Origin of the sequence: Flavobacterium sp. FlaQc-48 (assembly GCF_044007335.1) — a bacterium.
In the GTDB taxonomy this organism is placed as follows: Bacteria; Bacteroidota; Bacteroidia; order Flavobacteriales; family Flavobacteriaceae; genus Flavobacterium.
Map to the genome: position 1 here is coordinate 346,028 of NZ_JBIPCR010000005.1, position 57,671 is coordinate 403,698.

Annotated in this window: 52 protein-coding genes (2 of these 52 running past the window's edge); 29 read left to right on the forward strand and 23 right to left on the reverse strand. The window is 35.1% G+C overall.

The genetic code is table 11. The features are described 5' to 3' along the window. A protein-coding gene (gene metG, locus ACHRWY_RS10970) for a methionine--tRNA ligase (RefSeq protein ID WP_395354526.1) crosses the window boundary here: on the reverse strand, positions 1 to 1,258 show its 5' portion. It extends 800 nt beyond the left edge of the window; only the first 1,258 of its 2,058 coding nucleotides appear in the window; its start codon is at positions 1,256 to 1,258; its stop codon lies off the left edge, out of view. A 540-nt stretch (positions 1,259 to 1,798) separates the two neighbouring features. Between metG and ACHRWY_RS10975 the strand changes: the two genes are divergently transcribed. Together ACHRWY_RS10975 and ACHRWY_RS10980 are read left to right on the forward strand one after the other, a co-directional pair. Next, a complete protein-coding gene (locus ACHRWY_RS10975) occupies positions 1,799 to 2,026 on the forward strand; it encodes a CDGSH iron-sulfur domain-containing protein (RefSeq protein ID WP_310282570.1) in 228 nt (75 codons plus the stop codon). Positions 2,027 to 2,189: 163 nt separating this feature from the next. Further along, positions 2,190 to 3,323 carry a DinB family protein gene (locus tag ACHRWY_RS10980; protein ID WP_395354527.1) on the forward strand — a complete coding sequence of 378 codons (1,134 nt, stop codon included), beginning with the start codon at positions 2,190 to 2,192 and terminating at the stop codon, positions 3,321 to 3,323. A 64-nt stretch (positions 3,324 to 3,387) separates the two neighbouring features. Here the strand turns inward: ACHRWY_RS10980 and ACHRWY_RS10985 are convergent, their stop codons facing one another. The 3 genes from ACHRWY_RS10985 to ACHRWY_RS10995 form a co-directional block, all read right to left on the reverse strand. Next, complete coding sequence (locus ACHRWY_RS10985; RefSeq protein WP_395354529.1) at positions 3,388 to 4,206, reverse strand: hypothetical protein; 819 nt, start codon at positions 4,204 to 4,206, stop codon at positions 3,388 to 3,390. A gap of 42 nt (positions 4,207 to 4,248) precedes the next feature. After that, on the reverse strand, positions 4,249 to 5,151 hold the full coding sequence (locus tag ACHRWY_RS10990) for a PhzF family phenazine biosynthesis protein (RefSeq protein ID WP_395354530.1): 903 nt from the start codon (positions 5,149 to 5,151) through the stop codon (positions 4,249 to 4,251). Positions 5,152 to 5,226: 75 nt separating this feature from the next. Next, positions 5,227 to 5,784 (reverse strand): YdeI family protein, encoded by a 558-nt coding sequence (locus ACHRWY_RS10995; protein ID WP_395354532.1) that lies wholly within the window; start codon positions 5,782 to 5,784, stop codon positions 5,227 to 5,229. Between the two features lie 200 nt (positions 5,785 to 5,984). Between ACHRWY_RS10995 and ACHRWY_RS11000 the strand changes: the two genes are divergently transcribed. After that, positions 5,985 to 6,155 (forward strand): hypothetical protein, encoded by a 171-nt coding sequence (locus ACHRWY_RS11000; RefSeq protein ID WP_395354534.1) that lies wholly within the window; start codon positions 5,985 to 5,987, stop codon positions 6,153 to 6,155. Positions 6,156 to 6,178: 23 nt separating this feature from the next. Here the strand turns inward: ACHRWY_RS11000 and ACHRWY_RS11005 are convergent, their stop codons facing one another. From ACHRWY_RS11005 to ACHRWY_RS11025, 5 genes are all read right to left on the reverse strand, one after another. After that, complete coding sequence (locus ACHRWY_RS11005) at positions 6,179 to 6,628, reverse strand: protease complex subunit PrcB family protein (protein ID WP_395354536.1); 450 nt, start codon at positions 6,626 to 6,628, stop codon at positions 6,179 to 6,181. A 170-nt stretch (positions 6,629 to 6,798) separates the two neighbouring features. Next, positions 6,799 to 7,560, reverse strand: a complete 762-nt coding sequence (locus tag ACHRWY_RS11010) for an MBL fold metallo-hydrolase (RefSeq protein WP_395354537.1) — start codon at positions 7,558 to 7,560, stop codon at positions 6,799 to 6,801. 90 nt (positions 7,561 to 7,650) lie between these two features. Beyond that, on the reverse strand, positions 7,651 to 8,175 hold the full coding sequence (locus ACHRWY_RS11015) for a hypothetical protein (RefSeq protein ID WP_395354538.1): 525 nt from the start codon (positions 8,173 to 8,175) through the stop codon (positions 7,651 to 7,653). Between the two features lie 64 nt (positions 8,176 to 8,239). Continuing rightward, a complete protein-coding gene (locus ACHRWY_RS11020) occupies positions 8,240 to 9,751 on the reverse strand; it encodes a T9SS type A sorting domain-containing protein (RefSeq protein ID WP_395354539.1) in 1,512 nt (503 codons plus the stop codon). Positions 9,752 to 9,755: 4 nt separating this feature from the next. After that, positions 9,756 to 10,088, reverse strand: a complete 333-nt coding sequence (locus ACHRWY_RS11025) for a hypothetical protein (protein ID WP_395354540.1) — start codon at positions 10,086 to 10,088, stop codon at positions 9,756 to 9,758. 266 nt (positions 10,089 to 10,354) lie between these two features. On the opposite strand from ACHRWY_RS11025, the gene ACHRWY_RS11030 reads away from it, so the two are divergent. From ACHRWY_RS11030 to ACHRWY_RS11045, 4 genes are all read left to right on the forward strand, one after another. Beyond that, complete coding sequence (locus ACHRWY_RS11030; protein ID WP_395354541.1) at positions 10,355 to 10,897, forward strand: hypothetical protein; 543 nt, start codon at positions 10,355 to 10,357, stop codon at positions 10,895 to 10,897. Positions 10,898 to 11,157: 260 nt separating this feature from the next. Beyond that, a complete protein-coding gene (locus ACHRWY_RS11035) occupies positions 11,158 to 12,702 on the forward strand; it encodes a patatin-like phospholipase family protein (protein ID WP_395354542.1) in 1,545 nt (514 codons plus the stop codon). 120 nt (positions 12,703 to 12,822) lie between these two features. Next, complete coding sequence (locus ACHRWY_RS11040; protein WP_395354544.1) at positions 12,823 to 13,710, forward strand: hypothetical protein; 888 nt, start codon at positions 12,823 to 12,825, stop codon at positions 13,708 to 13,710. A 57-nt stretch (positions 13,711 to 13,767) separates the two neighbouring features. Next, a complete protein-coding gene (locus ACHRWY_RS11045) occupies positions 13,768 to 15,177 on the forward strand; it encodes a tetratricopeptide repeat protein (protein ID WP_395354546.1) in 1,410 nt (469 codons plus the stop codon). A gap of 179 nt (positions 15,178 to 15,356) precedes the next feature. On the opposite strand, the gene ACHRWY_RS11050 is transcribed toward ACHRWY_RS11045, so the two are convergent. Next, positions 15,357 to 15,965 (reverse strand): DapH/DapD/GlmU-related protein, encoded by a 609-nt coding sequence (locus ACHRWY_RS11050; RefSeq protein WP_395354547.1) that lies wholly within the window; start codon positions 15,963 to 15,965, stop codon positions 15,357 to 15,359. Between the two features lie 183 nt (positions 15,966 to 16,148). Here ACHRWY_RS11050 and serS point away from each other — a divergent pair, with 183 nt between their 5' ends. From serS to proC, 8 genes are all read left to right on the forward strand, one after another. After that, entirely contained in the window at positions 16,149 to 17,420 is a 1,272-nt protein-coding gene (serS, locus tag ACHRWY_RS11055) for a serine--tRNA ligase (protein WP_395354549.1), read from the forward strand. A 93-nt stretch (positions 17,421 to 17,513) separates the two neighbouring features. Continuing rightward, positions 17,514 to 18,338, forward strand: a complete 825-nt coding sequence (lgt, locus tag ACHRWY_RS11060; RefSeq protein WP_395354551.1) for a prolipoprotein diacylglyceryl transferase — start codon at positions 17,514 to 17,516, stop codon at positions 18,336 to 18,338. 107 nt (positions 18,339 to 18,445) lie between these two features. Then, the gene (locus ACHRWY_RS11065; protein ID WP_395354553.1) at positions 18,446 to 20,227 is read left to right on the forward strand and encodes a tetratricopeptide repeat protein; all 1,782 of its coding nucleotides are present in this window, start codon (positions 18,446 to 18,448) and stop codon (positions 20,225 to 20,227) included. Between the two features lie 95 nt (positions 20,228 to 20,322). Further along, entirely contained in the window at positions 20,323 to 20,634 is a 312-nt protein-coding gene (locus tag ACHRWY_RS11070; protein ID WP_395354554.1) for a DUF4286 family protein, read from the forward strand. A 191-nt stretch (positions 20,635 to 20,825) separates the two neighbouring features. Beyond that, positions 20,826 to 21,446 carry a hypothetical protein gene (locus ACHRWY_RS11075; RefSeq protein ID WP_395354556.1) on the forward strand — a complete coding sequence of 207 codons (621 nt, stop codon included), beginning with the start codon at positions 20,826 to 20,828 and terminating at the stop codon, positions 21,444 to 21,446. A 46-nt stretch (positions 21,447 to 21,492) separates the two neighbouring features. Beyond that, positions 21,493 to 22,278, forward strand: coding sequence for a 16S rRNA (adenine(1518)-N(6)/adenine(1519)-N(6))-dimethyltransferase RsmA (gene rsmA / locus ACHRWY_RS11080; RefSeq protein WP_395354558.1), 786 nt, complete (start codon positions 21,493 to 21,495; stop codon positions 22,276 to 22,278). Then, the gene (mgtE, locus tag ACHRWY_RS11085) at positions 22,262 to 23,611 is read left to right on the forward strand and encodes a magnesium transporter (RefSeq protein ID WP_395354560.1); all 1,350 of its coding nucleotides are present in this window, start codon (positions 22,262 to 22,264) and stop codon (positions 23,609 to 23,611) included. Before rsmA ends, mgtE begins: the two co-directional genes overlap by 17 nt. A gap of 100 nt (positions 23,612 to 23,711) precedes the next feature. Then, on the forward strand, positions 23,712 to 24,488 hold the full coding sequence (proC, locus tag ACHRWY_RS11090) for a pyrroline-5-carboxylate reductase (protein WP_395354561.1): 777 nt from the start codon (positions 23,712 to 23,714) through the stop codon (positions 24,486 to 24,488). Between the two features lie 217 nt (positions 24,489 to 24,705). On the opposite strand, the gene ACHRWY_RS11095 is transcribed toward proC, so the two are convergent. After that, positions 24,706 to 25,242, reverse strand: a complete 537-nt coding sequence (locus tag ACHRWY_RS11095; protein WP_395354563.1) for a hypothetical protein — start codon at positions 25,240 to 25,242, stop codon at positions 24,706 to 24,708. Between the two features lie 51 nt (positions 25,243 to 25,293). Further along, positions 25,294 to 26,439: a Na+/H+ antiporter NhaA gene (gene nhaA, locus ACHRWY_RS11100; RefSeq protein WP_395354565.1), complete on the reverse strand. Its 1,146-nt coding sequence runs from the start codon at positions 26,437 to 26,439 to the stop codon at positions 25,294 to 25,296. 229 nt (positions 26,440 to 26,668) lie between these two features. On the opposite strand from nhaA, the gene ACHRWY_RS11105 reads away from it, so the two are divergent. From ACHRWY_RS11105 to ACHRWY_RS11125, 5 genes are all read left to right on the forward strand, one after another. Continuing rightward, positions 26,669 to 28,231 (forward strand): hypothetical protein, encoded by a 1,563-nt coding sequence (locus tag ACHRWY_RS11105; protein WP_395354567.1) that lies wholly within the window; start codon positions 26,669 to 26,671, stop codon positions 28,229 to 28,231. A gap of 148 nt (positions 28,232 to 28,379) precedes the next feature. Beyond that, positions 28,380 to 29,327, forward strand: a complete 948-nt coding sequence (locus ACHRWY_RS11110) for a 2-hydroxyacid dehydrogenase (protein ID WP_395354569.1) — start codon at positions 28,380 to 28,382, stop codon at positions 29,325 to 29,327. A gap of 343 nt (positions 29,328 to 29,670) precedes the next feature. Next, complete coding sequence (locus ACHRWY_RS11115; protein ID WP_395354570.1) at positions 29,671 to 30,057, forward strand: DUF4234 domain-containing protein; 387 nt, start codon at positions 29,671 to 29,673, stop codon at positions 30,055 to 30,057. Next, a complete protein-coding gene (locus ACHRWY_RS11120; RefSeq protein WP_395354572.1) occupies positions 30,029 to 30,493 on the forward strand; it encodes a DUF2752 domain-containing protein in 465 nt (154 codons plus the stop codon). Before ACHRWY_RS11115 ends, ACHRWY_RS11120 begins: the two co-directional genes overlap by 29 nt. A 212-nt stretch (positions 30,494 to 30,705) precedes the next feature. Further along, complete coding sequence (locus tag ACHRWY_RS11125; protein ID WP_395354574.1) at positions 30,706 to 31,152, forward strand: hypothetical protein; 447 nt, start codon at positions 30,706 to 30,708, stop codon at positions 31,150 to 31,152. Positions 31,153 to 31,681: 529 nt separating this feature from the next. Here ACHRWY_RS11125 and ACHRWY_RS11130 read toward each other — a convergent pair. Continuing rightward, positions 31,682 to 33,484 carry a GNAT family N-acyltransferase gene (locus tag ACHRWY_RS11130; protein ID WP_395354576.1) on the reverse strand — a complete coding sequence of 601 codons (1,803 nt, stop codon included), beginning with the start codon at positions 33,482 to 33,484 and terminating at the stop codon, positions 31,682 to 31,684. Positions 33,485 to 33,602: 118 nt separating this feature from the next. Here ACHRWY_RS11130 and ACHRWY_RS11135 point away from each other — a divergent pair, with 118 nt between their 5' ends. From ACHRWY_RS11135 to ACHRWY_RS11145, 3 genes are all read left to right on the forward strand, one after another. Next, positions 33,603 to 34,364 (forward strand): exodeoxyribonuclease III, encoded by a 762-nt coding sequence (locus tag ACHRWY_RS11135; protein WP_395354577.1) that lies wholly within the window; start codon positions 33,603 to 33,605, stop codon positions 34,362 to 34,364. A gap of 205 nt (positions 34,365 to 34,569) precedes the next feature. Then, on the forward strand, positions 34,570 to 35,514 hold the full coding sequence (locus ACHRWY_RS11140; protein ID WP_395354579.1) for an OmpA family protein: 945 nt from the start codon (positions 34,570 to 34,572) through the stop codon (positions 35,512 to 35,514). A gap of 243 nt (positions 35,515 to 35,757) precedes the next feature. After that, on the forward strand, positions 35,758 to 36,795 hold the full coding sequence (locus ACHRWY_RS11145; protein WP_395354580.1) for an aldo/keto reductase: 1,038 nt from the start codon (positions 35,758 to 35,760) through the stop codon (positions 36,793 to 36,795). Between the two features lie 96 nt (positions 36,796 to 36,891). On the opposite strand, the gene ACHRWY_RS11150 is transcribed toward ACHRWY_RS11145, so the two are convergent. From ACHRWY_RS11150 to ACHRWY_RS11170, 5 genes are all read right to left on the reverse strand, one after another. After that, positions 36,892 to 38,541: a DUF4139 domain-containing protein gene (locus tag ACHRWY_RS11150; RefSeq protein WP_395354630.1), complete on the reverse strand. Its 1,650-nt coding sequence runs from the start codon at positions 38,539 to 38,541 to the stop codon at positions 36,892 to 36,894. Between the two features lie 43 nt (positions 38,542 to 38,584). Then, the gene (locus ACHRWY_RS11155; protein ID WP_395354582.1) at positions 38,585 to 38,782 is read right to left on the reverse strand and encodes a hypothetical protein; all 198 of its coding nucleotides are present in this window, start codon (positions 38,780 to 38,782) and stop codon (positions 38,585 to 38,587) included. 52 nt (positions 38,783 to 38,834) lie between these two features. After that, positions 38,835 to 39,458: a murein L,D-transpeptidase catalytic domain-containing protein gene (locus ACHRWY_RS11160; RefSeq protein WP_395354584.1), complete on the reverse strand. Its 624-nt coding sequence runs from the start codon at positions 39,456 to 39,458 to the stop codon at positions 38,835 to 38,837. A 3-nt stretch (positions 39,459 to 39,461) separates the two neighbouring features. Next, complete coding sequence (locus ACHRWY_RS11165; protein ID WP_395354585.1) at positions 39,462 to 40,619, reverse strand: hypothetical protein; 1,158 nt, start codon at positions 40,617 to 40,619, stop codon at positions 39,462 to 39,464. A gap of 108 nt (positions 40,620 to 40,727) precedes the next feature. Next, a complete protein-coding gene (locus ACHRWY_RS11170) occupies positions 40,728 to 41,693 on the reverse strand; it encodes an SIMPL domain-containing protein (RefSeq protein ID WP_395354586.1) in 966 nt (321 codons plus the stop codon). A 148-nt stretch (positions 41,694 to 41,841) separates the two neighbouring features. Between ACHRWY_RS11170 and ACHRWY_RS11175 the strand changes: the two genes are divergently transcribed. Both ACHRWY_RS11175 and ACHRWY_RS11180 read left to right on the forward strand, forming a co-directional pair. Next, positions 41,842 to 43,665, forward strand: coding sequence for a histidine kinase (locus ACHRWY_RS11175; RefSeq protein ID WP_395354587.1), 1,824 nt, complete (start codon positions 41,842 to 41,844; stop codon positions 43,663 to 43,665). After that, complete coding sequence (locus ACHRWY_RS11180) at positions 43,662 to 44,411, forward strand: LytR/AlgR family response regulator transcription factor (RefSeq protein ID WP_395354589.1); 750 nt, start codon at positions 43,662 to 43,664, stop codon at positions 44,409 to 44,411. The genes ACHRWY_RS11175 and ACHRWY_RS11180 overlap by 4 nt, the downstream gene beginning before the upstream one ends. A 300-nt stretch (positions 44,412 to 44,711) precedes the next feature. Here ACHRWY_RS11180 and ACHRWY_RS11185 read toward each other — a convergent pair whose 3' ends face one another. The 5 genes from ACHRWY_RS11185 to panC all read right to left on the reverse strand — a co-directional run bounded on the left by ACHRWY_RS11185 (position 44,712) and on the right by panC (position 50,661). Next, positions 44,712 to 46,676, reverse strand: coding sequence for a transglycosylase domain-containing protein (locus ACHRWY_RS11185; RefSeq protein ID WP_395354590.1), 1,965 nt, complete (start codon positions 46,674 to 46,676; stop codon positions 44,712 to 44,714). 20 nt (positions 46,677 to 46,696) lie between these two features. Beyond that, positions 46,697 to 48,061 carry a DNA repair protein RadA gene (gene radA / locus ACHRWY_RS11190; protein WP_395354591.1) on the reverse strand — a complete coding sequence of 455 codons (1,365 nt, stop codon included), beginning with the start codon at positions 48,059 to 48,061 and terminating at the stop codon, positions 46,697 to 46,699. Continuing rightward, a complete protein-coding gene (locus tag ACHRWY_RS11195) occupies positions 48,061 to 49,215 on the reverse strand; it encodes an alpha/beta hydrolase (protein WP_395354593.1) in 1,155 nt (384 codons plus the stop codon). The genes radA and ACHRWY_RS11195 overlap by 1 nt, the downstream gene beginning before the upstream one ends. 202 nt (positions 49,216 to 49,417) lie before the next feature. Continuing rightward, a complete protein-coding gene (panD, locus tag ACHRWY_RS11200; protein ID WP_026727479.1) occupies positions 49,418 to 49,768 on the reverse strand; it encodes an aspartate 1-decarboxylase in 351 nt (116 codons plus the stop codon). Between the two features lie 14 nt (positions 49,769 to 49,782). Then, a complete protein-coding gene (gene panC / locus ACHRWY_RS11205) occupies positions 49,783 to 50,661 on the reverse strand; it encodes a pantoate--beta-alanine ligase (protein WP_395354594.1) in 879 nt (292 codons plus the stop codon). Between the two features lie 78 nt (positions 50,662 to 50,739). Here panC and ACHRWY_RS11210 point away from each other — a divergent pair, with 78 nt between their 5' ends. From ACHRWY_RS11210 to ACHRWY_RS11225, 4 genes are all read left to right on the forward strand, one after another. Beyond that, positions 50,740 to 51,546 (forward strand): glycogen/starch synthase, encoded by an 807-nt coding sequence (locus ACHRWY_RS11210; RefSeq protein ID WP_056248169.1) that lies wholly within the window; start codon positions 50,740 to 50,742, stop codon positions 51,544 to 51,546. A 21-nt stretch (positions 51,547 to 51,567) separates the two neighbouring features. Next, positions 51,568 to 53,283 carry a DUF4270 domain-containing protein gene (locus tag ACHRWY_RS11215; RefSeq protein ID WP_395354596.1) on the forward strand — a complete coding sequence of 572 codons (1,716 nt, stop codon included), beginning with the start codon at positions 51,568 to 51,570 and terminating at the stop codon, positions 53,281 to 53,283. A gap of 10 nt (positions 53,284 to 53,293) precedes the next feature. Continuing rightward, complete coding sequence (gene glmS / locus ACHRWY_RS11220) at positions 53,294 to 55,144, forward strand: glutamine--fructose-6-phosphate transaminase (isomerizing) (protein WP_395354598.1); 1,851 nt, start codon at positions 53,294 to 53,296, stop codon at positions 55,142 to 55,144. Between the two features lie 303 nt (positions 55,145 to 55,447). Then, a protein-coding gene (locus ACHRWY_RS11225; protein WP_395354599.1) for a TonB-dependent receptor domain-containing protein crosses the window boundary here: on the forward strand, positions 55,448 to 57,671 show its 5' portion. Its footprint extends 566 nt past the window's final position; the window shows 2,224 of its 2,790 coding nt (coding positions 1–2,224); the start codon lies at positions 55,448 to 55,450; the stop codon falls past the right edge of the window.

Sequence of the window (57,671 nt, forward strand, 5' to 3'; positions counted from 1 at the left end):
ATAATTCGTTTGGAGTTGGGATAAATCCGTCGTAATATTTGTTCGTTAAAACCACAACACGATTAATGAAATTCCCAAAAATCGCAACTAATTCATTGTTATTTCTCGCCTGAAAATCTTTCCATGTAAAATCATTATCCTTAGTTTCAGGAGCGTTTGATGTTAAAGCATAACGCAATACATCTTGTTTTTCTGGAAATTCTTCTAAATATTCGTGTAACCAAACCGCCCAGTTTTTAGAAGTCGAAAGTTTGTTTCCTTCCAGATTCAAAAACTCATTTGCAGGCACATTGTCCGGCAAAATATAGCTTCCTTCGGCTTTAAGCATTGCCGGGAAAATGATACAGTGAAAAACAATATTGTCTTTCCCTATAAAATGAACCAGTTTTGTGTCTTCGTCTTTCCAGTACGGTTCCCAGTCTTTTCCTTCACGCAGCGCCCATTCTTTAGTCGATGAAATGTACCCGATTGGTGCATCAAACCAAACGTATAATTTTTTTCCTTCGGCACCTTCCACCGGAACATCAATTCCCCAATCAAGGTCACGCGTTACGGCGCGAGGTTCAAGTCCGCCATCAACCCACGATTTAACCTGTCCGTAAACATTAGGCTTCCAGTCGTTTTTATGTCCAACCAAAATCCATTCTGTTAAGAATTCAGTATATCTGTCTAAAGGTAAAAACCAGTGTTTTGTAGATTTCAAGATCGGAGTTTCTCCGGTAATTGTCGATTTTGGGTTTATTAAATCCGTTGCATTCAAAGTCGATCCGCAATTTTCGCACTGATCTCCGTAAGCTCCGTCATTACCACATCTTGGGCAAGTTCCTACCACAAAACGATCTGCCAGAAACTGATCTGCTTTTGCATCGTACAATTGCTCTGTTATTTCTTCAATAAAATCACCATTATCATACAGTTTTCTAAAAAATTCCTGAGCCGTATCATGATGAATCTTAGCCGAAGTTCTGGAATAATTATCAAACGAAATCCCAAAATCAGCAAATGATTTTCTAATAATTCCGTCATATTTATCAATAACTTCTTGTGGTGTAATTCCTTCTTTTTTGGCTTTCATCGAAATAGCAACGCCGTGTTCATCGCTTCCGCAAATAAAAGCAACGTCTTTTCCCTGCAAACGTAAATATCTCGAATAAATATCTGCAGGCACGTAAACCCCCGCCAAATGCCCAATATGAATAGGTCCGTTGGTGTATGGTAATGCCGCCGTAATCGTATATCTCTTTGGATTCTGTGTCATAACTCAATTTTATTGAGTGCAAAAATAAGCAATAGAATTGAGATTTTGTTATTACGCGGAGATTCACAGAGAAAAAGCGCTGAGATTCGCAAAGGTTTTTATTTTTCAGGATTGAAATAATCGCGCAAAGGCGCTAAGCCACAAAGAGAATTGGTCCCAGTTTGTCATTTTGACGCAGGAGAAATCACACTAGAAACTCTATCCCGATTGACGACATTTTTTGCGGAATTTCTTGCGCTATTTAGACTGGACTGAAGTCCAGCCCTACAAAACAGATTGTTCCTTTGTAACTTTTTTTAGAGAAGCCTTTGTCTTGGAACATATTTTAGGGTGGGGTTTAATCCATTTAACATGAATGTTAATATAAAACTTTGCGGCTCTGCCCCTTTGCGGGATTATTTTAAGCCATATACATAAAAAAACCTCCGTGTATCTCTGTGAAATAAGCCCATAAAATAGAACCAGTTTAAACTAGCATCCGAATTAAAATCTTCAGAATATATTTCGCAATCTTTGCCCTGAAAAAACAAAGACAATTTTATGAGCAAGACAAAATTAATCATCAATAAAAACGGATCTATCAAAATCGAAGGTGATTTCGAAATCATGGATTCAGAAGGAACTGTTTACGGACTGCAAGGAAGAGCTGCATTAGGACTTTGCCGTTGCGGATTATCTGCAAACAAACCTTTTTGCGATGGCGGACACCGTAATAATTTCGAACACGATTCTGTTGCATTCGATTTACCACCAATGAAAACGAACTAAGAGAAATTCTTTTTTCTGGTTTGAACAATAAAAAAGCTGCATGAATTCATGCAGCTTTTTTATTGCTTTATGATTTGTTTTTTGAGCGAATTTTCAAGTGAATAATTTGTTTTACTCTTAAAAAAACAATATATATTTACAAAAAAATGTTAAACCTTTAAAAATGAAAAAAATCATATTGTTTGTCTTTTTAAGCTTTATTTCTGCTGAAGCTCAAACACAAAAAGTTATTTCCAGCCAATGGATGGCTTTCCGCCAAACGATAGACATTGCAACTCCGGTAAAGAAAAAATTCAGGGTAATTGCTTCGGCAAAAGTAGAGTCTGATGAACCAAATGCCTGGTCAGGGGTTTTCGCAAGAGTTTTTAATAAAAATGATGAAGAAGGCTTCGCTGATAATATGCACAACAGACCCATAAAATCAAGAGAATGGCAATCTTATACTGTCGAAGGAACGATTGATGAGAATAGTAAAACATTAGTTTTTGGAGGAGTTTGTGAGCTAAACGGAAAGTTTTATTTTGATAAATTTCAATTATTTATCGAAAACGCAAAAGGTGTTTTTGAACCTGTAACAATTTTAAATTCAAGTTTTGAAATGCCTGCAACCAATACAGATATCCCAAAATGGAATTTGGGCAATGCTAAACAAAAAAATGTTAAGGTTAAGGAATTTAAAATTTCTTCAGATAAATCAGGCGTAGACGGAAAATATTCATTATTACTTGAAGGAAGTGGTATTGTAATAAAAGAAACCGGAAAAATAGGGAACGTTGAAGGCGCTTCACCAAAAATTGCTGACATGATTTCGATGCTGGAAGACCTTAAAGATCGGGTTGAAGAAACGGTTAAGAATATGGATCAGTATGAAATTGATTATTTGCATGATGAAAAAGCAAACCGAATTGGGGCACTTGTAATGCATTTGGCCGCAGCCGAAAAATACTATCAGGTTCTTACTTTTGAAAACAGAGAATTTAACGAAGAAGAAAAGAAAAAATGGGAGACTGCTTTGAATCTTGATCAGGGTGCGCGAGATGAATTTAAAGGGCATAATATTCAATATTATCTTGATAATTATAATGAAGTGAGAGCAAAAACCATTTCGGAATTAAAGAAAAGAGATGATGCCTGGTTTGTGCAGGTTCAAGCGAAATATGACATGAGCAATCAATATTGCTGGTTTCATGTTATGGAACATCAGTCAAGTCATTTGGGGCAGATTTTGTTTTTGAAGAAAAGAATTCCGCCTCAACAAAAAACATTAAAACAACTTGAGCAAGAGATTAAAAAATAGAATTTAAGGGTATAAAAAAAAGCTGCATCGTGCAGCTTTTTTTGTTTTAAAACTATTCATGTTTTTATTTTTTATCGTTTTTTATTTTCTCAAAAGCATCAGTAGTCATTACTGTTAATTCATCGGTTTTGCAATTCCATATTGAAACATATTTTTGTGAAGTTACATATACTGTTGACCAGTTAGTGAATTTTTCGTAGAGCATGGTTGTGCATATATCTGTTGCCGTAATTAAATCTCCCGTTTGAGGCAAATGGCTATGAATTGAGGCTAAAGTAATGTTTTCTTCGTTTCCAAAATTGACAGGGATAATATTTGCATGTAATCTTTTGGTGCTTTTTAAATTGTTTTTTTCATCAAAATGGAGAAGATAATCATTTCCATATATTACAACTCCGTTGTTTGTAGGTCCTGTTAAAACGTATACTTTTTTTTCATTATTGGATATTACAGGAATCAGATTAAGACTTGAATTTGGATAATGTTTGAAAACAGTATCGGTTTTAATAGCGTTTAATGCCTTGGTGCGAATAATATACAGGTCATTTTCATTTTTAGAAAAGTTTCGTTCTTCTGTCTCTACCCGGGCAGTTTTAATATTATAAGCAGCATCAAAAATGATGGTGCCAATAACTTTAGGATGGTTATCCTGAGAAAAAAAGATGCATTTAGATACTTCATTTTCAGAATAAGAAAAATAGCCGCCAATTTTTTCTCGTTCTTTATATTTTTCAAGAAATAAGTCTGTTCCGTACCAGGAAGCCATTTCTGATCGGTATAATTTTTTACCCTCAGTGACAACTTCAGTTATTTTATCGTTTAATTTCTTTTGTGAATAACAGTTTACGCCAATCAGAATTAAAATAACAACTAATTTCTTCATATATGATTTTTATAGGATTTGGATAATTGATAAAATCAGATTTTATAAGTACAATTCTCCTTTCATGGTTATAATCGAAGAACCTCCAACCAGGATATCTTGTTCGCGATTCATAACTTCAATCATTGACGCCTGTTTTAATTTTACACCCTGAAGAATTTTGTATTCTTTGTCGGATTTAGTGAATTTCTTTTGTGTTAAAAAGCCAATTAAAGGACCCGCAGCTGTTCCTGTCGCAGGGTCTTCATTTATTCCGATAATCGGGTTAAAAAATCTCGTTTCGACTATATGTTCCTGATTTTCATCAGCGAGAGTAAAACAATAAAATCCCTCGAATTGATATTCTTTTGAAATTTCGATGAGCAGTTGGTTGTCCGGAACACAACTATTAAGTAATTGGCTGTTTTTTATGGGAACCATGGTGTGGGCAACTTCTGTTTTAACGATTGTTGGAACAAAAGCATTTACATCTAAATCTTCAATTTTTAAGCCAAGTGCAACCGCAATTCTATAGGTTGGGATTTCTTGTTTAATAACTGCCGATTTTTGATGCATTTGAACCACAGGATAAAAAGAAACCGGATCAAAACTTACCGTTAACGGAATGGCTGAATGTTTCATGATTACAAAAGGCTCGCTTTCGTTTTGCTCATCAAAAATGGGCATTCCTTTGAGCAGAGCCCCACAGACTGCGCCTAATAAATTATGTCCTGCGCCATCGATTTCAATTCCTGTTGGGGTAAACGAACGAACTGTTAGCGCTTTTTCCCTTGTGGAATAATAAACAAAAGAGGTTTCAGAGTAGCCGAATTCCTTAGAAATATCCTGATAAGTTTCCAGTTTTAAATGACCATCTGTAAAAACTACAGAAAGCGGATTTCCTTTATAACTTTCGTTTGAGAATACATCTAAAACGTAATATTCTAATGCTTTTCTTCCATTCATTCCTTTTTCTTTTTTAGCTGAGACTTCTTTAGACGGAATAAAGTTACTGTTTATAGTATATTAAAGCAATAGTTGCTACAACATTCGTTTTTGCTCAGCACTTATATGTATTGTTTTTTCAAGTCTTGAAATTCTGGTCTTTTCCTGTTTAGCGCTCATGATCCAGTGCAGCATTACTTTTTTGTATGATGGTGCCTGGTTATTAAAGTATTCCCATGCCAAGGGGTTTGCTTTAAATTGTTTTTCGAAATCAGGATCAAGAACAGCTGGTTCTTTTTCGTGCGAGTAAATTGCGGAACGTTCTTCAGATCGTAAGTCAAATGCTTTTTGACCACTGGGTGTCATAAGTCCGGCTTGAGTAAGATCTTCGATTTTTTTGATGTTGATGGCGCTCCAGATACTTGATTTTTTTCTGGGTGTAAACCGGATCGAATAGCTTTCTTCGTCAACGGATCTTCTAACGCCGTCAATCCACCCAAAACAAAGCGCCTGATCTACCGATTCTGACCACGACATAGATGGTTTTTTGCTGTTCACTTTGTAGAAACCTACCAAAAGTTCGGTTTCGTTTTGGTGATGCTTTTCTAACCATGCTCTGAATTTTTCCTGGGTGGGAAAGAAGGTTGGGGCCATTTTGAATGATGTTATTGAAGCTGTTTTCGTTTTATGGATCACAATCAGAACTCTGATTAATCCAGACAAAATTAATGAATAATCATTTTTACAAATACAGTATTTCTGTATTTCTTTCTTAGTTTACCTGAACGAATTCGTAATCTGTTCTTAATAATTAGTTCTTTATCTTTGTAAACGTAATAAAGACAGTATCAACTATGGCAAAAGGACCTGAAAAAAACGGAAAAAATAAGGCTTTGCATACTAAATTGCTAAAACGGAAAAAAGCCAAACTTCAGGAAGAAAAAAAAGTGCAGGCATTACGTTTGAAAGCTTTAGTTGCAAAAATGAATGAAAAAAAGTATAATGACGAATCTGATATTAAATAAATAGGATTCTATTTCTAAAACATTTATTTAAAAACTATTTTTTTTGATGATTTGGCGATTTTAACAATATGATAGGGCTGTGTAATTACTGTGGCAATATTTCCTGTGTGTAGTTTTTCGACTTTTACAGATATACTATTGTTGTTTTCGGTGATTTTGGTAATATCTATAGAGTGTCCGCCATTTAAATATTTTTGATCTATTACGGCAATAATCTGATATTTAGTGAAATCGATATTGGTTTCACTAAAAAATTTAGTTTCCTCGTTAACTACATTCAATTGGGTTGTAAAAGCATTCCAGGCCGGAGTGTCTTTAATTACCACTTTTGTTTCTAAAATTGGTTTTTGATCAGAGGGGCTAAGGTCCTTTTGAGCAATTACGGAAAAAGTAATATTAGACTGGTTTGAATCATCATTGCTGCAGCCGGCCAACAAAAGAAGAATAGCAAAGAGGGTAATAATCTGTTTCATGTTTTTTGGTTTTGAGTTAAGAGAATGATTTTGTACTATTCTCTTTGTTAACAGATGTTTCTTTTTGTAAAAGGTTGCGTTGATTTGCCAAATTGTATTGCACTAAAATAGGGTTTAGCCTGTTGTTAATCTTGTTGTTGCGAAAAAATAGAAGTCTCTGTTGTCTGGGTTTACTTTTTATAGAGGTTAAACTCTTCGATATCATGGTATCCGAAAACTTCGATTTCGGGCTGACTGTTTATCAAATTTCTAATTTTGTCTAATGTGCTTAATCTTAGGTCATTGTCTTCTGCTCTCATTTTTGCCAATTGATTTACCGGATGATCGCTATCTGTAAGTTCAATTCTCATATAATAAGCATCTGCAATATAAAACAACCATCCATTTTCTGTTTTTAAGGCAACACCGCATTGCCCTAAAGTATGTCCGAAAAGAGGAATCAGAAAAATTTCGGTTTCGGTAGTTGCCGTCACTTTTCTGGCCTCAAACCCAAACCAGTTCAAGTCAGATTTATCATACGTCTTGATTGTTGGATTGTGGGATAAAGGGGTTTTTAAATATCTCGGATTTCCGGAACTGAAACTTTCATACTCTTCCACTCCAACGTGAACAGTAGCGTTTGGAAAATCTGCCAGGCCACCAATATGATCGTTATCCAGATGCGAAATAACACAATCGGTAACTTTTTTAGGATCAAGACCCCGTTTTTCTATTTGTTTTAAAGCGGTTTGATTTTCGTCAAAACGATAGCCCACCATGTCTATAAGTTGTTGACCAATTCTTTCTTCTGGGTTTTGAATGTCTAAAAGCCCGATTCCGGTATCGATTAAAATGAGTTTGTCGTTTTCCTGAATCAAAAGGCAATGTCCGCAAACATTGTCGTTTACGGGTGAAACAATTTTTACGCAGTTTAGGTGATGGATTTGAGGCATGTGTTTTTATTTGATTGATTGACGTTGATGGCAACTATATAGGATGTAATTGTTTTCTTCTTTTAAGGGGAAAACAAATTGGAAGGAAGTTTAGTTTTTAAGGACTTCTTCTTTTTTTAAGCCTGAAATTTCTATAATTTGTTCAGAAAGAGTTATGAAATTAGTTAGTTCTCTCGTTTTTGAATCGGAATAGGGAGACCAAAAACGATAGCTTTTATTTTTGCCTTTAGATCCAAACTCTATTTTCCAGGTACTTCCGTCAAGCCCATTTGTATGCGCTTTGTCCATGTTTATTTCGTCAAGGGAAGCCGTTACAGCAGCTAGTCTTTCAAAAGTTTTGTAATCAATTTTTAAAACGGTATCAATTTTACTATAAGCCCATTTCGGATCGTCGAATAATGGTTTGCTCTGAACAAATACAACGGCACTATCCTTATTATATGATTTAGAAATGTTTATGTTTATTCTGTTATAAGGAATTTTAAGTCCACCCATATAAGAGAATTCTATTTCATCTATTTTGGATTCAATTTTAGACTCCATTTTTAAGTTTTTTTCATGACAGCTTAAAAGGATTAGTGTTGTTAAGCCAATTAAAATGTATTTCGTGATCATAATTAAGTTTTTTTATCGTTGTGCGCACAGATTTCCAATCCGGTCTCTCAGGTGTTTTTTGGTTTTAATATTTGATTATTTTTACGTTTTCCGTTACTCCTTCGGAATAAATTTTTAAAATATAGATTCCTTTAGGAAGACTTTCTACATTTATTTGCTCTGTATTAAGTTTGTTTTGAAACAGGGTTTGTCCTTTTGCATTAATTAAGGTTACAAATTCAGGTTTTTGACCGGATAAGGATGTGATGTTGAGTTTGTCTTTGACCGGATTAGGAAAAACATTAAAATTCTTGCCTTTGAACTGGTTTTCGGGAATGCCTAAAGAATTTGAGTTTTTATATTTTGCCAAACCTATATTGGGGTTCGCAGTTGGGCTGGTCGTACCTATTGTTATAAAATGGTCCCCATTTACAATTACTTTTTGGATTGTGCTATTCGAGGAGTTCATATTTGTCGTTACGATTCCTTTAACTCCAAAATTTGTTTTATAAGTTCCGTCAGGATTTAGTTTTATCAGTAAGCTATTGGATGTGGATGTGGTTGATGTTACTCCGGCCAGAAGAATTGAATTGTTTTGTAAGATATTAATATCATTAATGAAATCTTTCTCGCTTTTGGTATCAATTAATATTTTACCATCGTCACTAAATGTAGTGTCGAGTTGACCATCAATTGAAAATTTTGCCAGATTGATAACGTACTTAAAAGCACTTGTTGCTCTGGAACCTACACCATAGATTTTGTTGTTAGCAATTTTAATGGTCATGAACCGGTCGTAATTGTCCTGTAAATTGGCACCAAATTGTGCATAACTGTAACCGTTTAAGCCAAAAGATTTATCGATACTTCCGTCTGAATTTAACTGTACTAATAATGATGACTCTGTAGGATTGGACACTACGCCGCCAATTAAAATTTTGTCACCATTCATGACAGAACAAAAGGCTCTCTGGGATAATGATTCAAAATCGATAATTTGTACACCATTTGTGCCAAAACTGTTATCGTAAGTTCCATCAGCATTTAATTTTATGGCCAGGATATCTGAGTTACTGTTTAAGGCATATCCCACAACAATTATTTTGTTATCAGGTAAAATATGTAAACCCTGGATGTCAGATTCTGATCCGATTACTTTTGTTGTAATACCATTAGTTCCAAAAGTAGTGTCTAATGTTCCATCTGTATTGAGTCTTGATATGGTGGCATGTGCGAGAGAAGCGCCTGAACGTCCGGCCAGAATGATTTTTCCGTCATTTTGTATGCCAATCTTTCTTACCAGGCTCAAATCATTTCCAAACTCAACAATTGAATAGCCATTTGTTCCAAATGAAGTGTCTAATGCACCGTTGGGCAAATATTTTAGTATTAAATTATCCTGACCTTTTAAAGTCGTGTATCCGCCAACAAGAATTTTATTATCGGGTAATTGAATCCCGTCGAATGCATAATCTGTACTGGATGATAAATCTGTAATAACTTTTCCATTTGTTCCAAATGATGTGTCTAAGCTGCCATCTGTTTGGGAATACGATATGGAACAGCTAAAAATTAAAAGTAAAATTGTTCTTTTCATAGCCTTATTTTTTCTCTTTATTGGTTGTTATGATTAAAACTCCGGCTTCTCCAAAATTGCCATAAATATTAATTCCCTTTTGTTTGTCAATGGCGATAATTTTTTGAATTTTATTTTTTGATAATGGAAGTTTTTCTTTTTCAAGATCTTGAAAACGATACGGAATACCATCAATGACTACAATTGGTTCTTTTGTAATGATTTTATTTTCAGCCAATTTTGTTATTGTGTCTGATAAATAATTTTTTTCTTTTCCATTGTCTTGTAGTTCATATCTGTTCTGAGAATAGATTGAAAAAGATAAAAGAGAAATAATGATTAAAGTAAAGTTTTTCATAAGCGTTTGGTATTGGGTTGATTTTTATTTCTGAAAATTATGGCACTAAAATACTCTTTTTTTTATTTAAAACTAATCTTACAAAAAAAGTTTTCTTATGAAGCTTAAGTGCGCGTTAGGGATAGTAGCGTAAAGCCCGCAGCCTGACGAAGGAAGTGTGAGGACTTGCAGCGAATAGCCCGACCCGGAGGGTAACGCCCAAAAAATTATTCGCGTTTCTATTATTATTTCCCCGAAATTTGCAAATCAATTTAAAAAAAAAGAAAATGGAGGAATTTGGCAGAATACTAGTTTCTGAAACAGCAATGAACAGTGAAAATCTTCAGGATGTTATTCACTCTAATATTTCGGTGATCAATTTAATGCGTGAAGAAGGTGTTGATGACGAATTTATTCATGAAGATGCGTTGATGAGTTATTACTTAGATTATTACTATTCGCAATATGCCGAAGGAAATTTTGCCCAGTTTGTTTATAGATCAGGCTGGAACAAGGAACTGAACGAACTTATCGAAGAAGGTTTGGCCTTAATTGGTGCCGAAAAACATTTGGAGTTATTCCGGCAACAAAGCAAAAAGGTAAAATTAATGAGCAGCGTAAAGCTCAATAAATTTGTAAGCGGAAAACTGGAAGGCGTAAACCCAACCAGAGATTTACTGAACAACGATACTTTTTATGAATTAGAAGAAAATCTGGTTACATTAAATGCTGATTTTTTAAAAAACCACCCTGATTTCGAAGTGCTTTCGGTAGATGATATGTTTGCGGCTTTGGAGGAATATGTGGGGCATGAGATAAAGCGTGCTTAGTTTTTAGGTTTCAAAGGTTTTTACATAGAGAATCGAGACGGTATTTTAATCTCGCAAAGGCGCTAAGTTTTTGTTTCAGGCAGGTTTAAAAGATTTGGACAGATTTAATCAGTATGACCTGTGTGCCTTTGGGATTGCAGGATTAATTCAAGTTTCTTTAAAAAAAAACTTGGCGAATCTTTGGGAAATCTTCGTGTTACTTTGTGAAATAACTTTACTAATTTAGCCCTTAGTGATTTAGCATTATAAAAAGTCAAAAAATGAGATGTAGATATTGTCAGATATTGCTTTTTCTTTTCCTTCAGACAGGATTTTCTCAAAACAAAATAAATCTTTTTTCAGAAATCAATTATAGTTCGATTCCTTCTGTTTCCTTAAACGATTATAAGTCCGTTCAGGAGCGCGATCAAAAATTTCAAAATCCCAATATTGCTTTAGGAATTGGTATTTCGGGCGGAGGTTCGAGAGCACAGTTTTTTAGTATGGGCGTACTTTTAGGACTGGAAGAAATTCAGGAAGCCAATTCTGAACGTAACTTTTTAAAAGAGATCGATTATTTTTCTACCGTCTCCGGAGGCTGTTTCTCTGCGGGTTATTATTTAACGATTCTGAAGAATAAACTATACAATGAAAATTGTTCTTTCAACGAATTTTACTTTTCAAAAGCAGATGCCTACAAAGATTATGTCGATAAATCGGCCAATATCCTGTCTTTACTGAACAACAGCCGAAACGAAAAAGGCGATAAAATATCGATGACACAACGAATCGATTCGGATATTTTACAATATGATGCCCTGAATCCGGAGAACACCAATAAGTTCAATTCGCAAATGTTGTTGTCTGATTTTTTTCTTCCCAAAGACAGTAAATCTATTCCTTCTTTGCCCATGTTTGTGGCCAATGGAACGGCTTTTAATAATGGCGAGCGAATTCCGTTTATGCCGCATATCATTAAAGGTTTAAATTTAAATTCGTCCTTAGCCCCCAATAAAGCTTCGATTGCACTGAATGAAAACAAAGTCAATGACGGTTATAATTTTCCGGTTACCTACGCCATTACAGCAAGTTCTGCTTTTCCGGGAGTGCTTCCAAAAGTGAAGTTTGGAGTGAAAAATCAGGATAAAATATTGTGTATTGTCGATGGGGGCGCTTCAGACAATATGGGCTATAAAACCCTGGTCGAATTGCTTCATAATGATGTGAAGGTGAAAGACATAAATAAAAAGGCACTCTTTATTGACTGTCTTGGACAAGGAAAGAAAACACCTTATATCACCGATGCCAAAATCAGATTGATCTCGTTGTTTGAAACCGCTTCTTTGTATACGGTACAAACCCGATATATGACCTTTGATAAAGATGTCGAAAATACTTTTGAACGTTATAAAATACCGGTTACCAATTATCAGATTATTGGTTTTACAACTATTAGGGATCATCTGTTAAAGCTTGACAAGGATAAAGAGTATGAGGATTTGGTAACAGAATTAAAAAACACAAACGACGAATCGGGAAGTTGGGTACGATTGTATGGAAATTTCAAGCAGGAACTAATTGCAAAGTTTGGAGAAGATTTCTTTAAAAAAGACAAAGACGGCGAAATTATTGTCGCTACACTGAGTAAAGAAAAATTCAAAGATTTAACGGCCAGGCAAATTTTGTTGTTGTATGAATATGCGTCACATGTTGAAACCAAATTGAGAATTACACCCGAAGAAAGAGAAGTACTCTTATTGTCAGGTCGCTTTGCCGCTTATTTAAAAACCGATGAATTACAGGAATTATTGGTAGAACATAAATAAATTAATAATTATTTTTTCATTTTCTGATTTTTTTAGAAAATTTTGTAGGGAAATTATATATTTGAATGAGTTTTACAACTCAGAATGATTGCCTTGCATAATTTCAAAAAAAAGATCCCAATGAAAAAACACCTACTACTAAGCGGAATCCTTCTGTTATTACTATCCTGCGGAAAAAAGGAAATCAGTTCCGGAGACGAAAAGCTTCAAAACGACACATTAGTTGCGCAAATCCAATCCGAAAACAACGGACTCGAAAATGCAATTGGCGGTGTACTATTTACAAATACGGATAGTATAGATGATTCGAAAGAACTAGATTTAAATTTATTGGCAAAAGTAATATCACAGACCAATATTAAATATGCTGATATCAAAAGGGATAAAACAAGCTCTGTGAAGTTTAACGATCAGATTACCTTTTTTGTAATTGCTTATGCTGTTGAAAATGTAAATAAGGAAGTAGGCATTTCCATCGAAAGAAAATATGTGTTTGCCCGCACCATAAACGGCAAAATCATAGCACAGGAAGATGATGGCAATTTAACATATTTTGAAGATGAAGTAGTGCAGATTTCAAAAAGTCATATTTTCAAAAAGCTAATCAGGCTCAACGAAACCACAGCCGGAATTGCGTTCTATACCAGATTTAATGCAGGTGGGGGACAAGTGCAGTTCTTAAAGGAAAAATTAACCATTGTTACTTTAGATGATACTAAAATTAAAAAAGTATTATACAATTATACCATCGGAAGAGCCAATACCAGTACTATTGATGGCACTACGGATCAAACAGAAACGCTGGTCTCAGGACTTCGCGTTTCGGATGCCCAAACAAATGGTTTTTATGATTTGATTATTTCAAAAAACTTCTCATGTGAAGAATCAAATATGAGCGATGATATCGATGTGAAAGCGAATGCAAAAACTAAAAAAGAAACGGAAGTATTGAAATATAACGGAAAAAACTATACGTTTGATGCCACGGATAAAATGAGATTTATTTAAAATGCAATACCAATCTGAATTTAACTTTTTCAATAATCAGCCGGACAAAGTAAAATGATGTATAAAAAAATAGCTTTTGTCTTGCTGCTCTTGCCTGTAATCGTATCAGGTCAGGTAAAAAACAGAGATACAGCCGATAATGTTACCCGTTATTATTATGACGATCATGTAATTTCGGTACAAATTTGGTACGGACCGGATAAAAAACCGGACAGTACCAAAACCTATTATTCGAATGGAAAACTAAATGAAGTCTTTTATTATGATGAGAAAGGTCTTAAAGATTCAAATGCTTTTCAGTACAATAAACAAGGGGAAAAACTGGTCACATGGAATTTTTCCCACGGAAAACTTGTCAGCAGAACCGATCATAAATTGCCTTTTAACAAAGACAAAGAAGAATCAGTAAAAAAAGCCCTGCAATTGATGACCGAAATCAATATAAAAACGAATTATAACCCGACTAAGGTTAACGATTTGTTCAATCGCGGTGTTTTAAGTATTAGTCTTGGTAATACTACTTTGGCGCTTGAAGATCTAAAAAAGGTAGAATACTCTATTGATAAAGATCCTAAAAATAAAGATATTGTCCTGTCTGATTCTTTAGAGAAAACAAGAGCGGTTTTTAGAAGTAAATTGTACGATCGATTGGCTAATATATATGCCTCGCTCGAAATGGACAGTTTTGCTTTTAATTATTGTTATAAGGCGATTAAAAACGCTCCCGATGATTTGCGTATTTTGTACAACTTTGCGATATTATTACAGCGAAGAAAGTCTTATGATTTGGCTCGTTACTACTTAGAAAAAATTGTAACTAAAAAACCAGATCACGCACATGCAAGATGGGCACTTGCAATATTATACAGCGATATAGGAGAATATCAAAAAGCAATGGAAAATGTTAATGTCGCTTTTAAATACGAAAAAACGATCATTGAGAAGAGCATAGGATATGGTGGCAGGGACTTAAGAACCACCAGAGGTTTAATTTATCATAAACTTGGAGAATCAGATAAAGGAATTGCTGATTTGAAATATGCCTTAGATATGGATAAAAACAATTCGTATGCGATGAAAAATCTGGGTATTATTTATCTCGATCAGCATAAGTATAAAGAAGCATGTGAATGGTTCCAAAAAGCTAATGACCTTAATTATACGCTGGCTTATGACGAGGCAGATTTACCGTCGTTGCTGGAAAGTGCCTGCAATAATGTTCAGCCCGCAGTTACAACTCTTAAAAAGTCTTATGTTTTCCCGAATCCGGCTCAAACAACCATTTCGGTTGAGAATGTAAAAACTAAAAACTTTGATTTCGAGTTTTTTGATTTCGAATCGAAAAGCGCCTTAAAAGGAAAAACCATCGACGGAACAATAAATGTTATAGCATTAAGTTCAGGGTTTTATATTTTGAAAGTTACAATTGATGATGTTGTTGAAACGTTTAAGGTGATTAAAGAATAAAGAATAAAGAATAAAGAATAAAGAATAAAGAATAAAGAATAAAGAATAAAGAATAAAGAATAAAGAATAAAGAATAAAGAATAAAGAATAAAGAATAAAGAATAAAGAATAAGTATATTTAAAGTACTAAAATTTTTGTGAATCCTGTGCTGCTTTCATGCATCTCTGCGGAATAACTGCTATTTCAATACCACTTGCTCAATTAATTCCAGTCTTTTTACAATCGAATTTTTAAGTAATATCGTTCCCGGCGATAATACGGCATTTGCTCCAATTCTGGAATTATCCCCAACCAAAGAACCAAATTTATCCGAGTTGGTTTCGATAATTTGGGAATTATAAAGCACGGATATTTTCTTATTTGCTCTTTCGTTATAATGATTGGCTGCAATCGAACCTGCTTCAAAATTGATATTTCTGCCAATGATACTGTTTCCGATATAATTAAAATGAGCAATGGCAGTTCCGGAACAAATAATGCTGTTTTTTATTTCGCAACCCGGACCAATTTTTACCGATTGATCTAAATAAACACCTTCTCTAAAATAAGCATTGGCTCCAATGTAGCAGTTCTCGCCAATAATGGCCGGACTTTTTATTGTTACATTGTTTTCGATAGTGGCCGATTTATGAATGGCAATATGATCCTGAATGATGTAATCATCACCCAGATTGGAAATCATTTTTTCGATTATATTTTTGAGGTCATTGGTAATATTCCAGGGTTCAGATGGAGAAAGATCGTTAAAAGTCTTTGAGAAATCTTCAATAAAGTTATCGATAAGCATATTGTAATTTTTTAATTGCAATTTACTTATTTTTTATTTTCGAAAGGGGAGATTTCTTAGTGGAACTTTTTTCCGGAACAACCCCCGAAATAACTTTAGAATCAACTTTGTCGTGATCTTAGGAAACATTTCCTTAAATTTGCTTCCGTTATAAAAAAATACAATAGTTATAAAAATCAAGCTATGTTACAAATCGCATTTATTAGAGAGAATCAGGAGAAAGTAATCAAGGCTTTAGCAAAACGAAATATCGATGCTAAAAGCGTTGTTGAAGAAGTCGTGCAATTAGACGAAAACCGTCGTGCTACACAAGTTGAATTAGACAATACTTTATCCGAATCTAATAAATTATCCAAAGATATTGGAGAATTAATGAAAGCAGGAGAGAAAGCGAAAGCGGCAATCTTAAAAGAAAAAACGGTTTCATTAAAAGAGAAAAGCAAAGAATTAGGAGAAAAAGCAGAAGCTTTGGCATCCGAATTGACCCATAAATTATACACCTTGCCAAATCTTCCGGCAGATATTGTTCCGGAAGGAAAAACGCCGGAGGACAATTTAAACGTTTTCCAGGAAGGAGATATTCCGGTTCTTCATGAAGGCGCGCAGCCACACTGGGAACTGGTAAAGAAATACGATATCATCGATTTTGAATTGGGTGTAAAAATTACGGGTGCTGGTTTTCCGGTTTACAAAGGAAAAGGAGCCCGTTTGCAACGTGCTCTGATCAACTATTTTTTAGATAAAAATACAGCTGCAGGATACAATGAAGTACAGGTGCCGCATTTGGTAAACGAAGCTTCAGGTTACGGAACAGGACAATTGCCGGATAAAGAAGGGCAAATGTACCATTCTACGATTGATGATTTATATTTGATCCCAACTGCTGAGGTTCCGGTAACGAATTTATTCCGCGATGTTTTACTAAGCGAAGCTGAATTGCCTGTTTTATATACGGCATATACACCATGTTTCCGTCGTGAAGCAGGTTCTTATGGTGCACATGTTCGTGGATTAAACCGTTTGCACCAATTTGACAAAGTAGAAATCGTGCGTGTTGAACACCCTGATAAGTCTTATGAAGCTCTTGACGGAATGGTAGAACATGTGAAAGATATTTTGAAAGAATTGAAATTGCCATACCGGGTTTTGCGCCTTTGTGGTGGTGATATGGGTTTCACATCGGCTTTGACGTATGATTTTGAAGTGTTTTCAACTGCTCAGGATCGTTGGTTAGAGATCAGTTCAGTTTCTAACTTCGAAACTTTTCAGGCCAATCGTTTGAAATTGCGTTTCAAGGACAAAGACGGAAAAAACCAGTTGGCACACACATTAAACGGAAGTTCATTGGCTTTACCAAGAGTTTTAGCCGGGATTTTAGAAAATTACCAAACTCCGGAAGGAATCGTAATTCCTGAAGTTTTACGCCCTTACTGCGGATTTGATATTATAAATTAACTTTTAGAGTTCTTATAAACAAACCTAACAGGTTTTAAAACCTGTTAGGTTTTCTCAATTTTAATAAAGAACTAAAAAAAAACAGAAAAAGAGATGAATGGAATTTTAAATTGGAACGTAGATCCTGTTATTTTCATGGTCACAGATAGTTTTCCATTAAAATATTATGGCGCTCTTTTTGCCTGCGGACTTTTACTGGGTTATTATATCGTAAGAAGAATTTACCAAAAAGAACATCTTTCATTAGATAATCTGGACAGCTTATTGGTTTATGTAATTGTGGGAACCATTTTAGGCGCCCGCTTAGGACATTGTTTTTTTTATGAACCTGCTTATTTTCTGCAGCATCCCATAGAAATTCTTTTACCAATTCAGAAAGTTGCCGGAGTTTATAAATTCGTTGGTTATCAGGGGCTGGCAAGTCACGGAGGATCAATTGGTGTTTTGATAGCGATGATTTTATATTGCCGAAAATACAAAGTTAAGTTCTTATGGATTCTTGATAAAATGGCCATTGGAGTTCCTGTAACGGGAGCTTTTATCAGGTTTGGAAATTTTATGAATTCTGAGATCTACGGTAAACCAACAAACGGAAACTGGGGTATTGTTTTTCAAAGAGATGACATGATCCCAAGGCATCCAACACAATTGTATGAAGCATTTGCTTATTTGCTGATTTTCGGAATAGTTCTTTATCTTTATAAATCAGAAAAAATCAAAAAGCCGGACGGATTAATCTTTGGATCTTTCCTGACGTTAATGTTTGTAGCCAGATTTATAATTGAATTTTTTAAAGAAAACCAGGAAAGCTTCGAGAATAATATGCTGATTAATATGGGACAAATACTAAGTATTCCTTTTATTTTAATTGGCGTAGCTTTGGTTATCTGGAAATCGAAGAAGCACATTGAGCTTTAGTTTAAAATTATATCACACGGAATACTACAGCGAAGACTGAAAAGTAAGACCAAAAACGGTGGCTTTAAGCTGAATCCTGAAAAAAAAGTGACTAAAAAAACTGAAATATGAAAAACATCATTCTCTATATCGTTTTGTTGTGGTCAGCTTTTGCAGTAGCACAAAATGAACAACTGGCTCAATATTACTACGATAAAGGCGATTTTGAAAAAGCTAAAATCAGTTATGAAGAACTTTTAAACAGTTCACCATCCAATACACAATATTTTTTAAGAACGATCGATTGTTACCAGCAATTGCAACAATTTGAGGTGGCTCAAAAAGTCATTCAGGATCGTTACAATAAATACAAGCAGGGTGTTTTTTTAGTTGAATTGGGATATAATTTCCAATTGCAAAAAAATGATGCAAAAGCTAAAAACTATTATGAACAGGCAATCGAGAAAATCAAGACCAATCCTAATGATGTCTACGGAATTGGAAATTCTTTCGAGAAAAAAGTATTGCTCGAATATGCTTTAAAAGCCTATCAAACCGCAATGCAGATTCAGCCCAATTACAATTTCAATTTTCAGATAGGAATGTTATACGGCCAGCTGGGAAAGACTGACTTAATGATTGATTTGTTGCTGACAGAATCCTTTAACAATCCGCAGAATGCCAATTTAATCCAAACGCAATTGTCGCGTTTCATGAATGGTGAAACAGACAATACAGCTTTTAAAGACGCCATGCGTAAAGCTTTGATCTTAAGGACTCAAAAAGATCAGGATGTATTTTGGAATCATTACTTAAGCTGGTTTTATGTGCAGCAAAAAGAATTCGGAAAAGCCTTTATTCAGGAAAAAGCCATTTACAAACGCGAACCGGAATCGCTTTCAAGCATTGTCAATTTAAGTCAGTTTGCAATGAATGAAGATGATACCGATACGGCAGAAGAAATACTCAACTTTATCCTTCAGAACACCAAAGATCTCGATTTACTGATTCAGACCAATTCGTATTTAATGCAAATTAAAATCGATAAAGCTCAGGAAAAAGATTATCCAATTATCAATACAGAGTTACAACAATTGCTCACAACCTATGAAATAACTCCTTTTACCTTATCTTTGCAAATAATTCAGGCGCATTTCCTCGCTTTTAATCTCAAAAAGACAGAAGAAGCGAAGGCAATTGTGAAAAAAGCGCTGGAGTTAAATCTGAATGCCTATCAGGAAGCAGATGCGAAGATGGAGCTGGCAGATATCCTGCTTTTAGAAGAAAAGTTCAATCAGGCGTTAATATATTATTCGCAAATTCAATTGGATTTAAAGAATGATGTCATGGCGCATGAAGCCAGTTTAAAAGCTGCAAAAACAAGTTATTATAAAGGTGATTTTGAATGGGCCTTAAAACAGTTTAAAGAGTTAAAAGCTGCAAATACACAATTGATTGCCAATGATGCGCTGGAGTATTTTTTATTGATAAATGATAATACGGTTGCTGATTCGACACAAACAGCCTTAAAGCAGTTTGCAAAGGGAGATTTTTTAATCTATCAGAATAAGAAACCCGAAGCAATTGCCCAGTTTCAGGGTATTTTAAAAACCTTTAAAGGACAGGAAATAGAAGCTGTAACATTGTTGCGTTTAGGTAAAATATATGAAAGTCAGAAAGATTTTAATTCGGCTTTAAGCCAATATCAACAGATCATTGACCATCATAGCGACGGAATTTATGTAGATGAAGCCCTGTTTTTTTCGGCAGAAATTTACAATGACGAATTGAAAGATACAGAAAAGGCAAAGCCTTTATATGAAAAGGTCATTTTTAACCATCAGGATAGTATTTACTTTGTTGATGCGAGAAAAAAATACCGCGAATTGAGAGGAGATAAAAATTTATAAATAGATTATTAGATTTTTGGACAACTTAGATTATTAGGCTTTTCTAAAATCTAATAATCTAACGATCTGAGAAGTCTGACAATCTAAAGACAAAGATGATTATTTACAACGTTACCACTAATATACACGAGAGCGTTCACGACCAATGGTTAAAATGGATGCAGGAAAAACACATACCGGAAATTCTGGCCACTAATAAATTTTCTTCGGCACGAATTGTCAGGGTTTTAATTGAAGAAGAAATGGGCGGAATCACCTATTCAGTACAATATGTTACCGACAGTAAAGAAACTTTAGATCATTATTATATCGAGGATGAGCCAAAATTTCATCAGGAAGCTTTGGGGTTATTTGCAGATAAAATGCTTTCTTTCAGAACAGAATTAGAGGTTATTTCGGAACATTAGTTTTTGGCATTCAATTGAGTTAGGAAAGAAAGAATTGCAGAAAGGGATTTTATTCGTGTAATATAATATATTGCGAATTAAATAAATAGGTCGTTTCTGCTTAAGGCCTAAAAGAAGTATATTTGCAAAAATTAATTTTTTAATTAAAAATGGTGTTTGTCCATTCAATTTTCTAATCCAGGTATATATAAATGAAAATTATTTTATTTTTTCTCTTAAGTCTGACTGTTTCTTGTCAAAATGAAAATGAAACATCGACTTCTCTTGTTTTACGACTTAATGAATTTAGAGAAATTGAAAATTCTTCAAAAGAGACCTTAAAAAATATCGCGTCATCTAAATATGAAGTATTAAAAATAAAAAACGAGGAGCAGCCTAAATCATTCGGACAATTAACAGGTTTTGCAACACAGATTTATTCTACTGGTAACGAAATTAATGATTACATCGATGAAATTAAAGCAGAAATCTCTGAAGATGATTGTTTTGTAACAAACGACACGACTCTTTATGATGCATTTGTAAAACAAAAATATGCTATTTTAAAAAACAAAATAGACAATTTTTACAAACAAAATAAAGTGATTACATCTTCTTCACGTGGTTATGCTTATTTGAAAGAGTATAATGAAAAAACATTTGATACAAATAAGACCTTTGTAAATAAGGAAAGTAAAAATGTAGATTTTTTAAATTTTAAATTCAACTACAAAGCAAATATTGGGTTGTTAACAAGTTTAGAAAAGATTCAATTTGAGATTGTTAATTTTCAGTATATGTTCATGAATACGATTATGGGATCTGCTTATTAAAATATTGCATCAGTAAATTAATAAAAGCAGGAAGCAAATAACAAATATGGAAAAAGTAAAAGCCAAAAAACATTTAGGACAACACTTCCTGAAAGACGAAAGTATCGCCAAAGCAATTGCAGATACTTTAAGTTTGAAAGGATACGATGAGGTTTTAGAAATAGGACCGGGGATGGGTGTGTTGACTAAGTATTTGCTTGAAAAACCAATTAATACACACGTAATTGAGATTGATGGAGAATCGGTAGTGTATTTGGGTGAAAATTATCCAAAATTAAAAGATAAAATTATCTCTCAGGATTTCCTGAAATACAATATAAACGAGGTTTATGAAAATAAACAATTCGCTATTATTGGAAATTTCCCCTATAATATTTCAACACAGATTGTTTTTAGAACTTTAGAATTCAAACATCAGATTCCGGAATTTTCGGGCATGTTTCAAAAAGAAGTTGCAGAACGAATCTGCGAGAAAAAAGGCTCAAAGGCTTACGGAATCTTATCCGTATTGGCTCAGGCTTTCTATGATACCGAGTATCTGTTTACAGTAGATGAAAACGTTTTTATTCCTCCGCCCAAGGTCAAGTCGGGTGTGATGAAAATGACCCGAAAGGAAGATTATAGTCTTCCATGCGGAGAAAGATTGTTTTTTACAGTAGTAAAAACGGCTTTTCAGCAAAGACGAAAAACATTACGTAACAGTTTGAAAACATTAAATTTATCAGATGATTTGCGATTAGACACTATCTTTGATAAGCGTCCGGAGCAATTAAGTGTAGACGAATTTATTGTTTTGACTCAAAAAATAGAAGCCGATGGAGTTCAAAGTTAGCAAAGATTTAATCCAACAATTAGAGGAACACATTGTTAAGAAAAATGACAAAGAACTTGAAATTTTACTTAATGATTTGCACCACGCCGATATAGCTGAGATCCTCGATGAGCTGGATTTTGACGAAGCAACCTATATTTTTAAGGTTTTAGACAGTGATAAAACGGCCGAGATTCTTCTGGAATTAGAAGATGATTTAAGGGAGAACATCTTAAGCCGACTTTCGCCTAAAGAGATTGCCGAAGAGCTTGATGAGCTTGAAACCAATGATGCGGCAGATATTATCGCAGAACTTTCGCAGGAAATTAAAGCCGAAGTAATTTCGGAAATGATTGACGTTGAGCACGCCAAAGACATTGTAGATTTACTTCGTTACGATGAAAATTCTGCGGGTGGTTTAATGGGGAAAGAGTTGGTAAAAGTCAACGAAAACTGGAATGTTCTGACTTGCGTAAAAGAAATGCGTATTCAGGCAGAGAATGTTTCAAGAGTACATTCGATCTATGTAGTTGACGATGAAAACAGACTTAAAGGAAGGTTATCTCTTAAGGATTTACTGACCACTTCGACTAAAACCCAGATCTCAGATATTTACATTCGAAAATTAAATTTCGTAAACGTTGATACCGAAGATGTTGAGGTAGCACGTATCATGCAGAAATACGATTTAGAGGCCATTCCTGTTGTAGATGAACTGGGAAGATTGGTAGGAAGAATTACCATTGATGATATTGTAGACGTGATCAAGGACGAAGCTGATAAGGATTACCAATTAGCAGCGGGTATTACACAAGACGTAGAATCTAACGATAGTGTTTTGGAGTTAACCAAAGCGCGCTTACCGTGGCTTTTAATAGGCATGGTGATCGAAATTGTGGCTTCTTTCGTTTTAAAAGGAAACGAAGCTACGTTTCAAAAATATTCAACTTTAATTATTTTCGTTCCCTTACTTTCTGCAACAGCAGGAAATATTGGAGTACAGGCATCGGCCATTGTGGTTCAGGGTTTGGCAAACGGGACACTAAAAGAGTTTAGCCGTGGTTATTTCAGTAAGGAAATTAGCGTATCGATGATTTCAGGAACGATTATTTCCCTGCTTTTGTTGGCCTATCACTCTGTAATGTACCAACAATATTTAGTGGGAATCGCGATTTCTATTTCGATGATTGTCGTGATTTTGTTCGCTGCCACTTTAGGAACTTTAGTACCGCTTTTTCTGCACAAAAATAAAATCGACCCTGCAATTGCAACCGGTCCGTTTATTACAACCACCAATGATGTTTTTGGAATTATGCTCTATTTTGGAGTGGCCAAATTGATCCTTGGATTTTAAGTTTTTGCAACAAATTTATAGATTACAGTGATTTAAGATCTGTAAAATCTGTGTAATTTGTGGCTGAAAAACACGCTATTAACCAGCCAACAAATAAGCAATGAAAGTACATATAATAGGGGGAGGAAATCTTGGGGTTTCTATAGCCCTGGGAATTGCTAAATTCTCAAAAAACAACCAGGTCACTGTTACCAGAAGAAATACGGCCAGTATTCAGTATTTATCAGAATACGGAATCACGGTTTCATCAGATAATAAACATAACATTCAGGAGGCCGACGTCGTAATCTTAACCATAAAACCTTATCAGGTAGATGTGGTTCTGGCTGAAATTCTGCCGGTAATTCAGGAAAAAACCATTGCTTCGGCAGTAAGTGGCTTATCTTTGGATGTACTTCAGGAAAAAACAAATAATGCATATCCGGTCATTCGAATTATGCCCAATATCGCAGCGCAATTTGGCGAATCCGCAACTTGTATTTCTTTTCCTGAAAAATATAGAGAAAAAGCATTGCCAATTGTTGACTTGTTTCAGGATCTGGGAACAGCTCCTGTAATTGATGAAAAATTGATGGATGCAGCAACGGTTCTTGGCGCCTGCGGAACAGCGTATGCTTTACGTTATATTCGTGCTTCTATGCAAGCCGGAATCGAAATTGGTTTCGATTCTCAAACCGCATTGGCAATTGCCGCGCAAACCGTAAAAGGAGCAGCCAAAATGTTATTAGAGGAAAAAGTACATCCGGAACAATTAATCGACCGTGTAACGACACCTCAGGGCTGTACCATTGTAGGTCTGAACGAAATGGAGCACAACGGTTTCAGTTCTTCATTAATCAAAGGAATCAAGACCTCTTTGAAACAAATTAAAGGCTAGATACTATTAAATTGCAATCCCGAAGCTTCGGGATAAAAATCCAAATTCCAGTTTTGTTGGGGGTTGGATTTTTTTTGTACGTTACATTTCGGCATGTTTGTCACTTCGACGGAGGAGAAGTCACACAAGAAACTAACGTTCAGAATAATTTAGCATCGTGCTCTCAGGATGTGATTTCTCCTTGTGTCGAAATGACAAGATTGTCTATAATCTGAATTTACTTTCTAATCAATAGTATATACTTCCTGTCACACTCTGAAATCTTAGTATAAGAGTTCATCGAATTCCCGTAATTCTGAATCGTAAGAGTGTCTTTGACATAACTGGCACCGATTCCAACAGGGATTTCCAGTTCTTTGGCATTTGTATCAGAAACAGAATCTGATTCTTCTTCCTTGCTTATATCTCCTTCGTATTCATCCCATTCTATGCCTTCTAAAACAATGTATTTTTCTCCGGATTCATTTGCGGTAAAAGTGGCTATGCCTTTTAGTTCCCTGAGTTTTGTTTTTAGAAAATAACGATAGCCATTTTTTTCTTTCAGTATTTCTACAGAGATCTTACATTCACCAGTGTTCTCCGGGTCAGGTTGTGTTTCGTAAAAACCTGCAATAGATTCTTCGTTTTTGTTTACGGAATCCATTACTGTTTTTTCAGGATTCTTTACGGGAGCAGCAGGTTTTGGTTTATTGTTGCAGGCCAAAAAGAATACCATTATAAAAAGTGCAAAGAAATGTTTATGGTTTAATTTCATAATCTTTAAAATGCGTTTTACAGATTGAATTGTAACTCTAAGCGCTGAAAGTTATACCGTTTTCTTTCTGGACAAAGTATATTTGAGATAAATTAATCCAAAAACACCTGAAAGTATTGAGGCGATTAAAATTGCAATTTTAGAAAAAACAATAGTTTCAGGATCTTTAAAGGCTAAAATCGTAATAAAGATAGACATCGTAAAACCAATTCCGCCTAACATTCCGGCACCTAGAATATGTGCCCATTTCAGGCTTTTAGGCAAAGAACATAATCCGGCGCTGACTCCAATAGAAGAGAAAAGAACGATTCCTAATGGTTTTCCAACAACAAGACCCAAAATAATTCCGATAGTATTAGTATGACTTAAACCTTCGTGCCAGTCTGATTGAATCGCAATACAGGTATTTGCAATAGCAAACAGAGGTAAAATAAGGAAAGCAACCGGTTTGTGTAAAAAGTGCTGCAATTTATAAGACGAAGATTTTTCTCCACCATCGCCAAACGGAATTACAAAAGCAAGTATTACACCCGTGATTGTTGCATGAACGCCTGAGTTAAGCATGAAGTACCACATTACGACTCCTCCAATTAAATACGGAATGAGGTTCTGAATTTTCATTCGATTTAAAACAAACAAGAATCCCCAGATTCCTAATGCGATCGCAAGATTTACAAAAGATATAGAGGTTGTATAAAAAATAGCAATGACAATAATAGCGCCTAAATCATCGATAACAGCCAATGCAGTCAGGAATACTTTTAACGATGATGGAACTTTTTTCCCTAAAAGAGATAATATTCCAATAGCAAAAGCAATATCAGTTGCCATCGGGATTCCTGCTCCGTTTTGAGTTGCCGTACCAAAATTTAAAGCCAGGAAAATAGCTGCCGGAACCAGCATTCCGCCAAGAGCAGCCATAATAGGTAAAGATGCATTTTTGATGTTCGATAATTCGCCATGATAAATTTCGCGCTCTAATTCTAAACCAATCAATAAAAAGAAGATAGTCATTAAACCATCGTTAATCCAGTGAGTAATAGAATGTCCGCCTAAATCTCTTTCCCAAAAAGCAATATAGCCTGCTGAGTAGGAAGAATTTGCCAAATACAAAGAAAGGATCGTCACAAATAATAAGAGCAATCCTCCCGATTTTTCGTTTTTAAAAAAGGCTTTAAAAGTCTTGGTTAATTTCATTTTAGAGAAGTTCAGAGGATTTGGAAGAATTTTTTTTGAGGCTTGTATTTTCAAAGTTAAAAATAATTGAATTAAAATGGGGAATATAACGGTACTTTCTCATAAAAAAACAAAAGAATAGGTTCCGCGCAAATTTTTAGTTTCGTGATTGAAATGATCAAACGGCATAACAGATGCTAAGCCTTTTTTTATTATTTTTAAAACTTTTCTCATTAAAAAAATAAACCAAATGAATTGTAAAGCTATAATATTTAGGGGCTTACTGCTGTCTTTAATCTTGATTCAGATTTCCTGTAAACAAAAAGACGATCAAAATGTGGCAACAGCAGCTAAAAATAGCCCGACTTTAGTCAATATTGATGAAAACTATCAACTAAATGAAGCGCTAACCCATGATGAAAAGTTTGAGGTAAAATCAGTTATCCATTTTTCAGCAAAGTACAATTCGCCTAAATTATCACAGTATGACTGGAACATGAAACAGGGGCATCTCTATACCGTTCATGAATTGGCCAATGGAAATGTTATGTATATCGTAGAACAAGGAGATGGAAAGTACAATTATACCCCTTTTGTAGTAATACTGGATAAAGAAGGCAATGAAATAGCCAGGCAAAAAATAGCGACCGATAACAAATCAAAATATAATTTTTATAATGCAGTGGTGTCAACAGACAAGGAGGGTGGATTTGTATTGTATGTTAAGAAAGAAATAAGTTCGCCGGATAAATCTACGGATGATGATTCGAATGAAGCAAAGATGCAAAGCACACTGGCTAAATATCAAATAGACAAAATGATATTTAATACCAGATATTCCGGTTATCAGGGTACAACGAAACCACTAGCAGGTATATTACTCAGGCCTTTGCAGGAAAAAGGGTTTTCTTATATCCCAACGGGCGATTTTTCGCTGCAGTTTTTAAAGGGCAAAGTGTTTATAAGTGGCTCGGCAGCGAAGCCTAATCAGGACGAAGTGCCTTTTATTGCGATACTCGACAGTAATCTGAAATTGCTAAAAATAAATAGCTTTGATCATTATCCGCAAACTAAAGTGGATAATATAAGCATAAATGCTGATGGAAAGTTGTATGTAGAAGGAGTTGAAAATTCGGCAGCAGACGGAACCTATTATTCCACAAATAAAAGGTTTGTCCTTGATGGGGATTTAAAATTTATTAGTGACAAATCAGATAAAAAACCTTTTTATTCTTTTTACCGTGGCCCTTCGGCACCTGATTATGAGGAAGAAGAAGACAGTATTGTAAATGATGCTAAAGAAGAATCTGCAGTATCTGAATCAGTTGTAGAAACTAAAGACACAGAAAAAGGCAGCAGGGCTGTTTTTTATAGTGATAAGTTAGAAAATTGCTATTACAGTATCAAAGAAAAGAAAATAAACTCAGCTGAAATTGTATTTGAGAAAAGTAAAAGTCAGGATAGTACCACTTTGTGGCAAACTAAATTTATATTCCCTAATACATACGAAGTACCTTATTCTAACAGCACCGAAGGGTTTAGGCGTTCCAATGGCGATTTTGTCTTTTTCTTGTTTCTAAGAGATAAGGCTGTCGAAAATGAAGCGCTAAGCATAGCAATATTTGTGTTTAATAAACAAGGGCGCTTGGTGCGCCAATTTCAAACTCCCGGTTATTTTCAACTGACGGAATTTAAAATGAAGGAATCAAAAGGAAAACTGATTACAGGGTTTATATCTTCTGATGCAAAATACGTTAATAATGAATGGGAATATCCGAGTGCTTTTCATTCCGTCATTTATCCTTTAGACTAGGCAATATCCTGAAGACCCGAAGAATCTGAAAGAGAAAAACTTTGTGGCTTCGTGTATTTGCAAGAATAAAAAGCACCCTGTTTTAAGTAATAACTTAATTAAACAATTAATAAATAGCTGTATTTTTGTTGGATAAAATATAATAACAATGAGCATAAAAATTCTTCATATCGACAGCAATCATCCTATTCTTTGGCAACAACTGGAAGAAGCCGGTTTTGAAAATCACACCGATTTTAAATCTTCTAAAGAAGAAATTGAAGCTAAGATTCAGGACTATAACGGAATTGTAATTCGAAGCCGGTTTAAAATTGATAAAACTTTTTTGGATAAAGCCACTAATCTGCAGTTTATCGCCAGGGTAGGAGCGGGCCTGGAAAGTATTGATTGTGACTATGCCGAAACAAAAGGAATCCATCTCATTGCGGCACCTGAAGGAAACCGCAATGCAGTTGCAGAACATTCGCTGGGTGTAATCCTGTCTTTGTTTAATAATTTAAATCAGGCCAACGCTGAAATAAAAGCCGGACACTGGAACAGGGAAAGCAATCGCGGACACGAACTGGACGGAAAAACGGTTGGAATTATTGGTTACGGAAATATGGGAAAGGCGTTTGCGAAAAAACTTCGTGGTTTTGAAGCAGAGGTTCTTTTTTATGATATTTTAGAAAATATTGGGGACGAAAATGCCAGGCAGGTTTCGTTGCAGGAATTACAGCAAAAAGCAGATGTTTTGAGCCTGCATCTTCCGTGGACTCCGGAAACAGATAAAATGGTTAATGCTGATTTTATAAATGCATTTTCAAAGCCCTTTTGGATTATAAATACCTCACGTGGCAAAAACATTGTTACTGCTGATTTGGTTGAAGCGATGAAGTCTGAAAAAGTTTTGGGAGCTGGTCTGGATGTTCTGGAGTATGAGAAATTATCTTTTGAAACGCTTTTTCAGGATAAAAATACGCCCGAAGCTTTTCAATATTTACTTCAGGCTAATAATGTTCTTCTTACACCTCATATTGCGGGCTGGACTTTTGAAAGTCATGAACGTTTGGCGCAGGTTATTGTCGACAAAATTAAGGCAGTGTACAATAAATGAGCTTAATGAGAAACAAAAGCTGTAGCGTTTTGTTTTTTTGGAATTTTATAACGAGTTTTTTCTGTAGATTTCTCCATGCAGAATTAGTTTTTAATGTTAATTTTTAATAATATTGTTTCAGATTTTAGCTAAATCATTTAAAAAAGAGGAGTTGATTTTACAAGTTTTTAAGAAGATCTAATTCTTTATAGAAAAACCTTTTTTTAATACAAAAATAATTTATAGAGTACGTCTGTTGATTTATACTGGTGTAGTTTTGCAGACTTTTAAAAAGAATGTTCAGGAAAAGCCTGTCTAATGCTTAAAAATTAAAAATATATTAACCTTAATTTAATTAATAAAAATGGAGAACAATTTTAAAGAAACGTCAAATAATTTTAATGAACCAATCCCGGTATTCAAGGTAGATCCTATCATGGTATTGCTTTTTGGGTTTTTATCTTGCGGATTATATTTAATTTACTGGAATATTAAAGTTGCAGAAGTTTTTAACGCTGTAGCTAAAAAAGAAGTTATTTCGCAGCCCATTGCAATTTTTGCAGGTTGTTGTATGCCGGTAAATATCTATTTCTATTATTTGGCCGGAAAAGAAGCATTGCCAAAAGTTTATGAAAAAACAGGTGAACTTCAAAAAGACCAATCAACTTTATTAATTGTTTTAGGGTTCTTTTTCCCTATTGCAGCAGCAATGATTGTACAAGGTGATATCAACAGATTATACAACGAATAGTAGAATAAAACGTAAAATTTACGGAATTATCGGTGCAGCAATTACACTGATAGTTCCGTTTTTTTTAATGATCAACAATCACAACGATCATTTAGAGTCAGATCAGTCGTTTTGTCCTTTCAAAATGTTGACTGGTTTTCCTTGTCCCGGTTGTGGTATAACCAAATCTTTGGTATACTTTTATCAGGGTGATCTGTACAAATCGCTTAGTTATCATATTTTAGGGCCTTTTGTTATTGTGTTTTGCTGGCTGACTATCATCGTGCTAACAACAGAAATTATCACTAAAAAGGAATACTTTACAGGACTTTTGTATAATCGAAAACTGGCATACAATATGGCTTACTTTTTAGTCATTTATCATGTGATTCGTTTAGTGCTTTTTGTTCGGAACAACTCCTTTGATGATATATTGCATCAGTCGATCTGGTTTTAAAAATATAGAAAACTCATAAGCTTAACTTTAGCTTATGAGTTTTTTCTTTTAGAGGCTTATGCAATTAATCTTCTTTCTCAGATAATTTACGCTCTAATTTTTTTAGTTCCTTTTCAAAATGTCTTTTTGTGTTGTAATAATAACGTACAGGGGATGTGAAATTAGTTTCTATTTCTTAATCTTATCTTTAAAACTCTAAATTAAAAGTAAGTATGAAAGAATTTTTATTAAATATGGAATGTAACAGGATATACCGTTGGAAAGACTGCTTTAATTTTTCTTTAAGTATGGAGCATATAAGAATTCATTTAGAAGAAAAAAAAGAGCTCTACAGCCTTACTAATTCTGAGTTTCCAAATAATACAGAACAGTTAATTATGAGAAAAAGAGGAATTGATATTTATAATTTTACAATGCCACGTTCAAGTTATTTACCTTCTTATCTTTTTATAGCATCAGGCGAATGCCATATTGAAAATAAAGCATCTGATTTGGAACCGGGAAAAGCCTCTTTTTTCTTAAAAGAAGGAGATTTTTTTAAGTTTGATGCGGGTGACTACATGTTTGAAGTAAATAAACATTGTGCCACAATCCGTTTGCACTTATTTATAGAAATACCGCCAATTTTAGAGGCGCTGAAGAAACAATATAAGTTTTAATTTTTTTTTAAATTAAGCAAAGTGGTAATTTAACGGTAATAATATGATTGTTTTAAGATGGAAAATATATATGAAACAACAAGATTAGAAGATCTTCAAAAACATCTTTTTAAGGCAGAAAGAGATAAAAAATGATATTAAGTATAGTACTGCTATATTTTTTGAAGAAGAATGTGCAGATGATTATTTGGCTAAGCTATTTCCTGTTATAAAAGAAAATTTGCTTTGGCTCGAACAAAATCTCGGAATTTTGATGACACAAATTAAGGAAAAGCTACCTAATGGAGCAGATATAGGTCTTTTCAGGCAATTACATATTGTTTCATTTACATTGCATTTCGAGAGTAAATATAATAAGCCTCTTATTCGGCTTGCTTATGGAGATGATGGTATTTATGTTCTTGTAGGTATAAAAGAAAAAGAAATACTTACGGTTTTGTTGAATTCAATTTGAAAATTTATAAAAAAGAGAAATCCCATTTGCTAAATTTAGTAAATGGGATTTCTCTTTTTTATATGAAAAGCAGACTTAATCTTCTTTCTCAGATAATTTACGTTCCAATTCTATTTGAAATTCTTCAATAACGGGCTTCATAGTGCTTTCCGGAATATCGGCGATTCGAATGTACATTAAACCATCTATGGCATTGTTGAACAAAGGATCGACGTTGAAAGCTACAACACGTGCATTTTGCTTGATGTACTTTTTGATTAAAACCGGTAAACGTAAATTTCCTGGTTCTAGTTCGTCAATGATTTTGTCGAATTTGTTTAAGTCAGATTCGGCTTCGTCAAAGATAAAATCTTTATCAGCATCTTTCAGTTTTACTTTATAGGCTTTCTTCGGGTGAATGTATTGTGCGATATAAGGGTCGTAATAATTTGACTTCATAAACTCAATCATCAATGATTTCGAAAAGTCAGAGAACTGATTGCTGATACTCACGCCGCCCAATAAATATTTGTGTTCCGGATAACGCAATGTGGTATGAATAATACCTTTCCATAACAAGAACAAAGGCATTGGTTTTTGCTGATATTCTTTGATGATAAAAGCACGTCCCATTTCGATCGATTTATGCATCATGTCGTGTAATTCAGGTTCAAATCTGAATAAATCATTCAGGTAAAAACCTTCAATTCCGTATTTTGGATAGATTTCAGAACCTAATCCCATACGATAAGCACCGGCGATCTTTTTGGTTTCGTCATCCCATAAAAACATATGGTGGTAATATTGGTCAAACTTATCTAAATCGATAGATTCATTAGTTCCCTCGCCTACTTCACGGAAAGTGATTTCGCGCAAACGGCCAATTTCGTGCAAAATATTCGGAATAGATTTCGCTCTTGCAAAAAATACTTCGTAGTTTTTGCTCTGCAGTAAACGGCAATCGCTGTTTCTCAGCATATTCACCTCGTCAATCATTTTTGACTCATTTGCAGGCGTAACGATTTTTTTAGGTGCTTTTGGTATTTTTAAACTTGCGGTATCCAGTAATTTGCTGTCCTTTTCAAAAGGATTGGCCAGCATATAGGTTTTCTTTCTTAGAAATTCAGAGTACTCTTCAAAAGATTCAATTTCATTTTGTTCGTTTACCGAAATCGGTTTTCCAATACGAACTTTAATCACACGGTCTTTCTGTGTTAGCAATTCCGAAGGTAATTTTGCAGTACGCAAAGTATCGTCGATTTTAGAAAGCCAATAAAACAATCTGCTGTTTTTAGCATGAAAATAGATGGGTACAACCGGAACTTTGGCTTTTCTGATTAATTTCAGGGCACCTTCTTCCCATGGTTTGTCTACCACTAATTTTCCGTCTTTATAAGTCGAAACTTCCCCGGCAGGGAAAATCCCTAAAGGTTTCCCGTCACTTAAATGGCGTAACGTTTCTTTGATTCCTACTACACTCGATTTAGCATCCTTATGGTTCTCAAAAGGATTGACCGGCATGATGTATTTTTTAAGCGGAACAATTCGGTGCAATAAAAAGTTGGCAATGATTTTAAAATTAGGTTCTCTTTCAAGCATTAATTTCAAAAGCAGGATACCATCAATTCCTCCCAGCGGATGATTTGAAATGGTAATATAAGCACCATCTTTAGGCAAACGTTTTAAATCTTCTTCAGGGATTTCAAATTTAATTTCCATCTCATCCAAAATTCCGTTTAAAAAAGCAACGTCTTCTAAATGTTTATTATGATCGTAAATTTTATTAAGGGTAGAGATCTTAAGGACCTTCATAAGAATCCAGCCTGAGAAAGTACCAAGAACTCCGTACTTTTCAACATTTATTGCCTTTGCAACTTCTTTCGCGGTAACTAAACCCATGTACTATTTTTAATTTATTAGAGCAGCGAACAAAGATAACAAAAAACTCTACTTTTCGTCGTTTCAAACACAAACTTTCCACTTTTTTATTACATTTGGAATCCTAAAAAAAACACTGATGAAAATTATTTCTTATAATGTAAACGGAATACGTGCTGCGATAACTAAAGGTTTTATCGAATGGCTGCAACAGGCTAATCCTGATGTTATTTGCCTTCAGGAAATAAAAGCAACAGAGGAGCAAATTCCGGTCGAAGCTATAACGGCCGCTGGCTATCCGTATCAATATTACTATCCGGCAACCAAAAAAGGGTATAGTGGTGTGGCGATTTTGTCTAAAACAAAACCCAATAATGTAGTATACGGAACCGGAATTCAGCACATGGATTTTGAGGGACGTAATCTTCGCGCTGATTTTGATGAGTGCTCCGTGATGAGTTTATATCTTCCGTCAGGAACGAATATTGAAAGATTAGATCATAAGTTTATGTTTATGGATGACTTTCAAACCTATATAAATGAGTTAAAATTAACGATTCCGAATCTTATTATCTGTGGGGATTACAACATCTGCCATGAAGCAATTGATATTCACGACCCGGTTCGTAACAAAACCGTTTCAGGATTTTTGCCTGCCGAACGTGCCTGGCTTGACGGATTTATGAAATCCGGTTTTATCGATAGTTTCCGTCATTTCAACAAAGATGCACATCATTATTCCTGGTGGAGTTACCGCGCAGGAGCCAGAGGAAACAACAAAGGATGGCGTATCGATTATAATCTGGTAAGCGACTCCTTGCAACACAGACTGAAGCGTGCTGTAATTCTTCCGGATGCCGTACATTCAGATCATTGCCCCGTTTTAGTCGAAATTGAGTAAATTTTGGTATTGTTCTTGTTGAGAGAAGTGTGATTTAGTTTTAGGAGTTATCTTAAGCTACGTTCAGGGAGCTGTTTCCGGCTATACGCTATATCTTTGCCTGCCCAAAGAAGGTAAGCAAAGGATGTCGCTTCTATCTGGGCCAGGGCCTTTGTTCAACAAGAAATTTAGAATTTTAATACCCTCCAAATAAAAACCAATGAACATGATTAAAAAGGCCTCCATCGGATTACTGGTTGTAGCAATGTCTATGACTTCTTGTGTATCCAAGAAAATTTACAACGATCTTGAAACAAAATATTCAGATCTTAAAAAAGAAAACCGCTCTATTGCGGATCAAAATGCCGATTTACAAAAATCAAAAAATCAGTTAGAATTAGAACGTGACAATCTAACCAAAGACTTAACAGCAACCAAAGATGAATTGGCAAAACAAAAAGCCGATTTAGCTGCAGCACAAAACAAATTTAAAGTTTTACAGGATTCATATAATGCACTTGAAAAAAACAGTAACGATGCATTAGAGAAAAATATGGCTAAAAACCGCGAATTGTTAGCGCAGTTAGAAGCAAAATCTAAAAAATTAGCCGAAGAACAAGCCAGTCTTGATAAAACAGCAAGTCGTTTAAATGAACTTGAAGCTATGATTGCCGCAAAAGAAGCAGCAATGAAAAAACTAAAAGAAACATTGTCTAAAGCCTTAAACGGTTTTGAAGGCAAAGGTTTAACAGTAGAACAGAAAAACGGAAAAGTATATGTTTCTATGGAAAACAAATTACTTTTTAACTCAGGAAGCTGGGCAGTTGGGACTGAAGGAAGAAGAGCAGTTGTGGAACTGGGAAAAGTATTAGGTGATAATCCGGATCTTTCCGTTCTTATAGAAGGTCATACAGATGATGATCCGTATGCAGGTTCAGGCCCAATCGCAAACAACTGGGATTTATCTACCAAAAGAGCTACAGCAATTGTAAATATTTTAAGTGAAAACACTAAAATCAACAAGCAAAAATTAACAGCAGCGGGCCGCAGCGAGTTTTCTCCGCTTGCAAGTAATGCCACTCCGGAAGGAAAAGCTAAAAACCGAAGAATCGAAATCATCTTAACACCAAGATTAGATGAAATCGCAGAAATGCTGAATAGCATAAACTAGTTTTTAGGAACAAAGGTTCAAAGGAACAAAGGCTCAGAGTTTTTTAACTTTGGGCCTTTTGTTATTATGAATCTAACTTAGAGTCTTAGCAACTTAGAATCTTACTATCTCAAAAAGAAATCTTGTAGTTTTTTTAACTTTTGTCATATTTTCATTTGAAAAATCCCGTTGTATCTTTGATCTTTATGATTCAGGAGAAAAACTTAGAATCTTAGCGCCTTAGAACCCTAGCAACTAAAAAAAATGAAATACACGACACTACCTAACACCGACATAAAAGTTAGTAAAATAAACCTGGGAACAATGACTTTTGGGCAACAAAATACAGAAGCCGAAGGACACCAGCAAATGGATTATGCACTGGAAAGAGGGATTAATTTTTTTGATACTGCCGAAATGTATTCGGTTCCGGCACGTGAAGAAACGTACGGAAGCACAGAAAAGATTATTGGAACCTGGTTTAAAAAAACAGGAAATCGTCATAAAGTAGTTTTGGCCTCTAAAATTGCGGGCCCAAACCCTAATTTTACTTATATGCGTGAGAAAGGGGATTTCTCTCCTGCAAGTATCAAATACGCTTTAGAAAACAGCTTAAAACGTCTTCAGACCGATTATATCGATTTGTATCAGATGCACTGGCCGGAACGACAAACCAATTATTTCGGACAACGTGGTTTTAAAGATTATGATGAAGTTTGGGAAGATAACTTTAGAGAAGTCCTAGAAACCTTTGACGGTTTGATCAAAGAAGGTAAAATAAAACACATTGGTGTTTCTAACGAAAATGCCTGGGGAATGATGCGTTTTCTGGAAGAGAGCAAATATCAAAACCTGCCAAGGATTAAAACCGTTCAAAACCCGTATAATTTGTTGAATCGTCTTTTTGAAGTTGGTTCTGCCGAAGTTTCAAAATATGAAAATGTGGGTCTGTTAGCTTATTCTCCTTTAGCATTTGGGGTTTTAACCGGTAAATTTCTAACCGGTGAAACACACCCGAATGCGAGAATTAATCTTTTTCCGCAATACACTCGTTACAATAGCGAACAATGTACACAAGCTACAAAGTTATATCAGGAAATTGCTCATAAACACGGATTAACCCTAACAGAACTGGCAATGGGATTTGTATTACAACAGCCGTTTTTAACCAGCGCGATTATTGGAGCAACCACAATGGAGCAACTAAAAGAAAATATCGATACTATCGATGTGTTTTTATCAAAAGAAATTTTAACTGAGATTGCAGCTGTTCAGGCGATAATTCCTGATCCTGCGCCATAAGAACGTATAGAGAGTCAAACCTGACAGGTTTCTTAGGTGGTTCAGTTTGACGATAAAAAAATCCCGATACAAAATTATTGTATCGGGATTTTAAGTTTAAAGGTTTAAATTCTGATCTTTAGGATATCTCACCTTATAACTAATTCTGAATTTCTTGTTTTCATTGGCTTTCAACTGCAATTGCCAGGTTAGGATTCCCGTTTCTGTATTTACTTTTGCACCATCACTTTGCAACAGCTCCACTTCAATGTCTTTATTGGTGCTTAATGGATATTGGTCTTTCAATAACAATTCAACAGCTTCCTTTTTATTGTTTCTTACCGTAATATCAAAAGTAAAGGTTTGTTCTTTTTTGGCAGATAAAAACTTAGTTCCGGATTTATCAGCCACTTTTTCTCTTTTTATCGAAACCTTTTTATCACGTCCCATGCTCAGGTTCAAAGTATCGCTGGTTTGATTGGGCTCAATAAAAGTTTTCCCCACATACATACCTTCAAAAATAATATTGGCTTCCCCTCTCAATAAATTGTATTTACTGTAATCCGCAATTTCAGCCAATAAAAAAGCTTCATTCTCTACTTTTGGAACGGCATAAAATTTATAGGTTGCCGGAAGTTTTATTTCTTTTAATGATACACTATGGATTTTTCCATTTGATAAAATATCGTATGGAATATCAATATCAAAAGAAATATTCAGCTGGTTTTCTGCTACGGTTGTATAATTCGAAACAGATGATTCTGCTAAAACGGGTGAAGGCATCGCTATTTTCTCCATTTCGTCGCTTGTTTTCTGCAAATCTTTGTACATACTTCCTTGTATCTGGTTCCTTTTGCTTATTCCGTAACCAGTAGTAACAACTCCATTATAAGCTGCCTGATTGGATAGAAACCACGAACTCAGAATAGGCGCCTGGTTATTTTGATTAGGCTGGCCACTGGACAAAGTCAGTTTTACTTTTTTCCAGTCAATTCCGGTGTTTTGAACCACTTGTGCTTTGTACATCATGTTGATCGGGGCATTTACACTTTCTGTTCGCAAATCATAAAAAGGCGACCAGGATGCATTATTGGTCAAATATGATATTTCTAGCAGAACTGGTCCGGCTGCATTGTTCATTACCTGAACAATCAGTTTTCCAGAGGAGGTTTTCTCTTCTTTACTGGTATCAACTTCAAGTTTGTTATTTAGTTTTTGAAGTGTTTCATCCAGTTTTTGCTTTTTTTCTGTTAGCGTATTAATGTTGTTTGCAATTTCAATTTGCTTGTTTTTATAATAGTCTGCCATTTTCATTAATTCGGCAACATTTAATCCGGAATTTGCTCCGGAAATCTGTTGGTTTTTATCTAATAACTGAATGGTTTTGGTTTCAGCATTTATGGTGTTATTTACTTTCAGCATTTCTTTCTGAACCAAAACAATACTGTCACGAACTCTTTTTAACAAAGGCGATTTTGAATCTGTTTCATATTCTGAAATGTAATTATTGGTAAACTGAACCGATAGAACCGTTACACTTGCGGGAGCGCCAATTTGTATCGAACTTTCATTTAAGTCTACTGCCACATTTTTAACTACAAGTTCGCTTGTTCCTAAGGGTAAAGAAGTACTTGCCGTTTGAGAAATTTCGGCAGCATTAAAATATACAGTGGCCGCTTTTACTTTTGCAGTTGTAAATATTGGTTTTTGGGCAAAGGCAATAATGCCAAAGAATAATAAGAGCGCTGTTGCTTGTTTTTTAATCATGGTCATGGTGTATAATTTATTGAAAAAAGATTTGTGTTACGTGTTACTCTATGTAATCTAGTATAGGTTTTTCTAATGCTTCTGTATAACGAGCGAGGTCTTCCTGCAATTCTTCCATTGAATCTCCACGAGGCGAAGTTGGTTTTTCACCAGAACCAAGAACCTTGCCTGCATCGTCATAATAGACTTCGTAAATAGCAAGACTATCTTTATGTTGCATTACTCTGTATTCCCAGGCCATTCATTTGTTTTTTAAGGATTTATATTACAAATATAGATAATTAGATGGGGTTTTAATAGTAGATCAAAAGAATGATTTTCTTTTTAGAATTGTCAATCGTTTTTTCGATTACCCCAAAGAACTTTTCATTCACCATTGGACAGCCCAGGCTATTACAAATAGGATTTAGCTGTTCTCCAAAAGGAACGTCTGAGTATTTGTGAAGTACAATATTCCGGTCAAATGCATTGCTGTTTGTTGCATCTAAACCATACAATTTGTAAGCTTTTCCAAATCTTCCGAAATACGAATTTCCAATTGCATATTTACCTAAAGAACTGCAATTAGAATCCTTTGCATTGCTGAATTTTAATTTTCCGGGAATTCCTGTTTCAGATCCGGAACCGTGTCCGGCCAAACCTTTGCCGACTAGTTTGTTGTGCTTTAAATCATAAATAAAAAACCGATTTTTTCCGGATTCAATCTTCATGTCTAATAAAAAGACAACATCTGAATTGTATTTCGAAGATTTCCCCAAAAACCTCCTGATCTCAGTTGTCTCACTTTTTAGTTTCTCTTCGTAGGAATAAACCGGTTTTGAATTTGTAATGATTTCTGGCTTTTCTTCTTTATTTCTGCAAGCAAAACTCACATAGAAAACACCAAAGGCAAGTAAAATGAACAGGCTCTTTTTCATGATTTATTTTTCAATTGTATACCCTTTAACTTTTGCAAAAGCAACAATTGATGAATTGATTGTGTTGCCTAAATCGTCTTGTTTTTTAGTTTTTTTAGATTCACTGTCAAGGTATTGCTGACGTTTTTTTGCCAATAAACTTATTTCTTTCTGAATCGTTTCTCTTTCTTTTGTTTTTTCGGTGACTATCTTTTGCAATTCGGCCGTGCTTTTGTTTTGAAGTTCTGCCGGTAACTCCTCCTTTTTAATTTTTGAAAGTGCCGAGGCATCCTCTTTAGTCTTGTCTACCAAATCCCAGCTTTCATTTTTATAAACTGCTTTTGATTTACTTATGGCTCGATCTGCATAATTGGCATTCGAAACCGTTTTGGCATTTTGGTCCTGTGTGACCTGATTCATTTTTTTTGCAGCTCCTTTAGCACCATAATTAATATAAGTTTTATTCATTTTCTCATCACATTTGGTAATTTCGTCATCATAAGGAGTTGCAATATATTGCACAGACTGGTTAGAATCAATGTTGAAATATTTTCCTTTTCCGCGATCGGCCCCGTCTTTCCAAAGTATGTTGATGCCTTCGGTTTTATTGCCGCAAAAAATCGTATTGACGTAAATGTCATTTTTTAAAGCATTGCTTATGGCTTCTTTATAACTAATTTTTCCCTGATTGAATTCTTCATTGCCTGCAATGTAAATCAGCTTCATATTGTTGTTTTCAGTCGCCCATTTTAGTTGTTTTGTCGCATCCTGAATTACAGCACCGCAATATTCGTTTCCGCCATTGGTGTGCAGGGCGAATAGTTTTTCTGAAATTAAATCCAGATCTGTAGAAAGCGGGGTTACCTGTCTGATGTAATTTGATTTTTCAGATAAACCATCATTTCCATATTCATATAAAGCAATTTCGATATCCGGTGTTTTTCCTTCATATTTTAAAGTCGTTAAGGTATTCACGATGTTCCATAATCTGGATTTAGCCTGATCAATTAATCCGTCCATGCTGCTCGAAGTATCGAGTAAAAGTGCAACTTGTATTTTGGTAGTAGCCGAAGCCGGTTTTTCGATTTTAGTTTTATTTTTCGGATTTGCATTAGCGTCAGTACAGCCTGCCAGGCAAAGTGCAGTGGCAAAAATCGCGGAAATAAAAAGATTTGATTTCATAATTTTAGTTTTTAATTGGATGATTACAGATCAAATTTAAAAACTTAAAAAGCCCTTTTTTTGCACAAATGGTGAAACGGTATTTTGACTTGGTGAAATGCAGTCAGATTAATGATTTTGTCTGGCAGTGTTTATATTGAGCGGTTTTAAATCACCATTTGAAGTAACCAGAATAAATTCCTTCTCTGTTTTTGAAACGGGTTTCTTTTCTCTGTTAATTGCTATTTTAACTTCGTACTGTATTTGAATAACCGGTTCTAGCACAGTTGGATTAAGCACAAAATCAAACTCTTTATTAAATACAGGCTGGTAATAAAGCGTAACCGATTTGCTAACCTGATTAATATTGGCTGCTTTTTTTAAGTTTAAAGAAGAACTATTGTAAGCCTCATACGATTTATACATTTCTACAGGTAAGTTTACGAGGTAATCATCTGTGATTTTTTTCTCCGTATTCGTAAATGTCTCTCCAAGCAGCATTTCATAGTTTTTTATTTTTTCCTGAATCAGAAGTTTTGCTTTGTTCATCATTTCTTTCTTAATTGTTTCCAGTGTATTCGAGAAGTAATCGACCCTTACCAGATCGTATATTTCATTAGCAGATAAAATGGCGATAAACTCATTCAACTGATTGGGATCAGTATACTTTATATGAATGTTTTTCTTTAATTCAAACCCCGCCGGCACTTCATTATACGTTTTACGATTAAAAACTTTTTTTTCTGTTTCATATTCATAAACGGGAACAAATGAAATCATATCGACAAAAGTCTCAACGCCTTTTTTAAGTTTAATTTCATGCAGGGCGTTCGTAATTCTCTGGTCAATTATTTCATTGACCTCCTTAGTCGTTTTACCGGTTTGTGTTGTGCTGAAAATGGCAGTGTAAGCGTCTGCTTTAATATTGGCAAGCCCTTTTACGCTTACAAGAATATCGGCATTTGGAGTAAAGTTGATATTAATAGTATTGTTGGCAGTATATTGCTGATTTTGATAATTGATATTTCCCGAAGCCTGAGCCATTATAAATGAAGAAAATAGTAGGGTTAAAAAGGTAAAGAATAGTTTTTTCATGATGACAGTTTTTAAGATTAGTCGTCAAATGTATTGATCGAAAAAACGTATTTTTGGCAGAATGGGTCAACAGGTCGTTTGACTTGGTGAAAAATATAGGATGGGAATTTGAAATTAGGTTACTTTACACTTTCAAAATAAGGTATTTGTGAAACGTCATTGGTTAATTAGTTTTAGTGTGCTTTGTGTAGTACTATTGTTTCCACAACGAACAATAGCGCAGGCAATGCCTGTGCAGAAAGCCGAAAAAAGCAAACAGGTCAAAATCAGTAAAGCGGCAGAAGATTTATCTGTTTCATTGAATGAAAATGATGAATCAAAAATTGCCCTGAATTACGAAAGGCTGGCCAATGAATTTTTAAATAATGGTGATAATGCCAAAGCCGAGGACTATTTTAAAAAGGCCTTAAACAGTTATACCAAATTAAAACTGACTGATGATAAAACCCGTGTAACACGCAGCCTGGCCAAAGTACAGGAAAACCAGAAAAATTTTGGCTCGGCCATTAAAAATTACGAAGTCGCAGGTGCATTGGCAAAAGACGTTTCTGAAGAAAAGATAAATTTAAACGATGCTAACCGACTAAGAAGCAAGGCAAACCCTGCAAGTCAGACGAATTATGTCGATTCTAATATTGAATTGCTGAAAAAGGAAAATAAAAGTCAGGAAGTTACAGAAGCGTATGTTCAGAAAGCGCAAAATTCATTAGACTTAAATGATAAAAAGGTAGCTATAGAAAGCTATAAAAAAGCATTAGTATATGCAAAAGACAAACCCGAGTCGGTAATTAAAATCAAAAACGAGATTGCAAAAGTATATGCCGGCGACAATCAGTTTGATAAAGCCGTTAGTATAAATGAAAAACTACTTGCCGAAGCAAAGACCAATAACGATTATACTACAGAAATAAAACAATTACAATCGCTGGCTTCTCTTTATTTTGAAAAAGCAGAGCCGGAGAAAGCAATTCTTTCCCTCAAAGAAGCCTATAATTTGTCATTCCAAAAAGGAAATTCGGCGGAAGCCAAAAAAAGTTTGTCTTCATTAATTAAATATTACAAAACAAAAGGCGAGGACAAAGAAAGTATGGCATTGTACGAACAGTTTTTTGAAAACTTCGAAAAGCTCATTCATTCTGATACCACTTTAATCGATGCCAAAACATTTCAGATCACTGAGGATAAAATCCGCCAGCTCGAAAAAGAAAAAACCTTAAAAGATGAATTGATTACCAAGAAGAATACGTTCAATTATTTTCTTTTAGGATCAATTTTATTGCTTTTGCTCTTGTTTGGTTTTATCGTAAAAGCGCTGTATGCTATTAAAACCAAGAATAAAGAAATCGCATTGCAATCGTTACGACGTGAAATGAACCCGCATTTTATCTTTAATAGTTTAAATAGCGTGAATCAGTTTATATCTGAAAATAAAGAACTGGAGGCGAATAAATACCTGACTTCTTACTCGAATTTAATGCGGGATATGATGGAAAATTCGAACAAAGATTTTATTTCATTGGATAAAGAAGTCGAGCAATTAAAAAAATACCTGGACCTGGAACATTTGCGTTTTCAGGATAAGTTCGATTTTACCATTACCGTTGATGAACATCTGGATGCTGAAAGTGTTTTTATACCCAATATGATTATTCAGCCACATTTAGAAAATGCAATTTGGCACGGCTTGCGCTATCTGGATAAAAAGGGATTCTTACAGCTTAAGTTTGAGCTTATCGATAGGAAAGTTGTTGTAATTATTGATGATAACGGAATTGGTCTGGCTAAAAGTCAGGAACTTAAAACAAGCAATCAAAAAGCACATGAATCACGTGGACTGAGCAATACCAAAGAACGGATAGGTTTACTGAATGAATTGTATAAAAAGAATATTGCTTTTGAAATCAAAGAAAAAGCATCACCGGAATCCGGAACAATAGTAGAAATTGTTTTTCCATTAATTGAGGCAATATGATGACGTTTCAGAAAATAAAAAGTGTAATCGTAGAAGATGAATTGGCGGCTCGTGAAGTGCTTAAAAATTATTTGAGTAAATATTGCCCTCAGGTTGAGGTTGTGGGCGAAGCACAGAATATTAAAGAAGCGGTTCCGTTGCTACACGACATACAACCGCAATTGGTTTTTCTGGATGTTGAAATGCCGTTTGGGAATGCTTTTGATGTTCTCGAAGCCTGTAAAGACTTGCAGTTCGAAACCATATTTGTAACGGCTTTTTCTGAGTATTCACTAAAAGCCTTAAACCAAAGTGCGGCCTACTATTTGCTCAAACCTATTAGCATCGAGGAATTGATAGTTGCGGTAAACAAAGTACAGCATCAAATCATGAATCATGAAATCTTTAACAGAAATAAAATTATTGTAGAGAATTTTCAGGAATCAAAACCTGAAAAGCAACAAGTGATTTTGCCCACACTCGAAGGTTTTGAAGTCGTAAAAATGGAAGAAATCGTTCGCCTTCGCGGAAACGGAAATTTTACGGATTTGTATCTGAACAATGGAGGCAAAAAAATGGTCTGCCGATTTTTAAAACACTTTTCTGAAATTTTACCTTTGCCATTTATACGCGTTCATAAGTCACATATCATCAACCTGAATTGCGTAAAAGCTTATAATAAAGGCGGGATCATCACTCTCCATGATGGTGCAGAAATTGAAGTTTCACCCACTTACAAAGAAGAATTCTTAAAGAACTTTAAATGAGGTTTTTTCCGTGAAGGCAGCAGGCCACGAAGATTTATAGACAATATTGTCATCCTGACGCAGGAAGGATTACACGAGAAACCCCATAAAGAATGGGACAATCTTTGTCGATTCTCTTGTTCGATTTACTTTGTTTGTTCGGTATAGCAGGGAGCCTTTATGTCGAAATGACAAAATTTTGCGCTTTTAGCGCCTTTTCGGGCAATATTATATTAGTATTAAAAACTTAAAAGTAATACTCCCGCAAAGGCGTAAAGTTTAAAAATTATAAAAGAGAAAACTTTTTGCCTTTTGCGGCCATTACAAGTCAAATTCCTCTTCCATTGATAAAGAATCATTTTTAACTGCGGTTGAATCCGGAGCTTTTATTCTGATTAAAGAACGTGCATTGCCGGAAATATAAACGGGCATTTGGCCTATTGTATCTTCCGGAATTAAAAGACCGCGACGGAACATTAAATTCTTTAGAAACTGCTGGTTTTTTATAGCATAATCTTTCAGATTTCCCTGATCATTAAACTGGTACATGAATTTTCTCGGTTTCGGGATAATAGTTGCGAGGTACAAACATTCATCTACATTTAAAGCCGATGGGCTCTTCTGGAAATAGAAATGACTTGCTTCGCCAATTCCGTAAACATTTGGTCCCCATTCTATAATGTTAAAATACACTTCGAGCATTCTTTCTTTGCTGACCACGCGATTGTTTTCTAGAATATAAACCAATAGAATTTCTTCAAGCTTACGCGAAAGTGTTTTTTCGCGGGTTAAAAAGACATTCTTAATTAATTGCATACTAATAGTGCTCGCACCACGGGAGAATTTTTTAGTTCTGATATTTTTTAGAATAGACTGTTTGAAGGCTTCATTGATAAAACCGCGGTGGGAGAAAAAAGACGGGTCTTCAGTTGTTAGGACACATTTTCTTAAATAAGGCGAGATTTGATCCAGAGGCGTGTAATTGGGATTGGCATTTCCAACCAAAACCGGACGTTGCAACACGTTTTGTATAATGGCGCGATACACAAATTCGCCATTGAGTTTATTAAGATCGGCTTCTCCGTATTTGGTGATTTTTAAATCTTCCTTGTTGAGTTTGCTGTCAAAAACTAAAGAGTTTGGATTGTTCTGGTTGAATTTGAAGTCCAGCTTATAATCAAAATTTCCGGTGGCTTCCATTCCCTGAAAGTGTGTAAATAATCCGTCAGGCAATGAAACAATAAAATCCTGTGCCTGCATTTTTGGAATAGTAACTTTCAGGGTGTAAACCGTATCTTTTTCGGTACTATAAGAAACGTATGGTTTTACTTTTATTTTGTTCAGCTGCATGGTTGAGGTGCTGTCGATCGATATAAAATCATCTCCCAGTAAAAAACGATAATCAAAACGTGCATTTTTAATGACCACATCTTTGCTGGCAATTTTAGGGTGATTGATTTTTAAATTAACAATAGAAGTATAGCCGTCAAGGTGTAATTCGCTTCCGTCTTTTTCGATATTCTGAACGTTTAAACGAATCGAATCAAAGCTTGCTTTTAAGTTGTAACGTTCGTCCAAATAGGGAACACGAATCGCTCCGGTATCTAAATTGAAAAAACGAATATCTGCTTTTTTATTTCTGGGGTCGGCAAATCCTTTTATGTTCCAGCGCTGATCAAAATCTTTGCTTTGAACATGAAGACTGGTTTCAAGCTGTTTGTTGTCTAAAACGAGTTTATTGACAGCGACAGAAGTCTTTTTTCCATTATCATCAATTCTGAAATTCAGATTTTCCAATTTCATATCCGTCGGGACCAGATTTAATAATTTAGAAATAATTCGATACGCAAAAGTGGCATATTTTCGTTTTTCATTTTTATCAGAATCGGCTTTGTCCTTTTTTAAGAAAGCATCAAAGTTACGGGTATTTCCTTTTTTGACTAACTGAATATAGCCGTTATTGACTTTTAAAGTCCCAATTTGTACATCACCAATTAATAAGCTGGATAAACTGATACTGGTTTCAATTTTTTGGATGTGACACAGTGTATCCGCATTTTTTGGCACCAGGATAACATCTGTTAGTTTAATGCCGGATAATCCGTCAAATGAAGCCGTTTTTACAGAAAATGTACTGTTGTATTCCGTATCCATTTTAGTTTTTACTTTTGTAATTGCTTTTCTTAAAAGGGCATCACGAAAAAAGTAGAAACCTAAAAAAAGCACTATTAATACTATTGCAAGTATTAATAGTGCTTTGTATATTTTTTGTTTTGGAAATTTCATAAAGTAAATTTATAACAATATTATCCAAAAAGAATACCTGCTACATCTTCAATTTTAGCCACAAGCTCAATTTTGATTCCCGTATCCTTTAATGCAATTTTGTTGTACTTAGAGACAAAAATAGTGGTAAAGCCTAATTTTTCGGCTTCCTGAATACGCTGATCTACCCGGTTTACAGGGCGAATTTCTCCGGAAAGACCCACTTCTCCCGCAAAACAAAAACCTTTTGTAACCGGAATATCTTCGTTTGAGGATAAAATCGCAGCAACAACCGCGAGGTCAATTGCAGGATCGTCGACAGAAATTCCTCCGGTAACATTCAGAAAGACATCTTTTGCGCCTAAACGAAATCCGGCCCTTTTTTCTAAAACGGCCAAAATCATATTTAAACGTTTGGCATTATATCCCGTTGTACTTCTTTGCGGGGTTCCGTAAACTGCCGTGCTAACCAGCGATTGTATTTCGATCATCAAAGGGCGCATGCCTTCAAGAGTAGAGGCAATGGCAGTTCCTGATAATTCTTCGTCTTTGTGCGAGATCAATATTTCTGAAGGATTACTGACTTCGCGCAAGCCGCTTCCCAGCATTTCGTAAATTCCCAATTCGGCAGTTGAGCCAAAACGGTTTTTGAGTGAACGTAAAATGCGGTACACGTGATTTCGGTCACCTTCAAACTGTAAAACGGTATCGACCATGTGTTCCAGTATTTTAGGTCCGGCGATATTCCCGTCTTTTGTAATATGGCCAATTAAAATAACCGGAATGTTGGTTTCTTTGGCAAACTTGATCAACTCGGCTGTAGTTTCCCTAATTTGAGAAATACTTCCGGCAGTTGATTCAATATAATCGGTATGTAAAGTCTGAATAGAGTCGATAATGACAATCTCCGGCTGAATGGCTTCAATTTGTTTAAAGATATTCTGCGTTTTTGTTTCTGTCAGAATGTAACAGTTGTCACTGTCCGGTGTGATTCTCTCAGCACGCATTTTTATCTGCTTCTGACTTTCTTCGCCGGAAACATATAGGGTTTTATAAGGCAATTTTAGTGAAATCTGAAGCAAAAGTGTACTTTTTCCAATTCCGGGTTCACCGCCCAAAAGCGTCAGGGATCCGGGAACAATTCCACCACCCAAAACACGGTTCAATTCGCCATCAGTAGTATTCATTCGAATTTCCTGAGTAGAATCAATTTCATTAATTTTTAAGGGACGGGGAGCTTTTCCGCCTGATGCAGCAGGTTCGCTTTTCCAGGCTACTTTTTCCTGCTTCTGAATGATTTCTTCGGCAATAGTATTCCATTCTTTGCAGGCATTGCATTGTCCCTGCCATTTGGCATATTGGGTTCCGCAATTTTGGCAAAAAAAGGAAGTTTTAACTTTAGACATTATTTAGTGGTTTTTTCAAGTGTTTTCATCTGGTCGATTTTCTCGTACATTAAATCTTTGTTTAAATCGCCAATTGGTTCCATTTGTGAGGCATTCTGGTATTTTTTTGAAGCTCTTTTAGGATCTCCCATTTTTTCGTACATCAATCCTAATTCGTATTCTCCTAACATGGCTTTCGGGTAATTTACATTTCCAATTTCGGCCATTTTTCCTAATTCATCATAAGCATTCTTTTTCAGTATAAGAGTTTCAATAATTTTGAAATCACTTATTCTTACCGGAATCTGAACGCCCATAACTTTAGACATTACATTGTATTTGTTCTCCAGATAATCTGCGTAACCCGTTTCAAGAACTGCAATTTTAGTATTGTACTCGGCAGAATTTATAGGTCGGTACACTTCAAATATTTGATATAAAGCGCTTGGAATGGCATGTAAGACCTGAGTGTAATGTGTTGTGCCTTTGAATAAATCGTATTTGTAATTTACTAACGGATTATTGGCAATTTTAATATTGCTGTCTAATTTTTCAATAGGTTCTTTGATCTTTTTATTGTCTCCGTCTGCTACGGATAAATAGTAAAATAAGGGTTCTGTTACTTTGGCAAATTTTTCAGGAATTCGGACTTCCATTTTATTAGCAAGTTCGGGGCTAAAAGAAATGTAAGCATTAAAAAGAGGCTTTTCCTTATACAAATAAAAATTGATAAAACTTGCTGTTACATCATGGCCTGCAATAATTCTAAAAGGCGATGTGCGGTATTTTTTTTCGATATAAGGAACGAGTTCGCCACCAATAAATTCAAAAAAGTCAGCTCCTTTTTCAAAAGGAAGTCCTGTGTTTTGATCAATTGTAGTATCGTCTTCGCGTTCTTCATTTTTATTTTGATGAACACCTATGATAATTACTTCCGGTAAATCTCCCCAATAGACACCGTAACTTAAAGCCCCGGAGAAAGGATCAAACAAATAATCTCCATCTAATAAATACAAAACCGGGTATTTTTTATCCGGATTAGCTTCATAAGATTCTGGCAGGCCAATAGTTATTCTTCGTTCTGTTCCGAGTTTTTCAGATTTAATGTTGTCAAATTTTTTCTGAGAAAAGACAGAAATTGAAATTAAGGTAATAAGTAGGTAAACTTTTTTCATGAGTTGGGCATTTCAGTGAATTAAAAAGTATTGAAATAGTGTAGCAATATAATACTTTATTTGCTTTTTTGTTTATGTAGGAATTTAAAAAAGCAATGAAATTATGCGATTAAACCTATTTTTGGTTTAGACAAAAAAAATCTGGCTTGTTCAAACAGAAATTTGACAAATCAGATTTTTTTTTTTAATATAAAGGAAAAAATTACGTTAACGAATTATCGTTTTCATTAGGGAAAATGATCCATGGTTTGAAGGTTTTTGCTTCTTCAAATTCCAGGGTGGCATAGGATATAATGATAATGATATCGTCTTTTTGTACTTTTCTTGCGGCAGGTCCGTTCAGGGTAATTTCGCCTGAATTTTTTTCTCCTTTAATAGCGTACGTTTCAAAGCGTTCGCCATTATTAATATTTACAATAGATACTTTTTCGCCTTCAATAATGTTTGAGGCTTCCAGTAAGGTTTCATCAATAGTAATACTGCCAATATAATTTAAATCAGCTCCAGTTACTTTTACACGATGAATTTTTGATTTTATAACTTGAATTTGCATGGTGCAAAGGTAAATTAATTTAATGAAATGGTGTCAATCAACCTAATAGAATTAACAAATACTGCTATAAATGCACGGTAGTTTTTGTCTTTACTTTTATAATCTATAGGTAATAATGTGGATTCGTCAGCAATTACAAAATATTCGAGATCAAACCTTTCATTGTCTTTGAAAGAATTTTCTACAAATTTTATGGTTTCTTCAGGGCTGCTGTTTTGAAATATTTCTTTGGCTTCTGTCAATACCTTGTAAATAATCGCGGCTTCTTTTCGTTCTTCCGGTGTTAAACGCTCATTTCTGGAACTCATTGCCAGCAGGTTGTCTTCTCTGAAAATAGGGCAACCTACAACATTTACAGGTAAATGGTTTTTTTCGACCATTTTTTTTACGATCTGCAATTGCTGGAAATCTTTTTCTCCAAAATAGGCATTGGTTGGGGTGACAATTTCAAACAAACGTTTTACAATAGTTCCCACTCCGTTAAAATGACCGGGTCTGAATTTTCCTTCCATCTGATTTTCCAATCCGTCAAAATCAAATGACTGCGAAACGGTGTGCCCTTCATAGATATCATCGACAGAAGGTGCGTAAAGAATTATTTTGTCACTTAAACCTCGCATTTTTTTTACATCTTCTTCTAATGTTCGGGGATATTTGTCAAGATCTTCCGGATTGTTGAATTGGGTAGGGTTGACGAAAATACTTACAACGGTATCGTCGTTTTCTTTAAGTGATCTTTGCATTAAAGCCAAATGCCCTTGGTGTAAAGCGCCCATTGTTGGTACAAATCCGATAGTTGAACTTGCAGTTTTGATAGTTTTTAAATAGGCTATCAAAGCTACTTTACCGTAGAAAATATGCATGGCGGTATTATTAAAATTTAGTGCAAACATAATATATTAGTTATAAACTGCATAAATTTTTGTAATTTTGCAACGTTTTTATTACCAAAAATTAAGTAAAATACTATTATGAAAGATAAGAGGATATTATATGTATCATCTGAAGTCGTGCCTTATTTGGCTGAAAATGAGGTTTCTTTAATGTCTTATGACGTTCCGAAAATGATTAACGATCAGGGAGGTCAGATAAGAATTTTCATGCCAAGATATGGGAATATTAACGAGAGAAGACACCAGTTACACGAAGTAATTAGACTTTCAGGAATGAATTTGGTAGTGAATGACTTAGATATGCCATTGATTATTAAAGTCGCTTCAATTCCAAAAGAAAGAATTCAGGTTTACTTTATCGATAATGATGAGTACTTTAAGCGTAAAGCAACTTTTGCTGACGAAGAGGGAGTTCTGTATCCTGATAATGATGAGAGAGCGATATTTTTTGCAAAAGGAGTTGTTGAAACGGTAAAAAAACTAAACTGGGTTCCGGATATTATTCATGTTCACGGCTGGTTGGCGGCAATGTTGCCCATTTACATGAAGCATTATTATAAAAACGAAGCCCTGTTTTCTGAAACTAAAATTGTAACCTCTGTTTACGGGCAATCTTTTGATGAAAACCTCGATTTAGAAATGATAAATAAGGTTAAATTTGACGGGGTTCCGCATGAAGCAATCTCTGATTTAGAAACACCTAATTACGAAAACGTCTTAAAAGCTAGTATATTACACTCTGATGCTGTGATTATCGCGTCTGAAAATGTATCCCCAAGTTTAACAAAATTTATAGAATCTTCAGGAAAACCTTTTTTACCTTTCGCCACGAAAGATGCATTCGCTGAAGCGTATACAAATTTCTATAAAACGATGGGTCTTTAAATTTTAACTTTATTATTAAACATGTACAATACTTCTTTTATTAAGAAAATTCTATTGGTTGCAACAGTAGTTCTTTTATATTCTTGCGATAAAGATTTTAATGCGATTGGTGATGGTTTGATCGGAGACGATCATTTTGGTCTTGAGTCAGAAAAATATGATGTTTTAGCTTATAATCAGGAAGTAACCCCGGTTCAGTCAAATGGATTAACGCTTTATGGTTTAGGAATTTATGATAATCCGGTATTTGGATCGACTTCTTCAAATTATGTTACGCAGGTTAATTTAAGTGCTTACGCACCTGTTATTGGTGATGCTCCTGTAATAGAAAGTGTCGTGTTAAGTGTGCCTTATTTGAGTCATGCTACGGCAGCCGATCCTAAAGGAGGTAATGTGTATGCCCTGGATTCTATTTATGGGGATAAAAAAAACGGGAAACTTAAGCTGAGTGTATATGAGTCAGGTGTTCAAATGCGTGGTTCTTTTTTTAGCGGAGGAACGCAATTTCCTCAATTGTACTATACAGATCAGGATGCCGGTACAGATCCTGTAAATTTTGATTCCAGTAAAATTGGGGCAAGATTGAATGATGATGCAGATAAAACACAAAATGACGAGTTCTTTTTTAGTGCAGCGCAAAGAAAAGATTCAACAGTAGTGGATGCCGCTGCTGCTACAAAAACATATACCTATACTTATGTTGCGCCAGAAATGCGTTTGAATTTAAATAAAGAATATTTCCTTAAGAAGATTCTTCAGGCCGATGCTTCAAAGCTTTCTTCTGCGGATATTTTTCAGGAATACTTTAGAGGGTTGTATTTTAAAGTTGAAAAATCAGGGAGTAATCCAACAAATATGGCTTTAATAAATTTTGCGGGAGGTACTGCTAAGATTACAATAAAGTACAAAGCCAAAACCGCTATTACCACAGATCCTGATACTACAATGGAGGATAAAACCATAACCATTACTTTGGCAGGGGCATCAGCCGGTTTGCAACAGAGTACCAGAAGTGCTGATTATAATACTGCCATAACGAGTCCAAATAAAACGACAGGAGATGACAGGCTTTATCTCAAAGGAGGGCAGGGTTCACTTGCGGTAATTGAACTTTTTGGTAAAACAGATTTAATAGGATATGATGCTAATGGTGTTTTAGAAAATAAAGCAAACGGGGTTCCGGATCAATTAGATGAAATCAGAAATAATGTTAAAACGAAACACTGGCTGGCTAATGAAGCTAATTTTGTTTTCTCTATTGATGCAGCAAAAATGGCTTATAATCCTAGTGCTAACCCGGATAATTTAGCCTGGGAACCAAAACGTGTTTATTTATATGACTTAGATAATAATATACCAATTGCAGATTATTTGTCAGATGGTACTACAAGTGTAACAGCTGATGCTAAAATGACTAAGGTGATTTATAGTGGTATCGTTACTGTAGATGCTACTACAAAAAGAGGTACAAGCTACAAAATTAGATTAACGAGTCATATTCGTAATATCATAAAAGACGCTACTGTAAAAAATGTAAGGTTAGGTTTGGTAGTTACCGGAGATATAAATACAATAACTTCAAGTAAATTAAAACTTAAAAATGACGTTATTACAGATGCACCAAGAGCTTCAGTAATGAGTCCGTTAGGGACAATATTATATGGGGGGACTTCAAGTTCAAGCATTCCTGCCGGGAAAAAATTGCAACTTGAAATTTACTACACGAAACCAAATTAATAAATAATATATGTGTGGAATTGTTGGATATATCGGTCACCGAGAGGCTTATCCTATTGTTATAAAAGGACTAAAGCGGTTGGAGTACAGAGGGTATGATAGTGCCGGAGTCATGTTATATGACGATGCATCTGGTGTAAAAGTTTGTAAAACAAAAGGTAAGGTTTCAGATCTTGAAGCGAAGGCTAAAGAAGATCTGGATACCGCAGGAACTATAGGAATTGGACATACGCGTTGGGCGACCCACGGAGTTCCAAATGATGTAAACTCGCATCCGCATCTTTCTAATTCCGGAGAATTGGTTATTATTCACAATGGGATCATTGAGAACTATGCGCCACTTAAAGAAGAATTAATCAAAAGAGGATATACTTTTAAGTCTGATACAGATACTGAGGTTTTGGTAAACCTTATTGAAGAAGTTCAGAAGAAAGAAGGACTTAAGTTGGGTAAGGCAGTTCAGATTGCTTTAAACCAGGTAGTAGGGGCTTATGCCATTGCTGTTTTTGATAAAAAAAATCCTAACGAAATTGTGGCTGCCAGATTAGGTAGTCCATTGGCGATTGGAGTTGGTGAAGGAGAGTATTTTATTGCTTCTGATGCTTCGCCTTTTATTGAATATACTTCAAATGCAATCTACCTTGAAGATGGTGAAATGGCAAATATTAGACTGCACAAACCTCTTAAAGTCAGAAAAATTAAAGACGACTCTTTAGTAGATCCTTACATTCAGGAACTTCAAATGAATTTGGAGCAAATCGAAAAAGGAGGTTACGATCATTTCATGCTAAAAGAAATTTATGAGCAGCCAAGTGTTATAAAAGATACCTACAGAGGAAGGCTTCATGCAAATGAAGGTATCGTTCAGATGGCAGGTGTTGAAGATAATCTGGAGAAATTCTTAAACGCTCAAAGAATCTTAATCGTAGCTTGTGGTACTTCATGGCACGCAGGTTTGGTAGCCGAATATATTTTTGAAGAGTTTACCCGTATTCCGGTAGAAGTAGAGTATGCTTCTGAGTTTAGATACAGAAACCCAATTATCAATAAAAACGATGTAGTGATCGCGATTTCCCAATCTGGAGAAACGGCTGATACTATGGCGGCTATTAAACTGGCAAAAGAAAATGGTGCTTTTGTTTTTGGGGTTTGTAATGTGGTAGGTTCTTCTATTTCAAGAGAAAGCCATGCAGGTGCTTACACGCACGCAGGTCCGGAAATTGGAGTAGCTTCGACTAAAGCATTTACAACACAAATTACTGTTTTAACCATGATCGCTTTGCGATTAGGAAAAGCAAAAGGTACTTTGTCAAATCCTGATTTTCACGCTTATTTGCAGGAATTAGAATTGATTCCGGAAAAAGTGGCCGAAGCATTAGAAACCAACGACAGGGCAAAAGAAATTGCTGCAGCTTTTAAAGATGCACCAAACTGTTTGTACTTAGGTCGTGGGTATAATTTCCCGGTAGCACTTGAAGGGGCTTTAAAACTTAAAGAGATCTCGTATATTCATGCTGAAGGATATCCTGCAGCTGAAATGAAACACGGCCCGATCGCTTTAATTGACGAGCACATGCCGGTAATTGTAATTGCACCTAAACAAGGGCATTATGATAAAATTGTAAGTAATATTCAGGAAATAAAATCCAGAAGCGGAAAAATCATTGCTGTAGTGACCAAAGGTGACACTCAGGTTCGTGAATTAGCTGATTATGTAATCGAAATTCCTGAAACGTCAGATGCTTTATCTCCGTTAATTACGACTATACCTCTGCAATTGCTTTCGTATTATATTGCAGTAATGAGAGGTTGTAATGTAGATCAGCCGCGTAACCTGGCAAAATCAGTTACTGTAGAATAAATACTATATTAGATTATATGTTAAAAAAGCGAGATTTAGGTCTCGCTTTTTTTTATTGCCATATTTTTTTTCTTACCCCTGTATTTTTATTAAATCCTCAACTTTTTTGGATAAAATTATATGTATGCATAGTAAATGAAGCGCGCTGAGATTAATGTTTGATATTAATTTAATAAAACTCATTGCTAAATAGTTAAAATAGATGCTAAAATGGTATTGAATATTAATTTTTTTTAACATTTTTTTATTAATATTAAAATTATTTGTATTTTGGCTAGATAAACTAACCAAAAACAAACCTAAATGAGAGTATATTTACTAATTATGTTGTTTTTCAGCGGAATTTCCTTTGCGCAGAATACAATTACTGGTTCTGTTACTGATGGTAACAAACAATCTATTCCTGGTGCCAATGTAACCATAGTAGGGAACTCAGGAGGAGTTTCTACTGATTTTGACGGTACATTCAAACTGACTACTTCTTCAAAGCCGCCTTTTACGATTAAGGTTTCGGCAGTAGGGTTTGAAACGAAGACATTTACTATTACATCTTCAAATCAAAAAGTGGATGTCGTATTAAAAGATGAAGAAACAAAACTGGATGAAATTGTGGTTTCGGCTTCAAGAACTCCTGAAAGGGTAATTGAGTCGCCTGTTACTATTGAAAGAATGGGAATTCAGGAAATCAGGAATACTACAGCGCCTACTTTTTATGATGGTCTGGAAAACTTAAAAGAGGTAAATTTTAATACCAGTAGTATCTCTTTTAAATCCATTAATACACGTGGTTTTGCTTCTGTAGCCAATACACGTTTTATGCAATTGGTTGATGGGATGGATAACTCTTCTCCGGCATTGAATTTTGTGTTAGGCAACTTAATTGGTATTTCAGATATCGATGTGGCCAATGTTGAGCTTTTGCCGGGTGCTTCTTCTGCACTTTACGGTGCAAATGCTTTTAACGGAATTATGTTTATGAACAGTAAAAGCCCTTTTACTAACGAAGGAATAAGTGTTTATTATAAATATGGACAAACAAGCCAAAAAGCGGCAGGAACTAATGATTATAATGATTTTGGAATTAGAGCAGCAAAAGCTTTTACGAAACATTTTGCTTTAAAAGCCAATTTCACTTATATGGAAGCTACAGAATGGATTGCAGCAGATACAAGAAGTATGACGGGTGGTTCTGTAGGGCATGCCAATAATCAAAATTATGACGGATTAAATATTTATGGTGACGAGGTAACTACTTTTATTCCAAATGTGGGGCAGGTAAGCAGAACCGGATATCGTGAACAGGACTTGACAGACAATAAAGTTAAAAACGTAAAAGCAGATTTTTCTGCTCATATTAAGCCAACGGATGATACGGAAATTATCATGCAGTATAAAATTGGTTTAGGAAGTACCATTTATCAGGGAGCCAATAGATATGCCCTGAAAGATTTCATGATGCAACAAGGTAAAATTGAGGTAAAAGGAAAAAACTTTTTTGCGAGAGTATATGCTACAGATGAAGATGCCGGAAATTCGTATGATATGAGATTTGCCGCCTGGAATGTAAACAGAGCAGCAAAATCAGATCAGGAATGGTTTACTAATTATGCCACGGCATATCAGTTATCAGGTGCTGTAATGGGAACCAATGCAAATGAATCGGCCAATATTGCAAGAAACTTTGCTGATTATAATGTTCTTCCTGCACAAATTTCTTTTATTCCTAAACCTACAGGCCAGGCCAGATTTGAGCCGGGTTCAGTTCAGTTTAGTAATGCGCTTGCAACGGTTATTTCAAATCCTGATCTGACTCAGGGGGCTAAATTTATCGATCATTCAAAATTATACCACTCTGATGTGAATTATAATTTTAGAGATATGATTAAATGGGCAGAAATTCAGGTGGGTGGTTCATGGAGAGAATATGTAATGGATTCTGAGGGAACAATTTTTACAGATTACGACGGGCCAATTAGCTACAGAGAATATGGGGCTTATGGGCAATTGACTAAAAAATTCCTTGATGACAGATTAAAATTTACAGGATCCCTGCGTTACGATAAAAGTCAAAACTTCGATGGTAATTTATCGCCAAGGGTTTCATTTGTGTATTCTGCCGGAGCATCTAAAAGACATAACTTCAGATTGTCTTATCAGACAGGATTCCGTAATCCTACTACACAAGATCAGTACATTGGTCTGGATTTAGGGCCATTTGCGTTAATAGGCTCAGCTCCTGAAAATTTAGATCGTTTCCAGGAAACTGTAAATGTAAGTGCGGCAGGACAAGCGATTGCGGGTCAGCCTGCGACTATTGGAATGTCTGGTCAAAATGCTTATCGTAATGCATACACAGTCGCGTCTGTTCAGGCGTTTGCTGCTTCTGCAAATCCTGCTGATCTTAAAGTGGCTAATATCGGATTGGTAAAACCGGAACAGGTTCAGGCTTTTGAAGCGGGATACCGTTCAGTGATTCAAAATGATTTGTCAGTCGATTTAAATGTTTATTACAACATTTACAATGACT

Excerpts from the sequence above, each read along its gene's own strand:
- ACHRWY_RS10980 (WP_395354527.1), top strand. The coding sequence starts at position 2,190 with ATGAAAAAAATCATATTGTTTGTCTTTTTAAGCTTTATTTCTGCTGAA.
- ACHRWY_RS11110 (WP_395354569.1), top strand. The coding sequence starts at position 28,380 with ATGAGCATAAAAATTCTTCATATCGACAGCAATCATCCTATTCTTTGG.
- ACHRWY_RS11025 (WP_395354540.1), bottom strand. The coding sequence starts at position 10,088 with ATGAAAAACTTTACTTTAATCATTATTTCTCTTTTATCTTTTTCAATC.
- ACHRWY_RS11150 (WP_395354630.1), bottom strand. The coding sequence starts at position 38,541 with ATGATTAAAAAACAAGCAACAGCGCTCTTATTATTCTTTGGCATTATT.
- ACHRWY_RS11180 (WP_395354589.1), top strand. The coding sequence starts at position 43,662 with ATGATGACGTTTCAGAAAATAAAAAGTGTAATCGTAGAAGATGAATTG.
- radA (WP_395354591.1), bottom strand. The coding sequence starts at position 48,061 with ATGTCTAAAGTTAAAACTTCCTTTTTTTGCCAAAATTGCGGAACCCAA.
- ACHRWY_RS11010 (WP_395354537.1), bottom strand. The coding sequence starts at position 7,560 with ATGCCTCAAATCCATCACCTAAACTGCGTAAAAATTGTTTCACCCGTA.
- mgtE (WP_395354560.1), top strand. The coding sequence starts at position 22,262 with ATGGAGTTCAAAGTTAGCAAAGATTTAATCCAACAATTAGAGGAACAC.
- ACHRWY_RS11145 (WP_395354580.1), top strand. The coding sequence starts at position 35,758 with ATGAAATACACGACACTACCTAACACCGACATAAAAGTTAGTAAAATA.
- ACHRWY_RS11130 (WP_395354576.1), bottom strand. The coding sequence starts at position 33,484 with ATGGGTTTAGTTACCGCGAAAGAAGTTGCAAAGGCAATAAATGTTGAA.
- ACHRWY_RS11215 (WP_395354596.1), top strand. The coding sequence starts at position 51,568 with ATGTACAATACTTCTTTTATTAAGAAAATTCTATTGGTTGCAACAGTA.
- ACHRWY_RS11115 (WP_395354570.1), top strand. The coding sequence starts at position 29,671 with ATGGAGAACAATTTTAAAGAAACGTCAAATAATTTTAATGAACCAATC.
- ACHRWY_RS11005 (WP_395354536.1), bottom strand. The coding sequence starts at position 6,628 with ATGAAACAGATTATTACCCTCTTTGCTATTCTTCTTTTGTTGGCCGGC.
- ACHRWY_RS11155 (WP_395354582.1), bottom strand. The coding sequence starts at position 38,782 with ATGGCCTGGGAATACAGAGTAATGCAACATAAAGATAGTCTTGCTATT.
- ACHRWY_RS11070 (WP_395354554.1), top strand. The coding sequence starts at position 20,323 with ATGATTATTTACAACGTTACCACTAATATACACGAGAGCGTTCACGAC.
- ACHRWY_RS11020 (WP_395354539.1), bottom strand. The coding sequence starts at position 9,751 with ATGAAAAGAACAATTTTACTTTTAATTTTTAGCTGTTCCATATCGTAT.
- nhaA (WP_395354565.1), bottom strand. The coding sequence starts at position 26,439 with ATGAAATTAACCAAGACTTTTAAAGCCTTTTTTAAAAACGAAAAATCG.
- ACHRWY_RS10995 (WP_395354532.1), bottom strand. The coding sequence starts at position 5,784 with ATGGCCCCAACCTTCTTTCCCACCCAGGAAAAATTCAGAGCATGGTTA.
- ACHRWY_RS11000 (WP_395354534.1), top strand. The coding sequence starts at position 5,985 with ATGGCAAAAGGACCTGAAAAAAACGGAAAAAATAAGGCTTTGCATACT.
- ACHRWY_RS11065 (WP_395354553.1), top strand. The coding sequence starts at position 18,446 with ATGAAAAACATCATTCTCTATATCGTTTTGTTGTGGTCAGCTTTTGCA.
- ACHRWY_RS11045 (WP_395354546.1), top strand. The coding sequence starts at position 13,768 with ATGTATAAAAAAATAGCTTTTGTCTTGCTGCTCTTGCCTGTAATCGTA.
- ACHRWY_RS11050 (WP_395354547.1), bottom strand. The coding sequence starts at position 15,965 with ATGCTTATCGATAACTTTATTGAAGATTTCTCAAAGACTTTTAACGAT.
- ACHRWY_RS11075 (WP_395354556.1), top strand. The coding sequence starts at position 20,826 with ATGAAAATTATTTTATTTTTTCTCTTAAGTCTGACTGTTTCTTGTCAA.
- ACHRWY_RS11135 (WP_395354577.1), top strand. The coding sequence starts at position 33,603 with ATGAAAATTATTTCTTATAATGTAAACGGAATACGTGCTGCGATAACT.
- serS (WP_395354549.1), top strand. The coding sequence starts at position 16,149 with ATGTTACAAATCGCATTTATTAGAGAGAATCAGGAGAAAGTAATCAAG.
- ACHRWY_RS11165 (WP_395354585.1), bottom strand. The coding sequence starts at position 40,619 with ATGAAATCAAATCTTTTTATTTCCGCGATTTTTGCCACTGCACTTTGC.
- ACHRWY_RS11170 (WP_395354586.1), bottom strand. The coding sequence starts at position 41,693 with ATGAAAAAACTATTCTTTACCTTTTTAACCCTACTATTTTCTTCATTT.
- panD (WP_026727479.1), bottom strand. The coding sequence starts at position 49,768 with ATGCAAATTCAAGTTATAAAATCAAAAATTCATCGTGTAAAAGTAACT.
- ACHRWY_RS11160 (WP_395354584.1), bottom strand. The coding sequence starts at position 39,458 with ATGAAAAAGAGCCTGTTCATTTTACTTGCCTTTGGTGTTTTCTATGTG.
- ACHRWY_RS11040 (WP_395354544.1), top strand. The coding sequence starts at position 12,823 with ATGAAAAAACACCTACTACTAAGCGGAATCCTTCTGTTATTACTATCC.
- ACHRWY_RS10990 (WP_395354530.1), bottom strand. The coding sequence starts at position 5,151 with ATGAATGGAAGAAAAGCATTAGAATATTACGTTTTAGATGTATTCTCA.
- ACHRWY_RS11140 (WP_395354579.1), top strand. The coding sequence starts at position 34,570 with ATGATTAAAAAGGCCTCCATCGGATTACTGGTTGTAGCAATGTCTATG.
- rsmA (WP_395354558.1), top strand. The coding sequence starts at position 21,493 with ATGGAAAAAGTAAAAGCCAAAAAACATTTAGGACAACACTTCCTGAAA.
- lgt (WP_395354551.1), top strand. The coding sequence starts at position 17,514 with ATGAATGGAATTTTAAATTGGAACGTAGATCCTGTTATTTTCATGGTC.
- ACHRWY_RS11095 (WP_395354563.1), bottom strand. The coding sequence starts at position 25,242 with ATGAAATTAAACCATAAACATTTCTTTGCACTTTTTATAATGGTATTC.
- panC (WP_395354594.1), bottom strand. The coding sequence starts at position 50,661 with ATGTTTGCACTAAATTTTAATAATACCGCCATGCATATTTTCTACGGT.
- glmS (WP_395354598.1), top strand. The coding sequence starts at position 53,294 with ATGTGTGGAATTGTTGGATATATCGGTCACCGAGAGGCTTATCCTATT.
- ACHRWY_RS11210 (WP_056248169.1), top strand. The coding sequence starts at position 50,740 with ATGAAAGATAAGAGGATATTATATGTATCATCTGAAGTCGTGCCTTAT.
- ACHRWY_RS11195 (WP_395354593.1), bottom strand. The coding sequence starts at position 49,215 with ATGAAAAAAGTTTACCTACTTATTACCTTAATTTCAATTTCTGTCTTT.
- ACHRWY_RS11030 (WP_395354541.1), top strand. The coding sequence starts at position 10,355 with ATGGAGGAATTTGGCAGAATACTAGTTTCTGAAACAGCAATGAACAGT.
- ACHRWY_RS11105 (WP_395354567.1), top strand. The coding sequence starts at position 26,669 with ATGAATTGTAAAGCTATAATATTTAGGGGCTTACTGCTGTCTTTAATC.
- ACHRWY_RS11015 (WP_395354538.1), bottom strand. The coding sequence starts at position 8,175 with ATGATCACGAAATACATTTTAATTGGCTTAACAACACTAATCCTTTTA.
- ACHRWY_RS10975 (WP_310282570.1), top strand. The coding sequence starts at position 1,799 with ATGAGCAAGACAAAATTAATCATCAATAAAAACGGATCTATCAAAATC.
- proC (WP_395354561.1), top strand. The coding sequence starts at position 23,712 with ATGAAAGTACATATAATAGGGGGAGGAAATCTTGGGGTTTCTATAGCC.
- ACHRWY_RS11125 (WP_395354574.1), top strand. The coding sequence starts at position 30,706 with ATGAAAGAATTTTTATTAAATATGGAATGTAACAGGATATACCGTTGG.
- ACHRWY_RS11185 (WP_395354590.1), bottom strand. The coding sequence starts at position 46,676 with ATGAAATTTCCAAAACAAAAAATATACAAAGCACTATTAATACTTGCA.
- ACHRWY_RS10985 (WP_395354529.1), bottom strand. The coding sequence starts at position 4,206 with ATGAAGAAATTAGTTGTTATTTTAATTCTGATTGGCGTAAACTGTTAT.
- ACHRWY_RS11035 (WP_395354542.1), top strand. The coding sequence starts at position 11,158 with ATGAGATGTAGATATTGTCAGATATTGCTTTTTCTTTTCCTTCAGACA.